The following is a 57,671-nucleotide window of genomic DNA, read 5'->3' as shown; positions in this document are numbered from 1 at the left end:
GAAGGCCGGCCTGAACGATGCGCGCGTCGCCGAATCGGAGCGGCGACGCGCACCGCCCAGAACGCCACGAAGCCCTCGGCGGTATAATTTCGCCCTTCCCCAGGGTGCGAAGACACCCGGCGATGCCCGCGAACAAACGCGGCATCATCGCGCCGGGCGCTGCGAGTCCGACGCCCGGACATCTCTCTCGCCCATCCTCGATCCGAATCCGATTCGCCATGACTGCCCAACTCATCGACGGCAACGCCCTCTCCAAGACTCTTCGCGCCGATGTCGCCCGGCGCGCCGCCGCCCTCACCGCTCGCGGCCACAAGCCTGGCCTCGCGGTCGTGCTGGTGGGCGACAATCCGGCAAGCGAGGTCTACGTGCGCAACAAGGTCAAGGCGTGCCACGACAACGGCCTGCATTCGGTGTTCGACCGCTTTCCCGCGACGCTCGCCGAGAACGAATTGCTCGCGCACATCGACAAGCTGAACGCCGATCCCGCGATCCACGGCATTCTCGTGCAATTGCCGCTGCCCGCGCATATCGACAGCCATAAGGTGATCGAAGCGATCGCGCCGCAAAAGGACGTCGACGGCTTCCACGTCGCCAACGCGGGCGCGCTCCTGACGGGCAAGCCGCTCTTTCGCCCGTGCACGCCCTATGGCGTGATGAAGATGTTCGAGGCGCACGGCATCGACCTGAAGGGCGCGAACGCGGTGGTGATCGGCCGCTCGAATATCGTCGGCAAGCCCATGGCGCTCCTGCTCCTCGAAGCGGGCGCGACCGTCACCATCTGCCACAGCAAGACGCGCGATATCGCCAGCTTCACGCGCAACGCCGATGTCGTCGTGGCCGCCACGGGCCGCCGCAATATCCTGACCGCCGACATGGTAAAGCCGGGCGCGACGGTGATCGACGTCGGCATGAATCGCGACGATGCCGGCAAGCTCTGCGGCGACGTGGATTTCGCGAACGTGAAGGAAGTGGCCGGCTTCATCACGCCGGTGCCGGGCGGCGTCGGACCGATGACCATCACCATGTTGCTCGTCAACACCGTCGAAGCGGCCGAACGCGCGGCGCTGGACTAAGCGACCAAGCGGCCGGAGCTGGCACGAAAAGAATTTCATCCATTAATCGGCCCGTTAAAAACAAACCATTGGATTTTGCCCACGCCGCCCTTAAATAATGCTCGAATAGAGCAAACGAACGAAGGTTTGGGCGCCTCGCGCCCGCACCCGAATCAGCATGTATTAGCAAGTAAGGGAGAGTCATGAGCGATACCATCCAAGCCACCACGAACGCCGCAGCCAATCCGCTGCTCGATTTTTCCGACCTGCCGCGTTTTGGGGACATCAAGCCCGAACATGTGACGCCCGCGCTCGACGTGCTGCTCGCCGCCGCGAAAGGCGCCGTCGATCGCGCGAGCGCGCCCGAGACGCCCGCCACCTGGACGGATATCGTGGAGGCAGTTGAACTCGAATCGGAAAAGCTGTCGCGCGCGTGGGGTGTCGTCGGCCATCTGAACGCGGTGGCGGACACGCCCGAACTGCGTGCCGCTCACGCCGCGAATCTGCCGCGCGTGACCGAGTTCTCGGCGAGCGTCGGTCAGAATCTCGCCCTCTACGAAAAGTACAAGGCGATTGCGGCCGGCCCCGACTTCGAGAGCCTTTCCCCCGAACGCAAGAAGATTCTCGAGAACTCGCTGCGCGACTTCCGTCTGTCCGGCGCGGAGCTTTCCGAGGACCGCAAGCCGCGCTTCGCCCAGTTGCAGGAAGAACAGGCCGCGCTCTCGAAGGCGTTTTCGGATCACGTGCTCGATTCGACCAACGCATATGCGTATTACGTCACGCAGCAAAGCGAACTTGCAGGCCTGCCCGACGACGTGATCGAAGCGGCACACGAAGCCGCCCAGCGCGAAGGCAAGGAAGGCTGGAAGTTCACGCTGCACTTCCCGTCGTATTTCCCGGTGCTGCAGTATTCGGAGCATCGGCCGATGCGTGAGGCGATGTATCGCGCGTATGTCACGCGTGCGTCGGAACTCGGCGAGACCTACGGCAAGGGCCGGGCCGAGTGGGACAACACGCAGAACATCGTGGAGAACCTGGCGCTGCGTCTCGAAGAAGCGCGCACGCTCGGCTACCAGAACTTCGCGGAAGTGTCGCTTGCACCGAAGATGGCCGAGTCGCCCGCGCAAGTGATCGCGTTCCTGGAAGACCTCGCAAAACGCGCGCGTCCCTATGCCGAAAACGACTGGATGGAACTGCGCGCGTTCGCCGCCACCGAACTCGGCATGCCCGAACTGCAACCGTGGGACATCGCGTTTGCGGCGGAGCGTCTGCGTCAGAAGCGCTATTCGTTCTCCGAGAACGAAGTGAAGCAGTACTTTCCGCAGGAAGCCGTGCTCAAGGGGTTGTTCAAGGTCACCGAAACGCTCTTCAACGTCTCGATCCGCCGTGACGAAGCCGCCGTTTGGAACAAGGACGTGCGCTTCTTCCGTGTGGAAAACCAGGACGGCACGCTCGTCGCGCAGTTCTACCTCGACCTGTACGCGCGCGAAGGCAAGCGCGGCGGCGCATGGATGGACGACGCCCGCTCACGCCACAAGCGCGCGCAAGGCGGCGTGCAGACGCCGGTCGCCTATCTCACCTGCAACTTCTCGGCGCCCGTCGGCAACAAGCCTGCGTGCTTCACCCACGACGAAGTCATCACGCTGTTCCATGAATTCGGCCACGGTCTGCATCACATGCTGACGCGTATCGAGGAAATGGGCGTGTCGGGCATTAACGGCGTCGAGTGGGATGCGGTCGAATTGCCGTCGCAGTTCATGGAGAACTTTTGTTGGGAGTGGGACGTGCTGACCGACATGTCGTCACACGTCGAAACGGGCGCACCGCTGCCGCGAGAACTCTTCGACAAGATGCTGGCGGCCAAGAATTTCCAGAGCGGTCTCGGCACCTTGCGGCAGATCGTGTTCTCCATGTTCGATCTCGTCCTGCACACGTCTTACGATCCGGCGGACAGCACGCAGAACGTCAACGACCTGGCGCGCGAGATCAACGAGAAGTTCCACGTGATTCCACAAACCTCGTTTTCGCGCTGGCCGAACACGTTCAGCCATATCTTCGCGGGCGGTTATGCGGCTGGCTACTACAGCTACAAGTGGGCCGAAGTGCTTTCCGCCGATGCCTACGCCGCGTTCGAGGAAGCCGCGAAGCTCGCGAACGGTTCGGTGCTGGATGCACAGACGGGAACGCGGTATCGCCGGGAGATTCTCGAAGTCGGCGGCAGCCGTCCCGCGATGGATTCGTTCAAGGCGTTTCGCGGACGCGAGCCGAACATCGACGCGCTGTTGAGGCATAACGGCATGGCGGGATAAATCGAAAAGGGGGCTTCGGCCCCCTTCGTTTTTATCCGCGTTATTGTCCGCCTAGCGCCAGAGTTTGAAGTCGACGCTTAGCGGCCGTCCCTCCAGCGCAAGCGTTGCGCGCACGGCGGGACTTCGGCTCACGACCTTTCCTCGTCTCACCACGGCCACGCGCGCCGCGCGCAGGCGAATGGCTTCGATCGGATCGCGTGCGTCGAGCACGACGCAATCCGCGTTGCATCCCACTTCCAGCCCATAACCTTCGATGCCCAGAATGCGCGCAGGCGTCGTCGTCACCGCATCGAACGCGGCGCGCATGCCATCCTGGCTCGTCATCTGCGCGACGTGCAATCCCATGTGCGCCACTTCAAGCATGTCACCGGAGCCCAGGCTGTACCACGGGTCCATCACGCAGTCGTGTCCGAAGGCAACATCGACGCCCGCCGCCATTAGCTCGGGCACGCGCGTCATGCCGCGCCGCTTCGGATACGTATCCGATCTGCCCTGTAACGTGATGTTGATGAGCGGATTGGCAATCGCCGCGACGCCCGACTCGCGAATCAGCGGGATGAGCTTGCTCACGTAGTAGTTGTCCATCGAATGCATGGACGTAAGATGCGAGCCGGTCACGCGGCCTTGCAGGCCGAGCCGGTGCGTTTCGGCGGCGAGCGTTTCGATGTGACGCGACATGGGATCGTCCGATTCGTCGCAGTGCATGTCGACGCGCAAACCCTGCTCCGCCGCGTATTCGCACAGCAGTTTCACGGACGCCGCACCGTCGGCCATGGTGCGTTCGAAGTGCGGGATGCCGCCAACCACATCGACGCCGAGCGCAATCGAGCGCTTGAGATTTTCGAACGCGCCGGCGCTGCGCAGCACGCCGTCTTGCGGAAACGCGACGAGTTGCAAATCGAGATACGGCTTCACGCGCCGCTTGACTTCGAGCAAGGCTTCGACCGCGAGCAGACGCGGATCGCAGACATCGACGTGCGTGCGAATGGCGAGCAAGCCGCGCCCGACCGCCCAGTCGCAATATTGCATCGCGCGTTCGACGAGCGCTTCCTGCGTGAGTTCGGGCTTGAGTTCGCCCCACAGCGCGATGCCTTCCAGCAGGGTGCCGGACGCGTTCACGCGCGGCAAGCCGTAAGAGAGCGTCGCGTCCATGTGAAAGTGGGCATCGACGAAAGGCGCGGTGACGAGCGAACCGTCGGCGTCGATTTCCTCGCGCGCGATGGCGCTCAAATGCGGCTCGATGGCGACGATGCGCCCCGCTTCCATGCCGATGTCGACCAATTCGCGACCGCGCACGAGCGCCGCGCGGCGAATGATGAGATCCATGTAAGACCCTCCGCTGTAAGGCTGTTCGTCCGATTGTAGCGGGACAGAAAAGCCGTGCGGGCTTGTTTGGATGACGCGCAAAGCGCGCTCGTGGGCTGTGCGTTGCGACGTTGCGGCGTTTGGAGAACAGATGCCACGTTAAGACGACGTGCCGACCTTGCCGGATGACGCGCGTTACAAGCGCGTGCTCGTCTCGCACGGCAGAGCGGCGTACTAGCGAAAAGGCGCATCGCCTTGCATGGCAAAGCGAATGCGACGTATGCGCTCACGCGCCGCTTCGTCTCCTTCATGCACGCGCGGAGAAAGACCCCGCTACGCCTGGCCTTCGAGCTTGGCAAGCAACGTCGCTTTGACGCCGGGCCATTCGTCGTCGATGATCGAAAAGCGCACCGAGTTGCGCTTGCGGCCATCGGGCATGATGCGCTCGTGCCGCACGATTCCTTCCTGTTTCGCGCCGATGCCGAGTATCGCCGCGCGCGACTTCGCATTGAGTTCGTCGGTGGTGAACTGCACGCGCACGCACTGCATGGTTTCAAACGCGTGCGTGAGCAGGAGCAGCTTGGCTTCGGTGTTGGTGCCCGTGCGTTGCGCCGATGCCGCGAGCCACGTATGACCGATCTCCTGCTTGCGGTTCGCGCGATCGATTTTCCAGAAGCGCGTGCTACCGACAACCTTGCCCGTATCGCGGCGCACGATCACGAATGGCATGACGGTGCCGGCATCGCGACCGGCGAGCGCGGCATCGATATAGCGGGCGATGGTGTCGGCGTTCGGCACGACGGTGACCGCGAGATTCCAGAGCTCGCCGTCGGCGGCGGCATCGAGCAAGGCTTGGGCGTCATCGCGTTGCAGCGGGCGAAGCTGAACGCGCGGTCCTTCGAGCGTCGGTTGAGGATCGGTCATGGCGTTTTGTGAGCGTGGCGGCGAATGGCATGATCGCATGGAGGCGCGGGCTTCGGCACGCCACCAGACGGCCGAGGCCTAAAGAAAGCCGAATGTGCCCGCTGATTCGTGGCATTCGTGAACGGCGACGACCCTATTGAGCCGGGCAGCACCGCTCGTCGTCTGCGCGTCCGATATCGTGAGAACGCGTCCGGTTCGTCTACGGAGCCGCAAGGTAATCGTTAATCGAAAAGACCGCGCGCCCGACTCGCGAGATTCCGGCTCGAGCCATCTCGCCGCTCAACCCGCCATATCGCCATCCCGTTGCGGCGCTTCAGCCTCCTCGTCCTGCGGCATGTCCCTAGGCATCGCCTCCTCCACCGGCAACGTGAACCAGAACCGCGCGCCGCCATCTGCACGATTCTCCGCGCCGATGCGCCCGCCATGCGCCTCGACAATCGCCCGGCAGATCGCAAGCCCAAGCCCGATGCCCGGTTTCGCCGACTCCTTCTCCCCACGCGTGAACTTCTCGAACAAGCGCCCTTCGCTACCGGCAGGCACGCCCGGACCGTCGTCGTCGATACACACGCGCACGACGCGGCCATCGCCATCCTGCTCGGCCGCCGCGCTTATGCGTATGGCGGAACCCGCAGGCGTGTACTTCGCCGCGTTCTCGAGAAGGTTCGCGAGGAGCCGCTCCATCAGCACGGCATCGAGCATGAGAAGCGGCAGATCGGCGGGAACGCGCACCTGCACCGGACGGCCGGCGAGCGTCCGGCGCATGACGTTGAGTGCCGCGCCGACGGTCTCCTCGAGCATCGACCATTGACGGTTCAGCCGCACCGCGCCCGCCTGCAAACGCGCCATGTCGAGCAGGTTCGTCACGAGCCCGCTCATGCGCAACGCTTCCTCGTGGATCGCATGAATCAGCTCGCGCGACGACGCTTCCGACGCCCCGCCCTCCAGCAACGACGCAAAGCCGACGATCGATGTCAGCGGCGTGCGCAGATCGTGCGATATCGCGGCCAGCAAGGCATTGCGCATGCGCTCCGATTCCATGTTGACGAGCGCGTCCTGCGCGATCTCCACGTAATGCACGCGCTCCAGCGCCAGCGCGATTTGCGCCGCGAAGGTTTCGATCATGCGCCGCTGCTCCGGCACGGCGAATTCGGCCTCGCGTCCCGTGACGAGCGCGAGCACGCCGCGCGTGCGCATCGGCGCCTTGAGCGGCAAGTAGAGCGCCGCAGCGGCTGGCAGCGTTTCCGCGCCATGTCCCGCGGGCTTTTGCTGATCGTAGACCCATTGCGCGATATCGATATCCAGACGCGCGGCATCAAGCGCCGTGTCGGGATTCGGCTCGCCCACTTTCTGGCGCACTTGTTCGGCGGCATCGGGCAGCAGAATCGCGACCTTCGCCTGAAAAATCTCCGAGACATGGCGCGTGCCGATCTCGATGATCTGCTCGGTCATCAACGCGGCCGCAAGCTCCTTGGTCATCGCGTACATGGCGCTCGTGCGCCGTTCCCGTTGCGATGCAATGCGCGCCTCGCGCCGCAAACTCGACGTGAGATGGCTGATGGTGAGCGAAGTCAGCAGCATCACGATGAAGGTCAGCAAATACTGCGTGTCCGTCACGGAGAACGACAGCGTCGGCGGCACGAAGAAGTAATCGAACGCGGCGACGGAGAGAAACGAGAGCATGACGCCCGGCCCGCGTCCGAGCCGTACCGCCGCGAAGATCACGCCCAGCAGATACAGCATCACGAGATTGGTGATCGCGAAATGGCGCGCTTCCAGGAAGTTTGCGACGACCGTAATGGCCGCACCGATGACGAGCGCAAGAAGGTACGCATGCGGCGGCGAATGCGCGGTAAACGACATTGCGTAGTTCGTGCGCGGTTCGTCGCGTGGACCGGTGGACACGAGCGTCACGTCGATATCCGCCGCCTGCCGCACGATGCGCTCGGTCATCGGCGTATCGAAGAGGCGGCGCCATCCGCCGGGCAAGGACGCACCCGCCACGAGCTTCGACACGTTGCGCATGCGCGCATAAGCGATGAGCGTGGCCGCCGCATCGGCGCCATCCAGCGTGACGGTTTCCGCGCCGAGTTCGGCGGCGAGCTTGAGGGCGTCGAAGGTGCGTTGACGCTTGTCATCGGGAAGGCGTTGCAGGCGCGGCGTCTCCACGTACACCGCGAGCCAGTCCGCCTTCAGCGCGCTCGCGAGCCGCGCCGCCGCACGCACCAGCGCCGCGCTTTCCGGGCCCGGACCGATGCACGCGATCAGCCGTTCACGCGCGCGCCAGATACGCTCGATGGACTGATCGGCACGATACTCGCGCATCTGCGCATCCACGCGATCGGCGGTGCGCCGCAACGCCAGTTCGCGCAGCGCGATGAGATTGCCCTTGCGAAAGAAGTTGCGCACCGCATGCTCGGCCTGTTGCGGCAGATAGACCTTGCCGTCGCGCAGACGGTCGAGCAACTCTTCGGGCGGCAGGTCGACGAGCGTGACTTCGTCGGCGCGATCGAACACGCGGTCGGGCACCGTCTCCCATACGCGAATGCCGGTGATACGCCCGACGATATCGTTCAGACTTTCGAGGTGCTGGACATTGACCGTGGTGTATACGTCGATGCCCGCATCGAGCAGTTCCTGCACGTCCTGCCAGCGCTTCAGATGCCGCGAACCTTGCACGTTCGCGTGCGCGAGTTCGTCGACGAGGATCAGTTGCGGCTTGCGGGCGAGCGCGGCGTCGAGATCGAATTCGGCGAGAAGCCGCCCGCGATACTCGATGCGCGCAGGCGGCAGAACGTCGACTCCTTCGAGCAGCGCAAGCGTCTCTTTCCGCCCATGCGTTTCGACGACGCCCGCGACCACGTCGACGCCCTCTTCGCGCAAACGCCGCGCGGCCTGCAACATGGCGAACGTCTTGCCCACACCCGCCGATGCTCCGAAAAAAATCTTCAGCCGGCCGCGCTGACGCTGCGCTTCCTCACGTTGCAGTTTGTCGAGGAGTTCATCGGGAGTGGGACGGGTCATCGTGGGCGGCGGATTGCTTCAAGCGTGATCGATCATCGAACATCGTCGAGCGCGAGATTCAATTTAAGCACATTCACTCGCGGCTCTCCGAAGAGACCGAACTGTCTACCGGACGTTGCCTGCGCGACGAGCGTTTCGACCCGTGCGCGCGGCAGGCCGCGCGCCTTCGCCACGCGTTCGACCTGATACGCCGCCGCTGCCGGACTGATCTCGGGATCGAGCCCGCTGCCCGACGACGTCACGAGGTCGACAGGCGCGGACGCCGGATCGTCGAGCGCGGTGATCCGCGACTTGATTTCATCGGCGAGCGCGGGGTTCGTCGGACCGAGGTTCGAGCCGCTCGAAGCGCTCGCGTTATACGGGTTCGGCGTGGTCGCCGAGAGACGGCCCCAGAAGTAGCGCGGGGCATCGAATTGCTGGCCGATCAGTTCCGAACCGACCGCTTTCCCATCTCGCTCGATGATGCTGCCGTTCGCCCGATGCGAGAACGCCGCCTGTCCGAGCGCCGTCACGATGGCCGGATAAAGCAAGCCGGTCACGACAGTCAGCGCGAACAGCAGCACGATCGCGGGACGCAAGAGGTTCTTCATGTTCATCTCCATTATTGCCAGCCGAGTGCGCTGATGGTCATGTCGATCAGCTTGATGACCGGAAACGGCAACACGATGCCGCCCAGCCCGTAGATCAGCAAATTACGCCGCAAGAGCGAAGCTGCGCCGAGCGCGCGATACTTCACGCCCTTCAACGCGAGCGGAATCAGAAACACGATGATCAGCGCATTGAAGATCACCGCCGAGAGAATCGCCGACGACGGCGACGCGAGATGCATCACGTCGAGCACGCGCAATTGCGGATACGTCGTCGCGAACGCGGCCGGGATGATCGCGAAATACTTGGCCACGTCGTTGGCGATGGAAAACGTGGTGAGCGAACCGCGCGTCATCAGCATCTGCTTGCCGATCTCGACGATCTCGATCAGCTTGGTCGGATTCGAATCGAGATCGACCATGTTGCCCGCTTCCTTCGCGGCCTGCGTGCCGGTGTTCATCGCGACGGCGACATCGGCCTGGGCGAGCGCGGGCGCGTCGTTGGTGCCGTCGCCGGTCATCGCCACGAGCCGCCCTTCGGCCTGATGCGCGCGGATGGTCGCGAGCTTCGTCTCCGGCGTGGCTTCGGCGAGATAATCGTCGACGCCCGCTTCGGCGGCAATCGCGGCGGCGGTCAAGCGGTTGTCGCCCGTCACCATCACGGTCTTGATGCCCATCTTGCGCAGTTCGGCAAAGCGCTCGCGAATACCGCCCTTCACGATGTCCTTCAGCTCGATCACGCCGAGCGCGCGCGCGCCGCCTTCGAGCATGCGTTCCGCGACGACGAGCGGGGTGCTGCCGCGTCGCGCGATTTCATCCACGGCGCTCTGCACTTCCTGCGGAAACCGCCCGCCGTGTTCCTCGATGTACTTCTTCACCGCGAGCGCCGCGCCCTTGCGAATCTCGCGGTCGGGAAGATCCACCCCGCTCATGCGCGTCTGCGCGGAGAACGCCAGAAACGTCGCGTGCAAGGTGGCCATGTCGCGTTCGCGGATGTTGAAGCGTTGCTTGGCCAGCACCACAATGCTGCGTCCTTCCGGCGTTTCGTCGGCGAGCGAGGCGAGTTGCGCGGCATCGGCGAGTTCGCGTTCATCGACCCGCGGCGCGGGCGCGAACGACGACGCCTGCCGGTTGCCGAGCGTGATCGTGCCGGTCTTGTCGAGCAGGAGCACGTCGACATCGCCGGCGGCTTCGACCGCGCGGCCCGAGGTCGCGATGACGTTCGCCTGCATCATGCGGCTCATCCCCGCCACGCCGATGGCGGACAGCAGGCCGCCGATGGTCGTCGGGATCAGGCAGACGAGCAAGGCCACGAGCGCGGTGATGCTCACTACGTGGCCCGCCTTCGCGGCATCGACGGCGAACATGGAGAACGGCAAGAGGCTCGCGGTGGCGAACAGCAAGACGAGCGTGAGCGCGACGAGCAAGATGGTGAGCGCGATTTCGTTCGGTGTCTTCTGACGCTTCGCGCCTTCGACCATGGCGATCATGCGGTCGAGAAACGCCTCGCCCGGATTCACGCTCACTCGCACGACGATCCAGTCCGACAGCACGCGCGTGCCGCCCGTCACCGACGAGAAGTCGCCGCCCGACTCGCGGATCACGGGCGCGGATTCACCCGTGATCGCGGATTCATCGACCGATGCCACGCCTTCGATCACTTCGCCATCGGCGGGAATCGCGTCGCCCGCTTCGACGAGCACGACATCGCCGCGCCGCAGATCCGTCGATGCGACGATGCGGATCGGCGACTTCGGATGCGGCTCGTTGAGCTTTTTGGCGACCACGTTGTGCTTGGCGTTGCGCAACGACGCCGCCTGCGCCTTCGAGCGCCCTTCCGCGAGCGCTTCCGCGAAGTTGGCGAAGAGCACCGTGAACCACAGCCATAACGCGATCGCGAGGATGAAGCCCGCGGGCGCTTCGGCCTGGCCCGCGAGCGCGGCGATCCAGAGCACGGTCGTGAGAATGCTGCCGACGTACACGCAGAACATCACGGGGTTTCGCAACTGCGTGCGCGGCGCGAGCTTGACGAACGAATCGACGATCGCGGGCTTCACGAGCGCGGGATCGAACATCGAACGGGCCGCCGTGCGCGTCTGCCCGGTATTGTCCGGACGATGCAGCGGCGCTTGATTCATTTGATTCATGCTTTCCTCGAGATTCAGTGGCCGGCGATCATGCCGAGATGCTCGACGACCGGCCCGAGCGCGAGCGCGGGGACGTACGTGAGCGCGCCGACCAGCACCAGCGTGCCGAGCAGCAACACGACGAAGAGCGGTCCGTGCGTGGGCAGCGTGCCCGCCGTCACCGCGAGGCGCTTCTTGGCCGCGAGCGATCCCGCGATGGCGAGCACCGGAATGATCGAACCGAAGCGGCCGAACCACATCGCGATGCCGAGCAGGACGTTATAGAACGGCGTGTTCACCGAAAGGCCCCCGAACGCGCTGCCGTTGTTGTTGGCGGCGGAACTGAAGGCATAGAGCACTTCGGAGAAGCCGTGCGCGCCGGGATTGGCGATACCCGCCGTTCCCGCCACGCTCAGCACGGCGATCGAGGTGCCCGCGAGCACGATGAACGGCGTGAGCAAAATGGTGATCGACACCATCTTCATCTCGAACGATTCGATCTTCTTGCCTGCGTATTCGGGCGTGCGGCCGATCATCAGCCCCGCGACGAACACCGCGAGCAACGCGAACACGAGCATGCCGTAGAGCCCCGACCCGACGCCGCCGAAGATCACTTCGCCAAGCTGGATGAGCAGCATCGGCACGAGCCCGCCGAGCGGCGTCAGCGAATCGTGCATGTTGTTGACGGCGCCGCATGAGGCCGCGGTCGTCGCCACCGTGAAAATGCCCGATTGCGCAATGCCGAAGCGCGTTTCCTTGCCTTCCATGTTGCCGCCCGATTGCAGCGCGGACGCGGTCGTATCGACATGCAGCGACGCATAGACCGGATTGCCCGACTGTTCCGCCGCGATCTCGCTCCAGCAGGCCGCGGCGAACGCGATGGTCATGGCCGCGAGCACCGCATAGCCTTGCCGCTTGTCGCCGACCATGCGCCCGAAGACGACGCATAACGCCGCCGGAATGACGAGCATGGCGAGCATCTGCACGAAGTTTGCAAACGGCGTCGGGTTCTCGTACGGATGCGCGGAGTTCGCGTTGAAGAAGCCGCCACCGTTGGTGCCGAGCATCTTGATGGCTTCCTGCGACGCGACGGGGCCCATCGGCAGCGTTTGCTTGTCGTTCTCGAGCGTTTGCGTGACGGCCTTGCCTTGCGCGTCCGTCGACTGCGTCTGATACGTCGTGACTTGCAGCGTCGAGACGTCCCGATACGCCTTGAAGTTCTGGATCACGCCCTGACTCACGAGCAACACCGACACCACGACCGCAAGCGGCGCGAGCACGTACAACGTGGTGCGCGTAAGATCGACCCAGAAGTTGCCGATGGTCTGCACCGAATGCCGCTTGAAACCGCGAATCAGCGCGATGACGACAGCAATGCCCGTCGCCGCCGAAAGGAAGTTCTGCACGGTCAGGCCGAGCATTTGCGCGAGATAGCCGAGCGTGCTTTCACCGCCGTAGTCCTGCCAGTTCGTGTTGGTCGCGAAGCTCACAGCGGTGTTGAAGGCGGCGTCGGGCGTCATCGCGCCGAAGCCTTGCGGGTTGGCGGGCAGCAGATGCTGCACGCGCAGCAAGCCGTACAACGCGAGCGTGCCGAGCGCGTTGAAGAGCAGCACGGCGAGTGCGTAGTGCTTCCACGACATTTCCGCTTCGGGGTCGACGCCGGCCATGCGATAGATGAATCGTTCGACGGGTCGTGTCTTTCTCACGATCACCGATGAGCCATCGAGCACGTTCGCGATGTATCGGCCGAGCGGGATGGCGAGCGCGATCAGCACGACGATGAAGAGTGCTGTCTGCATCAGCGAATTGGCGTTCATTCGAGGTTCTCCGCGTCGAGAAGCGCATAAACGAGGTACGCGAAGAGCAGCAGCGTCGAGGCGGCGGCGAGCCACATCATCCAGGCGTTCATGCGCGGCCTCCCTGGACGCGGTTGCGCAGTAGCGCGCAGCCACGCGTGAGGGCCACGCACAGGGCCCAGAACAGGGCTATGCCGGCGAGGTAAAGCAGGTCCATTGAGACGTTCTCCCCTATCGGTTTTCGGATAGGGTGGAGATTAGGGGAGGACGCGTAAAGGGTTGGATAAGGTTGGAGGGGGCGGTGTAAAAATGGTGTAAAGAGGCGCTTCGACCGCAGCTTTGCGAAGCACGCGCCAGGTTGCCGAAGCCGATCCGCCATGACATGGCGTTATCATTCGGGATGGCTATCCGCACTTGAATCGCCTTGCGCACGAAGTCCGGCGCACTCGACCTCACCAGAACCAAAGATAATCGTCGTCCCCATGAAAATCGCCACCTGGAACGTCAACTCGCTCAAAGTCCGCCAGCAGCACGTCATCGACTGGCTGGCTTCCTCCAACGTCGACGTCCTGTGTCTTCAGGAACTCAAGCTCCCCGACGAAAAGTTTCCGCGCGCCGAACTCGCGGCCGCCGGTTTCAAAAGCTGGTTCGCGGGACAGAAGACCTATAACGGCGTCGGCATTCTGGCGCGCGACGGCATGGAAGTGGACGAGGTGAACGTCATTCGCAACATCCCCGGTTTCGAGGATTTGCAACAGCGCGTGATCGCGGCGACGGTGGAAGGCGTGCGCATTGTGTCGGCGTATTTTCCGAACGGTCAGGCGCCCGGCACCGAGAAGTTCGCCTACAAGATGCGCTGGCTCGACGCGCTGCGTGAATGGCTGCGCGGTGAGATGGCGCATCATCCGAAGCTCGCGTTACTCGGCGACTACAACATCGCGCCAGACGACCGCGACGTGCACGACCCGAAAGCGTGGGAAGGACAGAATCTCGTATCGCCCGAGGAGCGCGCGCACTTCGTGCAACTCGTCGAACTCGGCCTGACCGATGCCTTCCGCAAGTTCGAGCAGCCCGAAAAGCTCTACACGTGGTGGGATTATCGAATGATGGCGTTCCGCCGCAACATGGGTCTGCGTATCGACCATATCTTGCTGTCGGCGGAACTCTCGGCGCTATGCACTTCATGCGAAGTCGATAAAGCGCCGCGCAAATGGGACCAGCCATCCGACCACGCGCCGGTGATCGCGACGCTCGGCTGACCCCATTTGCTCCAAATCACGCGTCCAGATGCAGTTCCTGAATCTTGCGCGTGATGGTATTGCGGCCAATGCCCAGACGCTCGGCCGCTTCTACTTTCCGGCCGCGCGTGAAGTCGAGTGCTTCGCGAATCACGGCAGCCTCGAAACGGCGCGCGAGTTCGTCCATGACATCGGCCGAATTCTCACGCAAAAGGCGCGCGACTTCCGTGCGCAAGCCGTTCTCCCAGACGCCAGCCGGCGTTCCGGCCAACGGCGCCGCGACGCCGTTGGTGACTGCGGGCCCCGCCGTCATCGCGCCATCGGGCAACACCGCAATGCTCTCCGCCGACGCATAGTCCTGTCGCGGCGTGAGGTCGGGTGGCAAGTCCTTCTGCTCGATGACTTGCGCGGGCGCCATCACCGTCAGCCAGTTGCACAAGTTCTCCAACTGGCGCACGTTGCCCGGAAACGGCAGCGACGCCAGATAAGCAATCGCTTCATCCGAAACGCGCTTGGGCTCGACGCCCAAATCACGCGCGCTCTTCTGCAAAAAATGCCGCGTGAGCAAGGGAATGTCTTCGCTGCGTTCACGCAACGCGGGCAAGCGCAGGCGAATCACGTTGAGCCGGTGATACAAGTCCTCGCGAAACAAACCCTGCCGCACGCGCGATTCGAGATTCTGATGCGTCGCCGCGATCACGCGCACGTTCGCCTTGAGCGGATTGTGTCCGCCCACGCGATAAAACTGTCCATCGGAGAGCACGCGCAGCAAGCGGGTCTGCAAGTCGAACGGCATGTCGCCGATTTCATCGAGGAACAGCGTGCCGTTTTCCGCTTGCTCGAAACGCCCTTGCCGCATGGCCTGCGCGCCGGTGAACGCGCCGCGCTCGTGACCGAATAGTTCGGATTCCAACAAATCCTTCGGAATCGCCGCCGTATTCAGCGCGATGAACGGTCCGTTCGCGCGCGGGCTATGTCGGTGCAAGGCGCGCGCGACAAGCTCCTTTCCGGTGCCTGATTCGCCCGTGATGAGCACGGTCGCCGCCGAATGCGACAAGCGGCCGATGGCGCGAAACATGTCCTGCATGGCCGGCGCCTGGCCGAGCATCTCGGGCGTTTCCGTCACGCGCTCGTCGAAGGCGGACTCGCCGCGCATGGACTCGTCGACGGCGCGGCGGATCAGCTCGACGGCCTTGTCGACATCGAAAGGCTTCGCGAGATATTCGAACGCGCCGCCCTGGAATGCGGCCACCGCGCTATCCAGATCCGAGAACGCCGTCATGATGATGACTGGCAAGCCCGGCAAGCGGTCACGCACCGTTTGCAGCAATTCGAGGCCCGAGCCGCCTGGCATGCGGATGTCGGAGACGAGCACTTGCGGGCTGTCGTGCTCGAGCGCGGCGAGCGCGTCGCGCACGCCGGAGAAACTGCGCGTCGTGAAGTTCTCACGTGCGAGTGCTTTCTCAAGCACCCATCGGATTGATTGGTCGTCGTCTACTATCCAGATCGGCTTCATATCGTTCGGCGAGAAGTCTTCGTGTGGTTCGGTGTGAGCCCGTCGAAACGGTCAGGCTTCAAGGCTTGGAGCGCAATCGCGTCGTAAATTGGCGGCCAGGAATGTGCGTCGTTTGGATTCAGGTCGATGATCCTCAGTTTCCGAATGGCAACAGCATGGCGAACTCGGTGCAACCGGGCTTGCTCTCCACTTCGATCAGCCCGTCGTGCTGATGCACGAACGACTGCGCGAGCGTAAGACCCAGACCGCTGCCATCTTCCCGGCCCGACACGAGCGGAAAGAAAATCCGGTCGCGAATCTCACTAGGAATGCCGGGACCGTTGTCAGTGATATGCAAGTCCAATGCCAGTTTGTGCAGCTTTTTGCCAATGGTCACCTTGCGCGCAATGCGCGTACGCAGTTCGATCTTGGCGTCGCCTTGCGAGATGCGCTCTCTCAACGCTTCGGCCGCGTTGCGCACGATGTTGAGGAGCGCTTGAATCAGTTGTTCCTTGTCGCCGCGCAGGTCGGGCACGCTCACGTCGTAATCGCGTTCGATGGTGAGGCCGCGCGGAAACTCCGCGAGGATCACCGCGCGCACGCGCTCGCAGACTTCGTGGATGTTCACATCGCCCACGATATGCGGATGCCGGTGCGGTTCCAGCAAGCGATCGACGAGCGTCTGCAGCCGATCCGATTCCTTGATGATGACCTGCGTGTATTCGCGCAACTCGTCGCGTTCGCGCGCGCCGAGTTCGAACTCGAGCAGTTGCGCGGCCCCGCGAATGCCGCCAAGCGGATTTTTGATCTCGTGCGCGAGGTTGCGAATGAGCTGCTTGTTTACCGCCGTGAGATCGTGAATGCGCTCTTCGCGGTCGGTGCGCAAATGCCGTTCGTTCTCGAAGAGTTCGAGCAGCACGTAATCGGTGGCGACTTCCAGATACGCGACGATCGCATGCACATGAAACGCCTCGCGCCCGGGGCGTTCGAGCATGGCATCGAGACGCGTCGCGTTGAAGCGGTTTTCCGCGATGGATGCGATGGTCGTCGCCAGTTCCTCGGAGTTGGCGAAGAGATTGGGCCAGTGCGTCTGCGTGAGTTGCTTGCGCGACATCTCCAGCATCGACTCCGCCGACGGGTTCGCGTACGCGATGCGCTGCGTGCGTTTGTCGAGCACGAGCACGACGGTCGGCAACGCTTCGAGTCCCGGCAGAAGACCGGTTCCCGCGAGTTGGGTGTCGTCGGAGAGTGCGTCGGCGTGCCCTTTGCGGGCCTTGATCAGATTCTTAAGCACCATCGAGCTTTAAAAAGGGTGGCCAATGAGGTCGCTCGTGAAACTCGATCTTCTTCTTTCTTTGTGACTGCATGTGACGCGCATCAGCCACGCGGCGATTAAAAAAGGGACGGCGCGCCGTCCCTTTTTCGTGTTCGCCTAGGGCATGCGCCGCGCGCTTCATCGACCAGCCGTCTACGAAGCGCATCGACGTCATGCGTTGGCGGCGCTTACAGCGAGTAGTACATCTCGAACTCGACCGGATGCACCGACTGACGATAACGTTGCAGCTCGTTCGTCTTCAGTTCGATGTACGCGTCGAGCATCGAATCCGTGAACACGCCGCCGCGCGTCAGGAACTCGCGATCCGCGTCGAGTGCGTCGAGCGCCTGATCGAGGCCGGCACACACGGTCGGGATCTTTGCATCTTCTTCCGGCGGCAGGTCGTACAGATTCTTGTCCGCGGCTTCGCCCGGATGAATCTTGTTCTGCACGCCGTCGAGACCCGCCATCATCAGCGCGGAGAAGCACAGGTACGGATTCGCGAGCGGATCCGGGAAGCGCGTTTCGATACGGCGGCCCTTCGGGTTGCTCACGTGCGGAATGCGGATGGATGCCGAACGGTTGCGAGCCGAGTAAGCCAGCTTCACAGGCGCTTCGAAGTGCGGCACGAGACGCTTGTACGAGTTCGTACCCGGATTCGTGATCGCGTTCAGCGCGCGTGCATGCTTGATGATGCCGCCGATGTAGAACAGCGCGAATTCCGACAGCCCCGCGTAGCCATTGCCCGCGAACAGGTTCTGACCGTCCTTCCAGATCGACTGGTGAACGTGCATGCCCGAGCCGTTGTCGCCGACGATAGGCTTCGGCATGAACGTCGCCGTCTTGCCGTATGTATGCGCCACGTTGTGGATGATGTACTTCATCTGCTGCAGCCAGTCCGCGCGCTGAACCAGCGTCGAGAACTTGGTGCCGATTTCGTTTTGGCCCTGGCCCGCCACTTCGTGGTGGTGAACTTCGACCGGAATGCCGATCTGTTCGAGCAACAGGCACATTTCAGAACGCATGTCCTGGAACGTGTCGACCGGCGCGACCGGGAAATAGCCGCCCTTCGTGCCCGGACGGTGGCCGGTGTTGCCGCCTTCGAATTCCTTTGCCGACGACCACGGCGCTTCTTCCGAGCCGATCTTGACGAACGTGCCCGACTGATCCGTGTTCCATTGCACCGAGTCGAAAATGAAGAATTCCGGCTCCGGACCGAAGAACGCGGTGTCGCCGAGACCCGAGCTCTTCAGATATGCCTCAGCGCGCTTCGACAGCGAACGCGGGTCGCGCTCGTAGCCCTTGCCGTCGGCCGGCTCGACCACGTCGCAGGTCAGAACCAGCGTGGATTCCTCGTAGAACGGGTCGATGAACGCGGTATCCGCATCGGGGATGAGCAACATGTCCGATGCTTCGATGCCCTTCCAGCCGGCGATGGACGAACCGTCGAAAGCGTGGCCGCTTTCAAATTTGTCTTCGTCGAATGCCGAGACCGGCACGGAAACGTGTTGTTCTTTGCCGCGCGTGTCGGTGAAGCGGAAATCGACAAACTTGACGTCTTCGTCCTTGACGAGCTGAATGACGTCGGCCACGGATTTACTCATTACCTATCTCCTGATTAACAAAAGTCGGCGAAAACCTTTCGCCGCCCCGACCGAATCCTGTACCGCTGAAACAATCGTGGTTTGAAAAGCAGCTTCCATGCCAAGCGCACCAATCTTGCGCTAAGCAATTGAAGCGGCGCGCGTTTTTTGTGAAACGATGATGCTTTATCGAGCCGGCCGCTTAGTCGTAAGCCGACCGTTCGCACTAGTTCGGTGCGCGACAATTCGGATCTACCGAGGCGCGCCCGATTTTCGTGCATTCGTCTTATCTTGCACCAATTTGACGCAGTAAGGTTGCCGCGATTCCAGCCCTCGGCACCGCTCAGAGTCTGGCACGCTAAAATGAATTTTTGCGCTTTACCGGAGACTACGCGCCATGAGCACGCTCGAACAACTTTATGGTCAGGCCGCGAGCCGAGCCACGGAAAACAAGCTGACCTACGCGGGCGCCTTCCTTCCCGCCGAAGCCTTCGAACTGCTGCAACTCGACCCGCGTACGCGTCTCGTCGATGTCCGCACACGCGCCGAACTCGACTGGGTCGGACGTCCCGCTGTCGATAGCGCGCAATACGCGCATATCGAATGGATTCGCTATCCCGGCTCGGTGCCGAACGGCGAGTTTATCGAACAATTGCGGCAGGTCGCCACTCCGGATACGCCGGTGCTCTTTCTGTGCCGCAGCGCCGCGCGCTCCAAGCTCGCCGCGGTCGCCGCGCAGAAAGAAGGGTTCATGAAAGCGTATGACCTGCTCGAAGGTTTCGAGGGAGACAAAAACGGGCAAGGGCATCGGAAGACGGTGTCGGGATGGTGCTTTCGCGGCTTGCCTTGGATGGGCGCATAAGCGTCGCCGTTCGTTCACTCGCCTGCGTCGAGCAACACCCGCACGCGCGCCACGCGTAATTCGTCGACCGGCTCCGAGCCTTTTCCATCCACGCGCACGCCAGAGCCGAAATGCACGGCCTTCACGCCTGTCGCGGCGGCGAACGGTGCGACCGCATCCACGATGAAACCAGCGCCCGCGAGCACCGTGCAATGCGTTTCCGCCGCTTGCGCGACGAGCGCCTTGATAACCGGTCCGGCTTCCAGCACGGATGGCTTGCCGCCCGATGTCAGCACGTTCGTGACGGCGTCGAAGCGCAAAAGCGTCTCGAACGCAGCGGGTAAATCGCGGGCTTCGTCGATCGCGCGATGGAAGGTGAGCGGCAAACCGTCGGCGGCATCGATCACGCGCTCTAGCGCTTCGGTGTCGACATCGCCATGTGCGTTCAACATGCCGACGACGATCGCGTTGGCGCCCGTCTTCGCGATTGCGCGGACGTCGCGTTCGATGACCGCGAAATCGTCAGCATCGTAGACGAAAGAACGGCTGTGCGGCCGCACGATGACGTTCACCGGAATGCGCACCGCCTCCACCACCGACTCGATCAGGCCGACGCTCGGCGTCAAACCGCCCTCGCCGATCGCCGTGATCAGTTCAAGCCGATTGGCGCCGCCACGCTCGGCGGCGCGCGCGTCGGAAACGGTCGTCGCGATGACTTCGAGCAGAATCACGCCGCGTCCTCCGGCGGCGCTTCGACCACTTCGCCGCCCAGGGCGAGCACGCCCTCGCGCAACACTTCGAACGCGGCGTTGGCCTGATCCGGCTCGCCCTTCACGCCGAGGTCGATATGCGAACGCGCATAGAGCGCGCCGCGCGCGGCATCGCCCACGCTCGGCAGGCTGAAGGCGCGCACGCCGTCGAAATCGCGTTCGATGGTCACCATGAGCGGCGTGATGCGCGACTCCGGCAACCCGAACACGAGCAACGAGCGCTCGATATAAGGCGTCGCGTGATGCAGATGCGCGTACTTGGTATCGAGCACCCATTCGATCATTGGCCACGCCATGACGGGAAAGCCCGGCACGAAATGATGATCGCCGACGGAAAAGCCCGGAATCTTGTTGTAGCTGTTCGGAATGATCGCCGCGCCCTGCGGAAACGTCCCCATGTTCAGCCGATGCAGATTCTCCGGCGAATCGAGGTCATACGGTTTGTCGCCGGCCGTCTCGCGGATGCGCTCGCGGATCAGTTCCGCCGCTTCCGGTTGCAGTTCGAGCGGCCGGCCGAGCGCCTTGGCCGCGCATTGACGCGTGTGATCGTCGGGTGTCGCGCCGATGCCGCCGGTCGAAAACACGATATCGCTCGAAGCAAAGGTGCGCGCGAGCGTCGCGGTGATGCGCGCGGGATCGTCGCCGACGTATTCGGCCCAATCGAGCGAGAGCCCGCGCGCGCTCAGCAATTCGATGATTTTCGGCAGATGCTTGTCCGTGCGCCGGCCTGAAAGAATCTCGTCGCCGATGATGATGACGCCAATGCCCATGAATGCTCCTTCTCAGAATGGAACGGTGGTGGCCGGCACTTGAGGCGTCGCATTCGCCCGTAGTCGTTCGAGCGCGTGCAGGCAGTAATGCGCGAACCAGAGCGCCGAAAACACCAGAATGAATGCGTATGCCCAGATGGTCGCCGCCGCGACCACGGGAAAGAGTGGCAAGAGCCATACCGACCAGGCCCACAACATGGTCGGCACCGAACCGAGCAGGCCGCTCACGATGCCAATGACAAGCAGCGGCCAGCGCGCATCACGCACGATCACACGGCGTTCCTCGGCGCTCGCGTGCACGGCGAGCGCATCGTAAGTCATCACGCGATAGGTGAGCCAGCCCCACAAGAGCGGTGGAATCAGCGCGAAAAACGGTGGAATGAGCCACAGCGGCAACGTGACAACGAGCGCGATCAGGCAAACGAGCGTGGTAATGACCGAGTGCCCGAGACTGCCGTACCACGAGCCGCCGTGACGCTCTTCGAGCTGCGCGTAATGACCGCCCGGCCGGCGCGTGAGCAGCTTGATGACGCCTGGCATGGAGAGCGTGGCGATCAGCAGCAGCACGGTCACGAAGATCAGCGGAATCGCCATGATGACGACGAAAAACGGCGCGATCACCGCATGCAGCGAGGAGAAGCCGACGGCATCAAACAGGCGGTACATCGCGGCGGTGAGCGCCCAGCCGTCGAGCCAACCGGTTGCCGCGCCTGTCAGCGTCTGCCAGAAGAACCAGAGCACCGCGCCCCAGCTCAGCGTGGCGACCGCAAATGGCATGAAAGTCAGCCAGAGCATGCGTGGGTGAAAGGCATGCGCAATGGCGCGCACGAACGAACGCAGCAAGTCATTCATGCGTGATTCGACGAAGAGAGTGGAAACGACAGCATAAACCAGCGCACCGAACGGGCGCTGGTGATCGAGACTCAGACAGCCGCCGAGCTCTTGTCGGAAGCCGAATTCGCGCGACGCGAAGACAAACGCGCGCCGATCCGCTTGAACGCGAGCCAGTGCTGTTCGACGAAGCCGTCGCCGTAACGCACGGGCGCGACGCCCGGCGCGCCGAGTTGATCGCGAATACCGGTCGGCTCCACGGTGCGGTCGAACGAAGCCGAGCGAAAGAGAATGTCCCAGAACGCGAACAGCACGCCGAAGTTGCAGCCGTACGCCGTGCCTTCGTGGCCGAAGCCGATTGCATGATGACGACGATGAAACGCCGGGCTCACGAAGAGCCGGTCGCCCAGCCAGCCGTAATGCAAGCGAATGTTGGCGTGCTGCACGCTTTGCATGAGGTTCGTAATGGCGACCAGCACGACGAACTGCGACGGCTCCACGCCGATCACGAGCGCGACAGTGGCGAAGAACCCCGCCTGCATGATGTCGTCGAGCAGATGGTTACGGTCGTCCGACCAAAGCGACATTTGCTGCTGGCTGTGATGCACCGCGTGCAGTTCCCACCAGATGCCGATGCGATGCTCCAGCCGGTGATACCAATAACCGGCGAAATCCAGCAGCACCAGATAAATCACGAACGTGACCATGGGTTGCGTGGTCACGCCCGGCCAGAGATTGTCGATTTCCAGATTCGGGATGTCATGCAGGCGCAGCCAGCTTTGCAGCGAATCGAAAACCGGCTGGAACGTAAAGAAGAAAAAGAGGTTCAGAATGCCGAGCTTGACGATCCACGTATAAAGCACGTCGATACGCACTCCCTTGCGATCCTGCCATTCCTCGGCCGGTCGCAGCGCTTCGAGCGGGCGCAGCACGGCGTACATCGCGAGCACTTCCAGCACGCCGACGATCACCCAGTAAAGAGCGTCGTAGGTGTCTTCGTCATAGTCCATGAGGCCGACCTTGAACAGGAACGGCTGGACCACGTCCACATAGAGCATGGTCTGCAGGGCGGAGACGAAGCTGTCGAGCGACGAAAGAATGGAATGAAACATGATGCTCCGTGTGACTCAATACGGCCTGACTCAATCGTAATACAGGGCGCCCGCAAGCGCCCTTTTCCTACTGCTTTCGCGGGCAGCCTCAGGCGCCGTTAGGCGAGGTCACCGGCGCGCGATTGAAGAAGTAGATTCCGTGCGGCGAACGGCCAACCTTGATGGTTTGGATCAGCTTACGATCCGCAAGGTCGATCACGCCGACATGCTTCGCGAAACGGAACGTTACCCAGAGATACTTCTTGTCGGCGGAAAGTTCCATGTCATCCGGTCCCGGCAAGAGGCCCGTGATGTCGCCGACGTTCGTGAGCGTGTCTTCGTCGATGATGCTGATGGTGTTCGCCACCCGGTTCGACACGGCCACATGCTTGCCGTCCACGAGCGAGCGGAAGTTATGCGCGCCCTTGCCGGTCGTGATGGTCTTGACGATCTTCTGATTGCGCCAGTCCACCACGGCGACGTAATCCGCGCCCGTCATGCCAACGAGCAGATACTTGTCGCCCGGCGTGAACCATACGCCCGCGGGCGTCGGGCCGACTTTCATCTTCCACTTGACCGTCTGCGTCGCCAGGTCGATCGCGGCGATTTCGTTCGACACCTGCAGCGAGATGAACGCGGTCGTGCTGTCGTTCGAAAACGCGATATGGCTCGGCATGGTGGCGAGCGGCAAGCGCTTGGCCACGGTCAGATTCTTGCCGTCGAAATGATAGATATCGAGGCGGTCGAGCCGCAGACCCGTCGACACGAACCACTTGCGATCCGGCGAAAAGCCGATCTGATACGGGTCTTCGATATCCTGAACCCAGCGCTGCACGGCGCCGGTTTTCGGATCGACGAACATGAGATTGTTCGATACCGAGTTCGCAACGATCAGCGATGACGCGTCCGGCGTGGGCATCAAGTGATGCGGTTCCTTGCCCGTGGGCACGGTGCCGACGACCTGGCGCGTGTTTTCGTCGATAAGACTCAGCGTGGCTTCAGCCGAGTTCAGGACGATGACGTTATTGGCAAATGCCGCGGTGGCGATGAAGGCCGCGCCGATAGCGAGCGCGGCGCGTGAGGCAACCGCCCGAAAGCGGCCAGACAGAAAAGATGAGCGCATGAAAAAGTAGACGTCCGAAGGCAGGCGTCATTGTAGAACGTTTGCGCTTGTCGTCGCGTTGACGAAACGCCTGTTTTTGCGCAATTTCGTTTAACGGCGCAAGAAATGCCGTTTTTTTGGCGAAAAAATCGGCATTGCGCTGCTTCGTCTATTAGCGCTGCATCGCTTCCCAGACTTTATGCAGGCGCTTCACGGAAATGGGCATGGGTGTGCGCAGTTCCTGCGCGAACAGGGACACGCGCAGTTCCTCCAGCAGCCAGCGGTATTCCGAGAGCCGCGCGTCCGCCACGCCGCCGCGTTGCGCGAGCGCGCGCTGATATTGCTGCACGAGCGGATGCAGATCCGTGGAAATACGCGCATCGCGAGCCGGATCGGCCTTCAGCTTGTCGATTCGCAGCCCGATGCCCTTCAAATAACGCGGGAAATGCGCGAGTTGCGCGTAAGGCGTGTCGATCACGAAGCGCTTGCCGATGAGCGCGTTCAACTGCGACTGGATATCGGCGTAAGCCTGGGCGAACGGCTTCGCCTGCGCGAGCTTCCTTAGAAGCGCCGTGTATTCGCCGAGGATCGCGCCGACCAGCCGCGCGATCTCCTGCGCGAGCAGCGTGAGCCGGCCTTTCGCGGCATCGCGGCGAGCGTGGAAGCTCACGTCGTCGTCGGGTAGCGGGTCTTGCAAACATGCGCGATCCAGCGCCGTATCGACGATCTGATCGCGCAACTCGTCGGCGGTGCCGAGCGCCATGAACTGCATCGACATTTCGCGCAGCCCCGGCAGATTCTTTTCCAGATAGCGGATCGGCTCGCGCAATTGCAGCCAGAAGAGCCGCCGCAAGCCCGCGCGATGAATCCGCGCCGCCTCCTCCGGCGAATCGAACACTTCGACGTCGCAATGCGCGCCGCGATCGACGAGCGCCGGATAGCCGAACAGCGTCTGCCCGCGACGTCGAATTTCCAGCAGCTCGGGCAGCTTGCCGAAATTCCACGTCGTGAGGTTTTCATAGAGCGCGGTGCCGGTGGACGCGTTCGCGGCCTGCGTCTGCGGCGCGTTCGGCGAATCGGCGGAAAGTGCATCGAAAGCCGCGCTTGCCGTCAGCTTCTGGAAATGCTGCTGCGCCTGACCGCCGAGTTCCGCTCGCAATTGCGCGAGATTGCGGCCCATCGCGAGCTGGCGGCCGTGCTCGTCGATCACCTTGAAGTTCATGAAGAGATGCGCAGGCAGCGTTTCGAGCTTGAAATCCGCGCTCTTCACGGCGACTTGCGTCTGCTCCCGAATATCGGCGATGAGCGCATCGACCAAGGCACCCGCGCCGAACCTCGGCCCCGCGTTGCGCTCGGCAAAGCCCGCCGCGTAATCCGGCAAGGGCACGACATGCCGGCGCAGCTTTTGCGGCAGCGACTTCAGGAGCAGTTGCGTCTTTTCCTTGAGCATGCCGGGCACGAGCCATTCGACGCGGCGCGCATCGATCTGATTCAGGCCATAAAGCGGCACCGTGAGCGTCACGCCGTCGCGCGGCGCGCCCGGCTCGAAGTGATACGCGAGCGTCATTTCGATGCCCGACATCGTCATGCGCTTCGGGAACAGGTCGGTGGTGACGCCGGCGGCCTCGTGACGCATCAGGTCGTCGCGCGAAAGGAACAGCAGTTGTTTGCCGCCCTCCTTGCGCTGCTCGTCGCGATACCAGCGTTCGAACGCCGCGCCGGTCCAGATGCCTTCGGGCACGAGCGAATCGTAGAAGCCGTGGATGAGTTCGTCGTCCACGAGCACGTCCTGACGGCGCGACTTGTGTTCGAGTTGCTCGATGTCCGCGACCAGCTTGCGGTTGTGCGCGAAGAACGGCAGACGCGTGTCGAACTCGCCTTCCACCAGCGCGCCGCGAATGAACAACTCGCGCGCGTACTTCGGGTCCTGCTGGCCGTAACTCACGCGCCGCCGCCCGTAGACCGTGAGACCGTAGAGCGTCGCGCGTTCATACGCGACCACTTGCGCGGCCTTCTTCTCCCAATGCGCCTCGGAAAGCGACTTGCGCAACAGATGCGGCCCGACCGTTTCCAGCCATTCCGGCTCGATCTTCGCGATGGTCCGCGCGTACAGCCGGCTCGTCTCGACGAGTTCGCCCGCCATCACCCAGCGGCCCGCTTTCTTCAGCAGCGCGGAACCCGGCCACAAATGGAACTTGATGCCGCGTGCGCCGAGATAATGCGGCTCGTCGTCGGCCTTCATGCCGATGTTGCCGAGCAGCCCCGTGAGAAGCGAAAGATGCACTTGCTCGAACGTCGCGTCGGATTCGTTCAGACGCCAGCCATGTTCGCGCACGACCGTGAGAAGTTGCGAATGCACGTCGCGCCATTCGCGCAATCTCAGATGCGAGAGAAAGTTGGCGCGGCACGCATCGGTCAACTGTCGATTCGACTTCTTGTGCGCAATGGCTTCGTCGAACCACTTCCAGATGCGCGTCCATTGCAGGAACTCGGAGCGCTCGTCGACGAACTGCCGATGCGCCTGATCCGCCTGCTCCTGCGCTTCGATCGGACGATCGCGCGGGTCCTGCACCGACAACGCCGACGCGATGATCAGCACTTCCGTCAACGCGTGATGATCGCGGGCGGCGAGAATCATGCGGCCCACGCGCGGATCGAGCGGCAGCCGCGCGAGTTCGCGGCCGAGCGGCGTGAGCGCGTTGTCGTCGTCGACGGCGCCGAGTTCGTTCAGCAACTGGTAACCGTCGGCGATCGCGCGACCCGGCGGCGGCTCGATGAACGGAAAGGTTTCGATCGCCGTCAGATGCAGCGACTTCATGCGCAGGATCACCGCCGCGAGCGACGAGCGCAGGATCTCGGGATCGGTGAAGCGCACGCGCGACTGAAAGTCGGCTTCGTCGTAGAGACGAATGCAGACGCCGTCCGCGACGCGCCCGCACCGGCCCGCGCGCTGATTGGCGGCGGCCTGCGAGATCGACTCGATCTGCAACTGCTCGACCTTGTTACGATACGAATAGCGCTTCACGCGCGCCATGCCGGTATCGACGACATAGCGAATGCCCGGCACCGTCAGCGACGTTTCCGCGACGTTGGTCGCGAGCACGATACGCCGCGCGTTCGACGCCTTGAACACGCGCTCCTGTTCGGCAGCGGAAAGGCGCGCGAACAGCGGCAGGATTTCCGTATGCGGCGGATGGTGCTTACGCAGCGCCTCGGCGGCATCGCGAATTTCGCGCTCGCCGGGCAGGAACACGAGCACGTCGCCGGGACCGACGCGGCAGAGTTCATCGACGGCATCGACGATGGCTTCCATCAAATCGCGGTCCGCCTTGCGGTCGTTGCGCTTGTGCAGCGTGCCTTGCGCCGATTTGACGGCGGCGCTGTCTTCCTCCACCGGCCGGTAGCGCACCTCGACCGGATACAGCCGCCCGCTGACCTCGATCACGGGCGCGGGCTTTTCGTCGCTGCCGAAGTGGCGCGCGAAGCGTTGCGCGTCGATGGTCGCGGACGTGACGATCAGCTTGAGGTCCGGGCGCTTCGGCAGGATTTCCTTGAGATAGCCGAGCAGGAAGTCGATGTTCAGGCTGCGTTCGTGCGCCTCGTCGATGATGATCGTGTCGTACGCGCTCAGCAGCGGGTCGGTTTGCGTTTCCGCGAGCAGGATGCCGTCGGTCATGAGCTTGACCGATGCGCCCGGCGCGAGGTTGTCGGTGAAGCGCACCTTGTAGCCGACCACTTCGCCGAAAGGCGTTGCGAGTTCCTCGGCGATACGCCGCCCCGTCGCCGATGCCGCGATCCGGCGCGGCTGCGTATGACCGATGAGACCGCTGCCGCCCGCGCCGAGACCGCGTCCGAGCGCGAGGCAGATCTTGGGGAGCTGCGTGGTTTTGCCGGAGCCGGTTTCGCCGCTCACGATCACGACCTGATTCCCTTCGATCGCGCGCGCGATCTCCTCGCGACGGGCGGAGACGGGAAGTGCCTCGGGAAAGGTGATCGGCGGGATGGGGTTGGCGGTGACGGCGCGCCCCTCGCGGCGCGGTGGGCGTACGTTGTGTTGCCTCGCGGGCTGAACTGCGGAGACTTCGCCTTGTTGCTTGGCGCGTGGTTCGCTGGCTCGCGCCGCGCGCGCTTCACGTGGTGAACGCTCGTCGCTTACGTGGCGAACCTGCCCGGCTTGCGCGTTGCGCGCACTCGAGTGCGTTTGCGCTGCGGCCTGCTCTCGATGGGATCGGTCGTCCGGTCGTGCGCTTCGATCGACTTGCCGCGCCTCGGCCTTGTGCCGTTCGTCGCGCGCGCTGAGGTCGGCACGCGTGATCTCCGCGCGAGAATCGTTTCTTGAACGTCGGGTGCCTTGTGCCTCGACCGGCCGCGCGGTTGAAGCAGAAGTCGTTTGGCGCGCCTGCGTGCTGCGTTGTTCGCCGCGAGCATCGTGCGAACTACTTGCATCGCGCGAAGAGGAAGGTTTGGCGATATCGCGTGCGCTTGCCGGGCGCGCGAGCGACGTGTTCCGATCAGCCGATGCATCCAGCTTTCGCGTCGACGGTTCCTGCAGCGCTTTGCGCTCCACGCGACTTTGCGGTGCGACTCCTCGCGACTCCTGCGTGACCGGAGACTGCGGCTTCGGCTTTTGCGACTTGGCGGCAGCATTTCCGGCCGCTTGCTGCGCGCCGCGCCGAGGCTGCGAAGCCACCGGCGTCGGCGACTTCGCATTCTGCCCCTGCGAACCCGAATTCCCAACCACGCCCTCAACCGCACCGCCGCCCGCAAATCGCCGCGCGGCGAGTTCCTTCTTGCTGAGACCGGCAGCCTCGTCCTCGCCTGTCTGCGCGTCGCGCAGCAAGCTTTCGCGCAGTTTCTTCAACTGCTCCTGGGTATCGAGCGACTTGTCGGCGGATGGCGGCTTGCCGCCTTGGGTGGGGCGTCTGGAAACATTCGGCATAGCATCGCATTATAATCCCGGCATGAATTCCCCTACCGACCTCGCCATCCCGTCGCAGCCGGCCGCAGTCGAAGCCGAAGCGCCGAATCCCCACGCCCAGTTCGTCGACTGGATGCGTTCCGTTGCGCCCTATATTCACGCGTTCCGAAACAAAACCTTCGTGGTCGCGTTTGGCGGGGAACTGGTGCAGGAAGGCCGCCTGAATGCGCTCGTCCAGGACGTCGGACTGTTGCACGCCATGGGCATCCACGTCGTATTGGTGCACGGCTCGCGTCCGCAACTCGACGAGCAACTGAGTCTGCACGGCGTCGAATCGTCGTTCTCGCACGGGCTGCGCATTACCGACGCGCGCGCGCTCGAATCCGCGAAGGAAGCCGCTGGCGAAGTGCGCCTCGACATCGAAGCCGCCATCAGCCAGGGCTTGCCGAACACGCCGATGGCTCACGCGCACATCAGCGTGGTGTCGGGCAACTTCGTGACGGCGCGGCCGGTCGGCATTCTGGATGGCGTCGACTTCCAGCACACGGGCGTCGTGCGCAAGATCGACGGCGATTCCATCCGCCAGTCGCTTGCGAGCAACAAGCTCGTGCTCTTGTCGTCGCTCGGTTTTTCGCCAACTGGCGAAGCGTTCAATCTGTCGATGGAAGACGTCGCGTCCGCCGCGGCCATCGCCTTGCGCGCCGACAAGATCATCTTCGTGACCGAGATTCCCGGCCTCGAAGATCAGGAAAACGAACTCGTGCGGGAAATGTCGCTCGACGACGCTTACCGGCTTCACGAAAGCGGCGAGCTTCAGGGCGATACCGCGTTTTATCTCAAGCACGCCATTCGCGCCTGCCGCGGCGGCGTGGCGCGCGCGCACATCATTCCGTACAAGCTCGACGGCAGCGTGCTGCTCGAACTCTTCCTGCACGACGGCGTCGGCACGATGATCTCCTACGAGAATCTCGAAAGTCTGCGCGAAGCGACGCCGGACGACGTCGGCGGCATTCTCACGCTGATCGAGCCGCTCGAATCCGACGGCACGCTCGTGCGGCGCGGACGGCATCAGATCGAACGCGACATCGACCACTTCTCGGTCATCGAGCACGATGGCGTGCTCTTCGGCTGCGCGGCGCTTTATCCGTACACGCAGGAGCGCATCGGCGAGATGGCGTGTCTGACCGTCGCGCCCGAGGCGCAAGGTTCCGGCGATGGCGAGCGCCTGCTCAAGCGCATCGAACAACGCGCGCGCGCTCGCGGGCTCACGCGCATTTTCGTGCTGACGACGCGCACCGAACACTGGTTCCTCAAGCGCGGTTTCGTGAAGGTCACGGTGGACGACCTGCCGGAAGACCGCCGGCGACTCTACAACTGGCAGCGCAAATCGCTCGTCCTGATGAAACAGCTTTGAACCGACATTGCACGCGCCGTGCGCACGAACGCACGCGCTCCGCTACTCAATAGGAGAAACAGACGATGGCCCGAATGATCCAATGTGCGAAGCTCGGCAAGGAAGCCGAAGGACTCGACTTTCCGCCGCTGCCGGGGGAACTCGGCAAGCGCATCTATGAAACGGTGTCGAAGGAAGCGTGGCAGGGCTGGCTCAAGCAGCAAACCATGCTGATCAACGAAAACCGGCTCAATATGGCCGACCCGCGCGCGCGCCAGTACTTGCTCAAGCAAACGGAAAAGTACTTCTTCGGCGAAGGCGCCGACACCGCGACGGGATATGTGCCGCCGCAAAGCTGAACTTAAGCCTAACTGGCTCTCGAAGAAACCGGCCCAAGCGGCCGGTTTTTTGTTGCGCGCTCGTCTTTTTCAACAAGCGCTTAAGGACAAATTCGACTAAGCGTAATCCTAAGCCCAGCAAGGGATTGCGCGTTTTCAAGCGAGCGCCCGGACAGGCTGGTTTGCGCTTCGTCTGTCATCGTGTTATCATCTTGCTCGTTATCAACAGCAATTCACCATCATTCGCGCGGTCAGTTCGAGCTTAAAGCCTGAATCCGAACGCGGCAGTGACAGTTTCATACAAAGAGGCTTGTCGGTTTTCGAGCGACATCGAAACGTCGCGCCGGCCTTTTTCGTTTCAAGCCTTGGTTTTCGCCGACGTCGCGGCCCACCCGCGGCAACTCGCTGAGTTCGCCGTCCGCACGTCAAATTCGTTTGCTATTTCCCGAGTGCAATTTCGCGACTTCTTCCGCGAGGCACCGGCACCGCATTTGCTACGCATTTTTCAGCGCTGACTTCATTCAGGGCTGCGCGGAGCTATCGCTTTCGGCCAATGGTTGAAAGCACGCATGCGGCGCCGTCGCGAAACTGCACTATTCCGGCCGATATCGGCAGTAGTCGCCGCCCTCGGAGCGGCGCACCCGGCGCTGGCATCGCGCGCGCGGGGTTGAACACGGAGTCTCTCGCACTATGAATGCTTCACATGACGGCCTCTGGCGCAAACGAGGCGCATCGAACCAGGCGTCCGGTATGACGCTCGACGACATCACCATCGTCGATCAATCGCTTCTCAAGCGCGCGGTCGGCGCCATGGCTATCGGTAACGCGATGGAATGGTTCGACTTCGGCGTGTACAGCTACATCGCCGTGACGCTCGGCAAGGTCTTCTTTCCGTCGAGCAGTCCGGCCGCGCAGTTGCTGGCCACCTTCGGCACGTTCGCGGCCGCGTTTCTCGTGCGCCCGATCGGCGGCATGGTGTTCGGTCCGCTCGGCGACCGCATCGGCCGCAAGCGCGTGCTCGCGATGACGATGATCATGATGGCCGTCGGCACCTTCTGTATCGGTCTCATTCCGAGCTACGCGACCATCGGCGTGATGGCGCCGGTGCTGCTGCTCGCCGCGCGTTTGTTGCAAGGCTTTTCGACGGGCGGGGAATACGGCGGCGCGGCGACGTTCATTGCCGAATTCTCGCCGGACAAGAAGCGCGGCTTCATGTCGAGCTTCCTGGAACTTGGCACGCTCGTGGGCTATGTGCTCGGCGCAGGCGTGGTCGCGGTGTTGACTGCCGCGTTGTCCGAACAGGCGCTCCTCAGCTGGGGCTGGCGCATTCCGTTCATGATCGCGGGTCCGCTCGGGCTGATCGGCTTGTATATCCGGATGAAGCTCGAAGAGACGCCCGCGTTCCAGCGCGAGGCGGAAAAGGCCGAAGCCGTGTCGCACGAAACGACCAAGCAGCAGTTTCGCGAAACGCTCGTGCAGCAATGGAAGCCGCTCTTGCAGTGCGTGGGCCTCGTGCTTATTTTCAACGTGACCGACTACATGGCGCTGTCGTATCTGCCGAGCTATCTCTCGGCGACGCTCAAGTTCAACGAGACACATGGCCTTTTCATCGTGCTCGTCGTGATGGTGCTGATGATGCCGCTCACGCTGTTCGCGGGCCGTCTGTCGGATACGATCGGCCGCAAACCGGTGATGCTCGCGGGTTGCGTCGGCTTATTGCTGCTGTCGATCCCGGCGCTCTCGCTGATCCGCCTCGGCACCGTACCTTCGATCTTCGCGGGCATGATGATTCTCGGTGCGCTTCTGTCGTGTTTCACGGGCGTGATGCCGTCGTCGCTGCCGGCGCTGTTCCCGACGAAGATTCGTTATGGCGCGCTCGCCATCGGCTTCAACGTGTCGGTGTCGCTGTTCGGCGGCACGACGCCGCTCGTGACGGCGTGGCTCGTCGACAAGACCGGCAATCTGATGATGCCCGCGTACTATCTGATGGGCGCGTCGATCATCGGCATCGTTTCGGTGCTCGCGCTGCGCGAGACGGCCAAAAAGCCGCTGAAGGGCTCGCCGCCCGCGGTGGCATCGCATTCGGAAGCGCATGCGATTCTGCGCGGTCATCGCGAGGCAGCAGAGATGGATGGCTCGTTTCCCGAGAATACCGTTCGGGCTTGAGCATCGAGGTTGAGTCGTTAGAACAAAAGCCGACGCTTGCAAGAGCGCCGGCTTTTTTTATTCGATGAGCGTAACGATGCGCGCCTTTATGTCCGTGTCCTCAGAGTCACCCGTCTCGCCGATTTCGAGCAGACCGACCGTGATCGGCAACTTGAACCTTCGCGGCCCCGCGCTACCCGGATTCACGAACAGCACGCCATTGCGCTTCTCGACGAGCGGCTTGTGCGAATGCCCGGTCACGACGACATGGACGCCATCGAGTGCTTTCGGCACATCGGCGATATCGTGCACGACATGGATTGTCGCGCCCGCCAAGTCGATGCGCGCGTGCTCGGGCAACATCGCGACATCGTCGCCGATATCGTTATTGCCGCGCACGACGGTCAGCGCAGCCAGTTGCGCCAGCGTATCGAGCACTTCGCGCTTGCAGATGTCGCCGGCGTGGATGATGTGTGCAGAGCCGCGCAGGGCCTCGAGCGCTTCGGGGCGAACGAGATTGTGCGTGTCGGAGATGAGGCCGATGAGGGTCATGTTTTCTCGTCGATATGCGCTCGGAGCGCGGGCCATTCACTTGCTGTCGTCGCGCTGTTTTGGCGCGCTGCATGGCAGTGGTAGAATTCGCGTCCGCCCTCTGCCGGGGTGATGAAATTGGTAAACATAGCGGACTTAAAATCCGCCGCCTAACGGCTTGCCGGTTCAAGTCCGGTCCCCGGTACCACTCGCCAATGGTTTCATGCTGAATCGACAGCATAAAGCCAGTCGTCTTTTATCGCGGCGCGCGCTGTTTCCGGTCAGACTTGAACGACCACGAACACAATCGAAACCACCACGCGGGTAATAGCGCTGCGGGCCGAGACCGCGCCCCGCTTGCGGGATCTACCCCGTTGCGCTTTCCTTCGCCTGCCTGCTGCATCGATATCGCGGATCACACCGCATTCAACAAGCGTTCTGCATCCCTCACTGCATCGAACAAGGCTTCGATCGGCGTTTCGCGGTCGAGCAGGCAGAGATGCTCGATATCGAACGGCAACGCATCCACACCGATAAACCTCACGGTGCCTCCAAAACATTCACGTCCTCTTCCCCGGCGAACCGAGGCGATATAGTTCGGCGTGACGTAAAGCGCAACGGGCGTCATGGCAATCTCCGCAAACTGGCTTGAGCCGATCGGCGCAGGACCGAGCGGTAAGGCCAAGTCTAGCGGCCGATATTTCGCGCGCGCACCCTCGCCTCGCGGGGATGACATCCCTCCCTGCGCCGCCACCCGCCGTTACAACCCGTGCGCCAATACGCGCGCGATGTAGTGGCGCCCCCACGCCTCGCCATGCGCGAGGGCTCCCGCGATCGTCTCGAACGGACCGTGCGGGCCGATCATCTCGCCGGAATCATCGACCAGCCGCGAGCCGTGCACCGCTTTTCCGTCGATGCGCGCCACCCGCACACGAACCGCATAGCCCGCGCCGGACTCGTTTTCGCTTTCTTCCGCGTTGAGCGCCAGCAGATATTCGCCGGCTTCGATATCTTTGCGCATGACGATGGCCTCCACAAAACGAAACGCTATCCGCCGATTGTGCTACCGCCGCGCGCCGCATGCACGACAGACAAGCACGCCAGCCAGCACGACGCCAATGCGGTCACGCAAGCCGCGCCCGCATGTTATAAAGCTCGCCATCCCCTGATTTCGCTCCGATGCGCCCTCGCGCGGCCGAGCATTCACCCTGTTCACCAATGATTACCCGTTCCCGCCTCTTCTTGCTGGTCTGCCTTCCGCTCGTGCTTTTGTCCGGCTGCACTTCGTATTACCGCAACGTCGAAACGTGCAAGGACCGCGTGCGCGCCGAGTATCCCGACGCCGCAAGCGCGCCACTGAAGCTCACCGGATCGGGCGCGAGCTACCACGGTTCGCGTGTCGTCGTGCGCGGCGAATTCCCGACGCAGCCCAAGCCGCCCGCCACGAAAATCGTCCAGACGCCCGCCGCCGCCGAATGCACGTTCGCCGAGAACACGCTGACCGGCTTTCAATGGCTCGCGCCCGCCAGGCTCGTGAAGAAGCCGCAGCCCACGGACGATGCCGCGCAGTAAGGCGGGCGACCGGAAGCGCGCATCTCTACGGCGGCTCGCCGCCGTTCTCGCGCTCAACTCAAGGCAACCATGACCGCTTCGTCCAATTCCTCGAGTCATCATCAGCACTATTCGCGCGCCACGCTCTGGCTGCTTGCGACCATCGCGGGCGTATCGGTCGCCAACATTTACTTCAATCAGCCGCTGCTGGGCGATTTCCGTGGTTCGTTTCCCGGCAGCGCGTATCTGATCGGCGCGGTGCCCGCCGCGACGCAACTCGGCTACGCGCTTGGCATGCTCGTGCTGGCGCCGCTCGGCGATCGCTTCGACCGGCGGCTTCTGATTCTGCTCCAACTGGCCGCGCTCGGCGTGGCGCTCGCGGTGGCGTGCGTCGCGCCGACGCTCGCCGTGCTGATCGCCGCGAGTCTTGCCATTGGCGTCGTCGCGACCATCGCGCAACAAGCCGTGCCGTTCGCCGCCGAACTCGCGCCAGCCGCCGAGCGCGGTCATGCCGTCGGCACGGTGATGAGCGGTCTATTGCTCGGCATCCTGCTCGCGCGGACGGTGTCGGGTTTCGTCGCCGAATACTTCGGCTGGCGCGCGGTATTCGGCGCTTCAGTGGTCGCGACGATCGTGCTGGCGGTCGTCGTCGTTGCGCGGCTGCCGAAGAGCCGTCCGACGTCTACCTTGCCCTACGGCAAGCTGCTCGTGTCGATGTGGCATCTCGCTGTCGAGAATCCCGGGCTTCGCGAAGCATCGCTCACGGGCGGCGCGCTCTTTGCAGCATTCAGCGCGTTTTGGTCGCTGCTCACACTCCTGCTCGCGGGCGAGCCGTTTCACATGGGACCGCAGGCCGCGGGACTATTCGGTATCGTCGGCGCGGCGGGCGCGCTCGCGGCGCCGCTTGCGGGCAAGTCGGCGGATCGGCGCGGGCCGCGCGCGGTGATCACGTTGTCCATCGGGCTCGTTGCGCTGTCGTTCGTGGTGTTCGCATTCTCGGCGCGCAGCATCGCGGGGCTGGTCATCGGCGTGATCGTGCTCGATATCGGCGTGCAGGCCGCGCAGATATCCAACCAGTCGCGCATCTACGCCTTGAAGCCGGAGGCGCGCAGCCGCGTGAATACGGTTTATATGGTGGCTTACTTTATTGGCGGGGCGTTGGGATCGGCGCTGGCTTCGCTCGCCTGGCACGCAATGGGATGGACGGGCGTTTGCGTCGTCGGGCTGGCTGCGACGGCGCTGGCGGCGTTCAGTCACTGGCGCGGGCGGGAAGCGGCGGATTCGTTGGCGGGTTCCGGCGGCGGGGATCGCTAACCGCGCTCACCTTCTCTTTCCCGCGCGTGCCGGCAAAGCGCATCCAGCACCCGATCGAACTCCAGCGATTTATCGAAGAAATGGCGCACGCCATATTGCTGGCAGCGCTCGCGATACGTCGGCAACGCGTGATTGGTGAGCACCGCGACAAAGGCCTCGTCGTGTATCGATGCCTTGCCGCTCTCCTGCAACCACGCCAGTACCTCGATGCCCGAACCGTGCCTGAGTTGCAAGTCGATGATCACCGCATGGAACCGCTGCGACGACAAGAGCGCGATGGCTTCGTCCGGAGCCTCGGCGAACGCGGTCACGCGCCACGGACCGAGCGCGTCGATGGCTTCGGTCAGGCTGCGCCGGATCAGCGGGGAATCCTCGATAAGCAGCACCGCGAGCGGCGTGTCGCGCGCTTCGCGTTGCTGCGCACGGTCGTCGGTGATGATGTGCTTGCCCACTTCGGGCGCCCTCCGGTTCAGCTTGCCGTCCGACTGCGCGTCGCGCTATTCGATCAGGCCGTTCTTGATTGCGTAATACGTGAGATCCGCGTTGTTCGCCAGTCTCATTTTTTCGAGCACGCGCGCGCGGTACGTGCTCACCGTCTTCACCGACAGATGCAGTTCTTCCGCGATCTCAGTCGGAATACGCCCGGCCGCGAGTTTGCAGAAGACCTGAAACTCGCGCTCGGACAACGCCTCGTGCGGGCGTTCGGCGGCAGGCTTGTCGAGCTTGTCGGCGAGCGCGTCGGCGATGAATTCCGACAGATACCGATGCCCGCGCGCCACCGTGCGAATCGCCCGGACGATTTCTTCCGGCGCCGCGTCCTTGTTCAGATAACCGTTCGCGCCCGCCTTCAACAAGTTGATCGCGTACTGACTCTCGGGATAGCCCGACAGCATCAGCACGCCCTGCTCCGGACGAATCTGCTTGATGACACGCAAGGTATCGACGCCGTTCTTGTCGGGCATCGCGATGTCGAGCAACACCACGTCGAACGCCTGAACGCGCACGTGCGCGATGGTTTCGTCGCCAGTGGAGGCTTCCGCCGCCACTTCCATATCGGGTTCGTCCGCCACGAACTGCTTGAAACCGCTGCGTACGATCGCATGGTCGTCGGCTATCAGGACTCGGATCATTCGCGCTTGAAATCAGGGATGAGCCGCCATTGTACGCATGCGCCCACGCAAAAGATGCGCGGTCTCGGACGAGTTCCGCGCATCGCGTGACGTCATGCCGGCATGCCCTGCTATTTAGCCGTTACGGCCTTCCAGCAGATCGGCCATGTCGTCGGCGTGCTCTTCTTCCACCGCCAGGATGTCTTCGAAGATACGGCGCGTGGTGACATCCTTGTCGCCGAGATAGCGAATGATCTCCCGATACGTATCGATAGCAATCCGCTCGGCGATCAGATTCTCGCGGATCATGTCGATCAGGTCCGAGCCTTCCTTGTACTCGGAATGCGAGCGCGACTTCAGGCTGTCGGGTGCGAAGTTCGGCGCCCCGCCCAGTTGGACGATGCGCTCCGCGAGCGTATCGGCGTGTTCCTGTTCCTCGTTGGCGTGCTCGAGAAATTCGGCTGCGACGGCTTCCGAATGGATGCCCTTGGCCATGAAATAGTGACGCTTGTAGCGCAGCGTGCAGACGATTTCTGTCGCGAGCGAGTCGTTCAGCAACTTGAGCACGACTTCGCGGTCCGCGCCGTAGCTCGGCGTGACCGGGCCCTCGTCCATGTGCGTGCGCGCATCGGCGCGGATTTTTTCCACGTCGAGGACGAATGCGTCCCGCGATTGAGTCGGCGCGGCTTGTACAGCAGACGATTTGGACATTTGGTTCGCTCCTTGAAATTTGATGAAAGACGTTCGCTGGAGCAGGCCTACGCGTGCCGCTTCGTTCATAGGGCCCTGCTATCCAATCAGAAGCTCCGATGCACGCGCCATGCCTGCTCCCACCAATGCTTCGCAAAAGGCGCGGGCCGCGCGAGCGGCCCGGTGCAGCAAGGCTTTCTGGCGTACGTCAGGTTCGAAATACGCCGAGCAGCAGCGTGACGACGAACACCACCAGGAAAATGTAGAAAAGGATCTTGGCGATTTCCGCGGCGCCCGCGGCAATGCCGGTAAAGCCGAACACGGCCGCGATTATCGCGATGACGAAGAAAACGGCAGCGTAATGAAGCATGGAATCCCCCTGACTTGCTTTTGATGGTCTGATTCAGGTTCGGGCGCGAGTCAGTTGGTCGCTAATCGACTATTTTCTTGGTGACGACGAAGCCGAGCACCAGGAACACGACGCACAAAATCAGGAACAGCACGAACAAGAATTTGGCGATGGTCGCAGCGCCCGCCGCCACGCCCGTGAACCCGAGAAGACCGGCGATCACGGCCACGATCGCGAAAAACAATGCCCACTTCAGCATGATCGTTCCCCGTTGGAATGATTGAAAAATGATGACGAACCCATGCTAGCCGGGCCTTTGGGCGCGCGCATCCGGGCTGGCTCCTTTTTTGCTGTGGGAATCCACCGACATCCGCTTTCAAACGGCTTTGCCGGCGTGGCTCACGACGCCCGCCGGAACCGCAGAAACACACCATGAGCCACGTTCTAAAAGACGCCGCGCCGGCAGCATCTGAAACTCCACAGGGACTCGCCCGGCGCGCGACGCGTATCAACGAATGGATGCATCGCTATAGCTGGGCGGTCGCGATGACGGTGGCTATCGTCATTACCGTCGGCGGGCTCGTGATTCTGGAATCGGGGCGCATGCGCATCGCGGCCGAGTACGAGACCGCGCTCGATGCAAAAAGCGCCACCGCGCAGTTATCGTCGCTGGCGGCCGATATCGCCACGCTCAGCGCCGAGGAACGCGGTTTCGCGCTCGCCGCCGACGACACCTACAAGAGCCACTTCGCGCAAACGGCCGGGCGCGTGCGCCGCGCGTTGACATCGCTCGATAGCTATTACCGCCGCATCGGCGATGACGCCGCGCTTGCGAGCTTCGCGCAGATTAGCGCCGCCGCCGACGAGAACATCGCGCAAGGCGAGGCGCATCTCGCCGATCTGTCGAAGACGCCCGCGGATGCGGAAATGCGCGCCCGCGTCGTGGCGACGCCGTCGCCCGACACCAGCGCCACGCTCGATGCCGCGCTCGCCCTCTTGCGGCTGAACGAAGAGCAACGCGCGCAGCACGCGCTCGATGCAAGCCGCGCCGATCAGCGCATTTCCACGTTGTGCGTCGGCGCGTTGTGCGCGCTCAACATCGTCCTGTTCCTGCTGCTGTTCCGCAATCTCGGTATCCAGTTGGACAAACAGGACCGCGTGCAGAAGAAGCTCATTACGCAGCAGGAGGAACTCGACCGGCTCGTGTTCGAACGCACGCGTCAGCTCGAAGCGCTCGCGTGGCATTTGCAATCCGTGAGCGAAAACGAAAAAACCGAACTTGCGCGCGAACTGCACGACGAACTCGGCTCCATTCTTACCGCGAGCAAGATGGATGTCGCGTGGGTGCGCGGCAAGCTCAGGACGAGCGAACCCGCCATGTCCGACAAGCTCGCGCGCGCCATCGGCAATCTGGACCAGGGAATTGCGCTCAAGCGGCGGATTATCGAAGACATGCGGCCGACCGTGCTTGCCAACTTCGGTCTCGTGACCGCGCTGCGCTCGCTCGCCGATGAAGCCGCGCAGCGCAACGGCTGGAACGTCGAATTCGATCTTTCCGGCGACGATGTGAAGCTCGGCGAGGCTATCGAGATCGCGCTCTTTCGGGTGGCGCAGGAGACGCTCACGAACGCGGCGAAATACGCGCGCGCGAACCGCATCGAAATCGCGCTCGCGCTCGATGGTGACGACGTTGCGCTCGCTATCGCGGATGATGGCATCGGCATCCGTCCGCAGGATTTGAAGCGCACGCAGACGCACGGCCTGGTCGGCATGCGTCAGCGCGTGTCGGCGCGCGGCGGGCGCTTTGAGATCGAACGCGTGGCGCCGCATGGCACGCGCATCAGCGTGTCGATGCCACGCGAGCGCAGCGCGGGTGCGTTCATCGCAAGCGCGCCGGCGGCCGTTCCGCTTGCCTGATTACGTAGGACGATACTTACGCCAATAGCAGAGACGGCCGACACCAAAAACCCGTGCGCGCCTACAGCGGCGACTACGCCGCTTTTTTATGATTGATCACAACGGAAGCCTCGAAGGGCTACCCGAATTTCTAATTCAAGGGGAACACACATGACTCGAATCATCGCTTTGCTGCTGATCGCCGGCACCGCCGCGCTCGCGGGCTGCAATACCATGTCGGGCGCGGGCCAGGATATCTCGAAGGGCGGTCAGGCTATTTCGAATTCGGCCGAAGAGCATAAGTAAATTGGCCGCGGCGCGGTGAGCCAGGCGCTCATCGCGATGATGTTTCGTGCTGATTTTCTGTCGTCCCGTCATTTTTTTGGCGGGATTTTTTTCGTTTGTCTTTAGTACGTGAGAAAGCGTGGATGCGTGGCACCTGAGGCTTGCTTGCCTCGCGTGATCGGCGACGTTCGCACGTAGGTAGGCGGCCGGATGTCTGCGAGGGTCATAAACCCGCTCCTCGTCGAACGAAAAAACCCCACGGATGCGGCAGCGTGGGGTTCGTCGATGTCTGCGCCCTGTTACCCGGGCGCTTCAAATTACAGCGTGTCCGGCAGCTCGATTGCAGGCGTCGTGGTATTGCCGCCCTGCGCAACGAGCACGCGAATCTTGTTCGGGATCACTTGCGACAACGCGTTGCCTGAAGGCAGCGTCGTCACGAGCCAATCGGCATTGTTGCTCAGATTGAACGATGCCGACGCATACACCGGCGTCTTCGAACCCGGCAGCGTCGCGACCAGCTGATACGTCCCGCCGTTGACGTAGAGCGAGTCTTGCGTCGTTGCCGGCACGGCGTTCTTGAAGCCGACGCCCGCCATCGTCGGATTGACGGTCGCGATGTTCGTCCCCGGTGCGACCAGATACAAATCGAGAGTCTGCGCATTCGCCGACGCATTGAAGCCGCGCACCCGCGCGCTGTTCGAGAGCAGGCCCTTGTCGAACGGATCGTCGATCACGGCGATGGACGGCAGGAAACCCGCGTCAGGCAGCGCGATCACTGTGTACTCGTGACCCTTGGCGGCATTCGAGATGCTCGTGTCGGTCGCGAGTTGCGTCGTCGTGTTGACGGCGGCGTAGGAGAAGTTCTGCTGGCCCGTATCGATGTTTGCGAAGTTCGTCACCGTCTGGTAGCCGAGATTCGCTTGCAGCACCTTGCCGTTGTCGTAGAAGTCGACGTTGGGGGCACTCGGGATCGCGTGGATGAAGTGGACTTCTGGATTCGTGAGTCCGAGTTCCTTGCCTACGTCGTCGGAGCCGCCACAAGCGGACAGGATCGAGGCGACGGCGGCAAGCGCGGTGACTGTGCGGATGAGCTTCATGTTTCCACCTTCCTTAGCTTTAATCATTGATTTTGTTGTCCGGTCCGCGCTGCGAGCATCACGCTTAAGTGATCATGCGTATTGCCCGGCGCGCCTCGGAAGACCCCTTCTCTCTTTTGCTTCTATTCCCTTGAACGACAGGCTTTCGTGTCATGCCGATGAAACTGTCGTTCGAGGGTGACGGCATTGAGCAATGCGCATGCCCTGCATCGGTGCGCAGAGGCGGCAGATATAGCGGGGAGCCTTGCGCCGCAAGGCTCTGATATTCGTTAGAGGAATTGCTCGGGCCGAGCTGGAAGGCCGATTAAAGCGGCGCCGGATAGGAGCGAATGCAGCGCGCGGAGGAGGTTTTTACAAAAGGAAAGGCGGAAGGCGCGCTGGTTGAACAAGAACAGGTCACCGCCGTACCAAGGCACCGAGCCAAAGTTCCAAATTAAGGTGCATCTGACCATTCGCCAACATGGTGAAGTCCGCCATAGCAGACAACAAACCAGAGTTTTTACTGTCTCCACTCAATAATCGGAAGAGCGCGACGTTTCGTATAGTTTCATGCCAAGCGTGTACTCAGGCGAACTTTCCGTTTCGCCGATCATGACTGCTATATTGGCCATATCCAACCGGTGTTCTCCAGCGAACAATAGACGCCGAATAGCGTTGGCAAGCAAAGCATCTGACACGTTGAGGTGAAGAAATTTAAATTGTTCGTAGGGAATAGTCGAGATGTTTTGAAACTCGGGCGTCGCTATGAATGGGACAGTAATGTTTGCATTGAGCTGGCCACTGGCAATCCAATCTCTATAAAGGATATCTACTGCTGCATTCGCGTCCTTATCGTCCGAAAAAAGCCGATGTAATGTCTTTTTTCCCTTGGGCGTTACGACATAAGAGGCGGCGCAATAAGCGAACACACCGCGAGCATCGATAATGCTTACCGTAGAGAGCGCGTGTCGCTCGACTTCCAAAGCGTCGCTACGCACCCGATTTTTCAGCCGACCTTCAGCAAGCGAAAGCAGGTAGGGAGTCTGTGCGCGAAACGCCACACAGTCAAGAAAGAGTACATCGCAATTTGGAAAGCTATCAACGAAACCATTGAGCGTTGCTTCATTCAGAATGCTCGGGAAATAGCGACTGAGCTCTACATCATCCTCCAAGATTAGAACTGCCGAGTCATCCTCGGAATTCAAGATTGCTCCAGTGTGAGACTGTCGGCAGGCCCAAACGCTGTTTTCGGCGGCATTGTCAAAAGGTCCGTTAGCGCGACCATCAATTGCCGGAAAGCGTGTGATCCAATCTGCGCATCCAAGTTGTTCTAGCTGAGCTTCAATTGACTGTCGTCGTTCCTGACTTCGCTCCAGATTTATAAATCTGCCTTCTAGCCTCATGGTTTTTAACCCTAACTAAGTCATTTTTTAGACATTAAACAGCAGGTAATCCCTAGCGCTTTTTAGCCTAAACGCCTAATCAACCTGACATTTATGCCGAAGCATTCAGATGATGATTTTTCAAAGCACAAGCGCCGGTTCGCCAGGAAGCTCGGCTGAAAATAATCGCGGGGGATTGGCAAGTAGCGCCCTTCCCCCACGAAATCGCTTACCAGCGATAACCCGCCTGCGCCTTGAGCGCAACTGGGCCGCCGCTCGCCGACGAAACGGCCACGCCGACATTCAGGTTCGTCGTCGCTTGATACGCTGCCGCAACGCCGACAGCAGTCGAGGTGCCGTAATTCCCGACAGCTGCGCCCACCCATTTTTCACCGGTATTGAGCATCGGAATGCTCGGAATAGCCAGGGTCGACGCGGCTGCCCGGTCGCTGTAATGCTTCATCTCGTTCTTGGCGTCCGCGACGGCTCGATCGGTATATACGTTCGCGCCGGCAATCGCGTTGTCGGTGTACGAGTCTGCCTGCTTCACTGCACTGGTCACTGCGCCATTCAGTTGATCGACATTCACCGCATCCGTTCCCTGCGTACCGGTGGCGACATTCGTAATTTGACGCGCGCTTTCAGCTGAGCCCACTGAAACAGTGTTCACGCGGTCCGCTACCGAGTTGGCGCCGAGGGCGATAGACCCGTCTGCGCTTGCATGAGCGTTCGCGCCTACTGCCAAAGAATGTGCAGCACTTGCGATGGCAACTTCTGACGAATCGCCATCAGCTGCAAAGAAGGAGCTTGAGCCGCCCGACAGTGCGACGACGGGTGCCGCGCCTACATTCGAAGTTGCGCCGACGAGCGACGGCGTGCCGACTTCGGACACATCGGCGCTTGCGTGCAAAGGCGCGCCAACGAAGGTTGCTCTCACGCCACCCTGCATAGCCGAGATGTTCGCTGTGTTTTGTGCAACCTGAGCGCTTACCGCGTTCAACTGCGACATATTAACAGCGTCGGTGTCGCCGACTCCACTTGCAACACCAATGATTCGCCTGCTATAGCCAAAGTCGCCGCCGACACTGACCACGTTGTCCAGGCCGTAATCGTTAGAGTTTGCCCCCAGCGCAACTGAATTGACTCCATACGATTGCGCGCCGGAGCCCAACGCAAGTGACTTGATGTTTTGAGCGTATGAGCCATTCCCGAAGGCGGCACTTTGCTCCCCTTCAGATCTGCTAAAACCGCCCGCGGCAACGCTATACCATCCCGAAGCATTCGATTCGGCACCAAGGGCTAACGTGAACTTGTCAGTAGCTTGCGCGCTACCCCCGAGCGCCACCGCACTGAACTTCAGTGCCTTCGCTTCGTTGCCGAGGGCAACTGCATAACTGTCAGCGCCCACTGCACTGCCGCCGATCACCACCATGTTGTTGCCGCTAACGTTTATATAGCGCCCGATCGCGATACTGCTGTCCCCGGTTACTTGAGTCCGCGTGCCCAAGGCAATCGAATTAGGGCTATTCGCCTGCGCACTCCAACCCGTCGCGATCGCGCCATATGCGCCGGCGTAGGAACCTTCGCCAATCGCAATTGGGGCATCGCTACTGCCAGCGGATGCGTGATTCCCTAACACGGTACTGCTACCCGACCCGGATGCTCCGTTGCCAACAACCAAGCTGCTACTCGACCCGGATGCGCCAATCCCAACTACCAAGCTCCTATCAAGCGCACGTGCATTGGTTCCGAGCGCCGTACTATAACTATCGGCATAGGAACCAGCGCCAAGCGCAGTCGCACTATAGTCCCCACCCCAGGCATTCGTACCGATAGCGACACCGTTTAAACTCGCCCGGGCGTTCGCTCCGATTGCCGTTGCATCGGCATAGCTGGCATTCGCATGGGGCCCAATAGCGACGCTATATTGTTTCGCGCTCGAACTTGCTCCAATCGCAACGGCCGCGAGATCACCCGAGTAACCGTCCGCAGTCGATGACACCTGTGCGCCGTTTCCAATAAGAACGCTACCTGTAACATCGTTGTATTGATTGTTCCCGATCATCGTTGCGCTGGCTTTGGCTACATTGCTATCGCCAATCACCGTCGCCGTGGCATTTACCGTATTGTTATCGCCGTAAATATTCGTTCCATCGCGCGATACCCCGGATGCCAACGAGTCGCCCCAACCCGTCACCGTCCCTGCGAATGCGCTTGACGTTGCCATCGCTGCCAAGCTGGTAAGCACCGCCAGCGTTACTGGTTTGAACCGAAAAGCATGAAATTTCATATATAATGGTCGTACAAGAAAGACAAGTTGTGATGCGTAATTGCGCTGCGTTAGATTCCCGGCCAAGGTTCGTCTAACGTAGTTTTTTGTAGGCACGATAGTCGTCGTTAAATTCCTCCTTTATTGCTGTGCCGATGCTCGGACCGTTGTTAATAGAAACGCGGCGATAGCGGATTGGCTGCATTGGTTTGGATAGAGATGCACCGATGACCCAAAAACTCCGCCAAAAATCAAGCAATTCGTTTTTATTCCTGTTGTTATCTCGTATTAAAAATCATCTATATGCCTTGAATGGCGTTTTAAGCTCAACCGACTTCAGAATAGGATGGAGCCAAAGCGGATACCGAGGAATTTTGAAGGTCCTGCTCTTACTCGATTAATCAACCTGCTTCCAAGCACTATAACCAATGCAATTGAAAGCAATGAAGCAACGCTTCAAATTTTTCGAATTTGCTTATTTTTGAGTCTATCGGGACTAGACACGGAGGGGGCCATTGCGCCTTGCATAGCGGACATGCTGCATTATGTCTTCATGAACGCAGCTCCATGCACACGAGTATGTGCTACGTTTTTTAAAAAACAATCGCTCAAAGAAGCTAAATATAAATGTGGATGTGGTCGCTACAGCGCGCCATTCATTCACGTGACATGAGTTATTTTTAGACGCCTGTTGTGTCACGGACGTCGTGTGCAGATACGGGAGAAAGTGTCCGGCAAGCTTTTCATTGGACGCCACCTGATCGCGCTATAACGCGTCGGTAGAGGAAACAGCAGCGTTTTAGCTCAAGCGTCCATCACCTGATATTTCGAGACCATTCGCATTAGCGGCTAACTAGTTGCACTCGTGGCGGTTCGTGTTACGGCGTGCTATGAGAAAGGGGGATGGTGGCTCGGAAGCGCGCGAGATATCTTAGGTAATGAAACTGATGACGTAAGGGACCACGGTGCTCTTTTCAACAAGTCAAGTCAAGCTAGCCCCGATTCCTATCTACGATAGTTGCTATCTTTTTAAGAAGCGTCGGGCGGCGATTCAGTTCTATTCGAAAGCCCTTGCCTACAAGGGCCAGATTCCTGCGCTCAAACCAACCCCCGCCGCCGATAATCAAACCAAAACGACAACGCAACGCTCATCAAAATCACGACCGTGGCAACAACCGTCCACTGCGTGATGATTTCCCCAAGCAACAAAGCGCCCAATAAAACCGCGACGACCGGATTCACGTAAAGACAACTCGTCGCGACAATCGTGCTCGTGTTCCGTATGAGAAAGTTATAAGCGACATACGCGGCCATCGATCCGATTACGACGAGATACAAGAACGAAAACCCCGCGCCCATGCTCACTTGGCCAAGGCGCTCGCCTGACACGAACGCGATGACAGTCGCGATAAGCCCGCCAAGCCCGATCTGCAACGCAGTCGACATCAGCAGATCGGAAGGCTGCGAAAGACGGCTTGCCAAATGCGCCCCGCCCGCCCAAAAAATTGCCGCGCACAAGATGGCAAGCGTGCCGACGGTCGAGCTCGGCGAGGGATCGCCATGATTGAGCAACACGATACCCAAGAGACCCAGCGCCACCGCAAACCATTCGCCCTTCGCCACACTGCGCCCGGCAAGCGCGGTGAAGATCGTCGCGAAGAGCGGCACGGTAGCCACCATCACGGCAGCCGTGCCGGTTCCCACCGTGCGCATGCCGTAAGCCATCATCCCGCTCGACAAACCTTCGAGCAAAGTCCCGACGATCGCTGCATTACGTACTTCACGCGCCGTCGGCCACACCGCCTTGCGATGCACGGCAATCACGAAGAGACCGACGCCAGCGCACAGGTTACGCAGGCCGCCGAGCATGAGCGGCGGAAACGATTCGAGCGCCAGGTGAATGCCGAGATACGTCGATCCCCACACGAGATAAACGACGGCCAACGCGAGCGCGACGCGTCCCTTGAGGCTGCGAGGAGCGCGAAACGGAAAGCGGTCGGGAAAACCGAGCGGCAGACGCGGAGGTACGGCAGACATGCATTACTCCGCGAAGCGCGCCCGGATCGGGGCAAGAGACTTGCAATGGGGACTGCCGCCAATCGACCGAACGGGGCATGAGCTTGAAGAACGCGCGCGCCAGGTGACGAACGAGGCGGGACTGACGATGGACGGCATGACGGAGCGAAAGAAGTGCGGAAGCGACAGGCGGGGCGACTGCTGACGACATCCGGGTAAGTACCGAAAATCGCGCGCTCGCCATTATGCAGTAAGCGCCTGCGCTTCAGCGCAAACTTCGCGAACGGTTGCCAAGATGCCACGCCACGATGTATGGTGACGCCTGCTAACGCGGGGGTCCTGCGTTGCACATCGCGATTCGTCCGGCTGCGTCGACTGAATGGCCCGTGCAATGTGGGTGAGAAATACCCTTTGAACCTGATCTGGATAATGCCAGCGCAGGGAAGCGTTCGGGCCTCGGCGCACGGTATCTCTCTCACGCGCCACGTCTTCTCGGGCCCGCACCTTTCCATCTCGTTCCTCCCTGTCTAGCTCCTGAATCAGCCGAGCTCGCCGGCGTTCGTTTGTTCGTCGTTCATTCGATCGCCCGCGTGCTCGCTGTCAATTACCGTCCCTGCGACTGAAAAGGAGAAACAGCACATGAATGCGAATCCCAAGTTCCTGTCCGAAAACGCCATCGTCGATGCAGCCGCCATCGCGCCGCTGCCCAACTCGCGCAAGGTCTACGTGACGGGTTCGACGCCCGACATCCGCGTGCCGATGCGCGAGATCACGCAGTCCGACACGCCCGACAGTTTCGGCGGCGAAAAGAATCCGCCGGTGTACGTGTACGACACGTCCGGCCCCTACTCCGATCCGGACGCGAAGATCGACATCCGCTCCGGTTTGCCCGCGTTGCGCGCCGGCTGGATCGAAGCGCGCGGCGACACCGAGGAACTCGCGGGTCTTTCGAGCGAATTCGGCCGCGAGCGCGCCGCCGATCCGAAAACGGCCGAGCTGCGCTTCCCGGATCTGCATCGTCATCCGCGACGCGCGACGCCCGGCAAGAACGTGTCGCAGATGCATTACGCGCGGCAGGGCATCGTCACGCCGGAGATGGAATACATCGCCATTCGCGAGAATCAGCGCCGCGCCGAATACCTCGAAAGCCTCAAGACGAGCGGTCCGAACGGCGAAAAGCTCGCCGCGATGATGGGCCGTCAGCATCCCGGCCAGTCGTTCGGCGCGGTGCCTTTCGACAAGGACGCCCTGAAGGCCATCACGCCCGAGTTCGTACGCGATGAAGTGGCGCGCGGCCGCGCGATCATCCCCGCGAACATCAATCACCCGGAAAGCGAGCCGATGATCATCGGGCGCAACTTCCTCGTGAAGATCAACGCGAACATCGGCAATTCGGCGGTGAGTTCGTCGATCGGCGAGGAAGTCGACAAGATGACCTGGGCGATCCGCTGGGGCGGCGACACGGTGATGGACTTGTCCACGGGCAAGCACATTCACGAGACGCGCGAGTGGATCATCCGCAATTCGCCGGTGCCGATCGGCACGGTGCCGATCTATCAGGCGCTCGAAAAGGTCAACGGCAAGGCCGAAGACCTGACCTGGGAAATCTTTCGCGACACGCTCGTCGAGCAAGCCGAGCAAGGCGTCGATTACTTCACCATTCACGCGGGCGTGCGCCTGCAATACGTGCCGCTGACGGCCAACCGCATGACGGGTATCGTCTCGCGCGGCGGCTCGATCATGGCGAAATGGTGTCTCGCGCATCATCGGGAAAGCTTTATCTACGAGCACTTCGAAGACATCTGCGAGATCATGAAGCAGTACGACGTCTCGTTCTCGCTCGGCGACGGCCTGCGTCCCGGCTCCATCTACGACGCGAACGACGAAGCCCAGCTCGGTGAACTGAAGACGCTCGGCGAACTCACGCAGATCGCGTGGAAGCACGACGTGCAAGTGATGATCGAAGGCCCCGGCCATGTGCCGATGCAGCTCATCAAGGAGAACATGGACCTGCAGCTGGAATGGTGCGACGAGGCGCCCTTCTACACGCTCGGGCCGCTCACCACCGACATCGCGCCGGGCTACGATCACATCACCTCGGGCATCGGCGCGGCGATGATCGGCTGGTTCGGCACCGCCATGCTTTGCTACGTCACGCCGAAGGAGCATCTCGGACTTCCGAACAAGGACGACGTGAAGACCGGCATCATCACGTACAAGCTCGCGGCGCACGCGGCCGATCTGGCGAAGGGTCATCCAGGCGCGCAGGTGCGCGACAACGCGCTATCCAAGGCACGCTTCGAGTTTCGCTGGGAAGACCAGTTCAACCTCGGCCTCGATCCCGACAAGGCGCGCGAGTTTCACGACGAAACCTTGCCGAAGGATTCCGCCAAGGTCGCGCATTTCTGCTCGATGTGCGGCCCGCACTTCTGCTCGATGAAGATCACGCAGGACGTGCGCGACTTCGCGGCCAAGCAAGGCGTCTCCGAAAGCGATGCGCTCGCCAAGGGCATGCAGACCAAGGCCATCGAGTTCGTGAAGAAGGGCGCGGAGATTTATCAGCCGACCTGAAGCAAACGCTGACTGTACGCAACGGCCTGTGCTTCCTTGCAGGCCGTTTTTGCATGGCGCGCGCGTGCACCGTTTCGGGCATCTTTCCTGCTGATAAACGAACGAACCGGCGAAAAAAACGTTGCGGCGTCCGTCGATGAAAGCCAGATCGTGATCGAACGGCAGGACGCGTGGGCAAAGCCGCGGCCGTTTCATTGATCAATCGTTCTGGAGAGTCGACATGAAAATCATCAAACAAATCGGCGCCGCAGCAGTGGTCGTTTCCCTTCTCGCCGGACTCACGGCCTGCGACAACATGACGACGCGTCAACGCGATACGGCCGTTGGCGCTGGTGTTGGCGCCGCGGGTGGGGCCGTGATCGGCGGAAGCGCGTTATCGACGTTGGGGGGCGCGGCAGTAGGCGGGGTTATCGGAAATCAAGTCGGGAAGTAAGCGGGCGATCCACCGTAATATTATGCGGCAAGCAGCGATGCTTGCCGCCGCTTCGATCGAGGGCTGTTTCAGGATTGATACACGCCGAGGTTTGTTAGCGGACGCGCGACGCGCACGCCGCAACGATCGAGTAAGCTCCTTCTTAACGGACCCTTCCTCGCAATCGCATAGGTAGAGTCCGGCAAGCCGCAAGCAAGGAGCAGCATCATGATTTCCCCGCGCATCATCTTCGGTTACAGGGCAGCGGCCGTTTCGCTTGCTGCCGGATTGCTTCTCGGCGGATGCTACCTGCCGTATCCCGACTACCCCGCTTATTACTATCCGCCGGTTCCCGCTGCCTACACGCAACGTGAGTTCGCGTTACCGGCGCAAGGTGCTTCGGGCGTCAGTGCCGCGAACGCGCCGTCGCAAGCTCAGTACGCAGTGGCCGCGCCGACAGTCGACTACTCGACGATCTATACGAGCACGCCGTATGCGCCGGCTTATCCCTATCCTTACTCGTACGCACCTTATCCCGCTTACGCCGCTTATCCCGCATATGCTGCTTACCCCGGTTATTACGGCTACGGTTATCCGTCGGTGTCGATCGGCTTCGGCTACTGGGGCGGCGGCGGATGTTGCTGGGGACGCGGCTATGGCGGCGGCGGATGGCATGGCGGCGGTGGTGGATGGCACGGCGGTGGCGGCGGATGGCACGGCGGCGGTGGCAGTTGGCAAGGCGGCGGTGGACATGGCGGTGGCGGCCATGGCCATTGAATAATGAAACCCCACGCTCGAATGCGGCGTCGATGTCGCACTCTGCGCCGCTATTACCGACAAAAGTAACAACTCTGAAACATTTTCCGGCAATGTAGACGCAATTCGCTTGCCTTGCCACTCTGTACGATCGGTCACTTTCCTTATCCGACAAGGCCCTGGCGGATTACGCCGGTGCTTTGGCACGATTATCGCTAAATAGTATCCCTACTTATCGGACCGCACGGGTGTCAGCCCAAGCGCTACCTATCGTTCTCGGGGATTGGACATGATGGCCTTCGCTTTTTTCCTGCTGTGGATGGTCGCATCCCTTGGGCTGCTCGCGCTCTGGGTGTTTCGCCAAGTGCCGGCATCGCGTCTTGATTCCAGCGCGGCACAACGAACAACGGCTACTCCAGCGACCGTCGAGAGCTGAGCGCCGCATCCCGCGAAACGCGTGACCAAGCGTCCGAACGGAGCAGATGCGTCACGTCCCTTTCCGCTTCCATCCGGCATCCTTACGCCAATATTCAAGCCTTGACGAGGGCCATCCTCGCCCTATTCTTAGTGAGCGCGTTATGCGGTTGCTTAAAGTCTTCGATACCACTCGAACCAGCAGCGAAGACCGCAGCATCCATCCAAGAATAGAGACACAGGAGACCCGATGTTCCATCAGATCCTCAAGCCTATCGCGGGTTCGCTCGCGCTCTCCTTTATCGTTGCCGCGTTGCCTATCATCGTCGTACTCGTCATGCTCGGCTGGGCGCGCCGTCCCGCGTGGCAGGCTTCGCTTGCGGGACTGATCGTCGCGTTGATCATCGCGATGGTGGGCTGGCACTTCCCGGTTGGACTCGCGCTCGACTCCATCGCGGCCGGCGCCGTGTTCGCGCTCTGGCCGGTGATGTGGATCGTGTTCTCCGCGATCCTGCTCTACAACGTCGCGCAACGCTCGGGACGCTTCGAAGCGTTTCGCGTGTGGATGATCGACAACCTGCCGAACGACCGGCGCATCGTGCTCGTGGTCATCGGCTTTTCGTTCGGCGCATTGCTCGAAGGCATCTCGGGCTTCGGCACGCCGATCGCCATCACGAGTTCGCTCTTGATCCTGCTCGGCTTTCCGACGCTCGAAGCGCTCACGTTCACGCTGATCTTCAACACGGCGCCAGTCGCGTTCGGCGCGCTCGGCGTACCGATCACCGTGCTCGGCGCGGTCACGCACTTGCCCACCGATGCGCTCGCCAAGATGGTCGGCCGCCAGTTGCCGTTCTTCGCGTTCTTCCTGCCGTTCTATGTTATCGGTATCTACGCGGGCTTTCGCAACATGCTGCGCGTGTGGCCCGTGCTGCTCGTCTCGGGCGGCGCGTTCGCGTTGACGCAGTATGTCACGTCGAACTACATCAGCTATTCGCTCACCGATGTCCTCTCCTCGCTCGTCTCGCTGATCCTCACCATAGCGTTCCTGCGCGTCTGGAAGCCCGCGCCCGACGAACGCTTCGCGGTGAACGTCGATCGCCTTGCCAACGCGCGCGGCAACGTCTCGGCCGCTCAGGGATGGATGCCGTGGATCGTCGTCTCGGTCGTGGTGATCGTCTGGACGGTAGCCAAGATCTTCCTCATCGGCGACGTGAAGGTCCCGTGGCCGGGGCTCGACAAGGCGGTCTACATCACGCTCTACAATCAGCCCTACGGCGCGATCTGGGACTTCCAGCCGCTCGCCACCGGCACGGCGATTCTCGTGGCGGCCATCATCACCGCGCTCCTGGTGAAGTTGCCGGCAAGCGAGTTCGGCCACGCTATCGTCGATACCTGGGTGCAAACGCGCATTGCCATCTTCACGGTGGCGACCATCGTCGGGCTCGCGTATCTCATGAACTACTCGGGCATGAACTACACGCTCGGACTCGGGGTGGCCTCGGTCGGGCCGTTCTTCCCGCTCGTGTCGGCCTTTCTCGGCTGGGTGGCGGTGTTTCTCTCAGGCAGCGATACCTCGGGCAACGCGCTCTTCGGCAACCTTCAGGTGGTCGCCGCTCATCAACTCAATCTCAATCCTGTGCTGATGGCCGCGACCAATTCGTCCGGCGGCGTGATGGGCAAGATGATCTCGCCGCAAAACATTTCGACGGGCGTCGCCACGACCGAACTCAAGGGCAAGGAAGGACTCGTCTTCGCGCGCACCTTCAAGCATTCGATTCTGCTCACCATCATTCTCGGCATTCTCGTGTGGCTGCAGCAGAACGTGTTGACGTGGATGATTCCGCCACATTGATTGTTCCTTGCGGTCTCATCGGCGCGATGACCAGCGGCGCGCGGCGCGGTGCTAACATGCGCGGACTTTTCCTTGGAACACTGAAGTCCGCATCGTCATGTCACCCGTCAATTTGTTGCAACTCGTCTGTCTCGCCGCGCTCTGGGGCGCGTCGTTTCTCTTTATCCGCGTGGGCGTCGCCGAGTTCGGCGTCGCGCCGCTCATGGCCTTGCGCGTCGGCATCGGCGCCGTGTTTCTCGTCGCCATGCTGCTCGGCCGCCGCCAGTTTTCGAGCAGTCTCGCGATCATGCGCAAGCGTGCGCTACCGCTACTCATCGTCGGCATTCTCAATTCGGCCGCGCCGTTCTGCCTCTTCGCTTATGCGGAGCTGACGCTTTCGGCTGGCGCCACATCCGTCATCAATGCGACGACGCCGCTGTGGGGCGCGCTCGTCGCCTATCTCTGGCTGAAGGACCGCCTCACGACCTTGCGCACGATCGGCACGGCGATCGGTTTCGCGGGGGTGCTGCTGCTCGTGTGGAATCAGATAGAAGGCTCGCCCGGATCGGCGGGATCGGGCGCGGCGGGCGTGTTGGCGGCGGCCGCGGCGCTCGCGGCATCGGCGCTATATGGTGTTGCGGGCAACTTCGCGAAAAAGTATCTGATGGACGTCGATGCCATGACCAACGCCGCGGGCAGCATGATCGGCGCGACGCTCGTGCTCGCGCCTATCGCCTTCGTCACGTGGCCCGCCGCGCCGGTCTCCGCGCCTGCATGGGCGGCGGTGCTCGCGCTGGGCGTGGGTTGCACGGGTATCGCGTACTTCATCTACTACCATCTGGTCGCGGTCGTCGGTCCCGCGCGCGCGATGACCGTCACTTTCGTCATTCCGCTCTTCGGCATTCTGTGGGGCGCGTTGTTTCTGCATGAGCGGGTGTCGCTCGTCATGCTCGAAGGCTGTGCCGTCGTCCTTGCGGGCACCGCGCTCGCCACCGGCGCGATCAAGCGCCTGCCGTTTTCAGGACGCCGCAAGCTCGTAGGCTGAACTAGACTGCAAACAGCGCAGCCGCTGCCGCAGTGCGAGATTCATCGAATTGTTCGGATGCGCGTTGCATTTCGTGCAACGCGCCGGCATGCGCATCCATGCGTTTCCTGGAGCAGACCATGCACGACTTTTTCGCGAAGGCCAGGCACGAATTGATGAAGATGCTGCCGCCCACCTTGTTCTTCTTCGTCGTGCTGCACGTGGTGATGGTCGTGCACGCGCTCATGGTGAAAGGCGCCGGCCTGTCGATTCCCGCGTCGGCATCCGTGCTCGTCGCCTCGCTCATTCTCGGCAAGGCGGTTCTATTCGCCGATATGCTTCCGTTCATCAATCGCTATCCCGAGCGTCCGCTCATCTGGAATGCGGGATGGAAAACCGTCATTTACACGCTCGTCGCGCTGGTGCTCCATTACCTGGAGCGCTTGTTCGAGTTCTGGAAAGAGACGCATAGTCTTGCGGCCGCGCACCAGGACTTGCTGGACCATCTGAACTGGCCGCAATTCTGGGCCGTGCAGATTCTGCTCGTCACGCTCGTCTTCAACTATTGCGTCTTCGCGGAACTCGCGCGCGTGCTCGGACGCGGCAGGCTTAAGACGATCATGCTCGGGCCGCTCGATGTATCGCCCGCGGAGCAGCACGGCTGACGCGCCGCTTCAACTCCCGCCCGAATCCCGCTTGAATCTCCGCTTCAGTCGCCGTGCACCGGCCCGCGCCCGGCCTTGATCGCCCCGCGCCTGACCTTGCCTTCGACGCGCCGCACTTGCGAACCGCGCGTTGGCTTGGTCGCGATGCGCTTGCGGCGCACGATGCTCACGCTGCGAATCAGCTCGTCGAGCCGCGCGAGCGCCGCCGCGCGATTCATGTCCTGCGTCCGATATTCCTGCGCCTTGATGACGACCACGCCATCGCGCGTCACGCGGCTATCCGACAGCGCGAGCAGCCGCGCCTTGATGTGCTCCGGCAACGACGATGCGCGGATGTCGAAGCGCAGATGAATGGCGCTCGATACCTTATTGACGTTCTGCCCGCCCGCACCCTGCGCGCGCACGGCCGTCAGCTCGATCTCGTGCGGCGGCACGGCGATGCTGTCGCTCATCGGTGGGCTCCCTTGAAGATGTGTTCGGCGCTTTTCACGTGAGCATAACAAAGGCCGCGAGGCGCCGAAAAGCTGGCCATTCGGCCGAGTTCCGAACGAAGCGCAAGTGAGTTATAAGTGCATGACAAGTGCGATAGACTCAACCCGCCTGACCGCCTGGGTCCGGAGCGTGCTTCGCCCGTGGTCATAACGAGCGTCAAACCAGGAAGTCGATGCGCTATTCGTTCGAAATCAGGAAGTTCATTTACAGCCAGTATTTCTTCGGCGGCTTGCGGATCGCTCTGGGCGTGTCGCTGCCCGCCGTGCTCATGCTCATCGTGTTTCACAATCGCGAGCTGGGCTTCACCATCGCGACGGGCGCGCTTGGCGCGTGTGTCGTCGACATGCCGGGTCCGCTCAAATACAAGCACAACGAGATGCTCGCGTGCACGGTGATCGGCTTCTTCTCGGCGCTCGCCACGGGCATTGCGACGGCGCATCCGTTGACGCTATGGCTCACGGTCGTGCCGCTCACCTTCGTGCTCTCGCTGATCGTCGTCTATGGCAACCGCTGGCCGCAGATCAGCTTCGCCACGCTCTTCATGATGGTCGTCACGCTGGAAGAGCACTTCACGCCGATGCAGGCGCTCGTCAACGCGTCGTGGATCTTGCTGGGCGGCCTCTGGTACACGTACTGGGCCACGCTCGTGAGCCGGCTGCTCGTGTATCGCATCGAACAGCAGGCGCTGGCGCAGAGCATCTTCAGTTGCGCGGAGTATTTGCAGGCGCGCGCCGAGTTTTACGACAACGACGCCGATCTCGACGAATGCTACCGAAAGCTCATCGAAAAGCAGATTGCGGCGGTGGAGCAACAGGAAGCCGCGCGCGACATCGTGCTGCGCAATCTGCCGAAAGTAAAAAGCCGCAAGCTCGACGCGCGGCGCGCGCGGCTTTTCAATCTGTTCATCAACGTGGTGGATCTGCACGAGTTCTTCGTCGGCGCGCATACGGACTATCCGCTCGTGCGCAAGACGTTCGCGGGCTCGGACGTGCTGATCTTTTATCGCGACCTGATGCGCAAGGCGAGCGCGGATCTCGAAGAAATCGGCTTGGCCGTATTGCAGAACAGTTCCGCGCCCAGGCAGATCAGCATGAAGGCGGAGCTGCGCGCTATCGAGTACGAACTCGAACTCATGCGCAAGCACGGCATGCCCGAGAAGAACGCCGAAGCCTACGCGGCCGCGGCGGCGGTGTTCCGCCGTTTGTGGAGCGCCACGCGCCTGATCGACAAGATGCGCCGCCGCACGCGCGATGACGCGAGCCTGATCGAAACCGAAGTGCAGATCGACCATGCGTTGTCGCGTTTCATATCGAGCCGGCGCGTGCCGTTCATGCAGATTTTCTCGAATCTCACGATGGCCTCGCCGAGCTTCCGGCACGCGCTTCGGGTCACGATCGCGGTGGGCATCGGCTTTTGGCTGGGACGGCTCTTGCCGCTCACGAACGCGTACTGGATCGTGATGACCACGGTCATCATTCTGAAGCCTGGCTATTCGCTCACAAAGCAGCGCAACACGCAGCGGATCATCGGCACGGCGATAGGCTGCGCGCTGACCATCGCGCTGATTCTGCTCGTGAAGGAGCCGCACATTCTGCTCATCGTGATGTTCGCGTCGATGGTGATGAGCTACAGCCTGCTGCTCTTCAACTATGCGGCGAGCGTGGTGTTCACGTCGTCGTATGTGCTCTTGATGTTTCATCTGCTCGCGCCGGGAAGCATGCGGCTGATCGGCGAACGGGCTATCGATACGGTGGTCGGTTGCGCGATTGCAATCGCGGCGAGCCATCTGTTCCCGTATTGGGAATATCGGCTGATGGGCAAGCTCGTGAAGGATCTGCTTGGCGCGACGCGCAATTATCTCGAGGCGAGTTGGTGGTGGAAGGCCAAGAGCGCGAGCGCGGGGCAAGCGGAGAGTAAAGCGCGTGGCGGTGCGGGTGCGGGTGCGGGTGCGGGTGCGGGTGCGGGTGCGGGTGCGAGCACCCGCCCCCAAGATTAGATTTCACCCGCCCCCGTTGCCACCGCCACCGCGACACACAACCTAGACGACCCCCCCCTATCGACCAACCTGATAGCGAAACAATCCCCCAA

The 57,671-nt window shown here is 61.9% G+C and carries 47 protein-coding genes, 1 tRNA gene, 1 pseudogene and 1 riboswitch; of the genes and pseudogenes, 19 read left to right on the top strand and 30 right to left on the bottom strand.

Annotated elements, in window-relative coordinates; genetic code table 11:
• Positions 1–218 precede the first annotated feature (218 nt).
• On the top strand, positions 219–1,073 hold the full coding sequence (folD, locus tag NCR98_RS05080) for a bifunctional methylenetetrahydrofolate dehydrogenase/methenyltetrahydrofolate cyclohydrolase FolD (RefSeq protein WP_244827596.1): 855 nt from the start codon (positions 219–221) through the stop codon (positions 1,071–1,073).
• 182 nt (positions 1,074–1,255) lie between these two features.
• Positions 1,256–3,361: a M3 family metallopeptidase gene (locus NCR98_RS05075; RefSeq protein ID WP_250508850.1), complete on the top strand. Its 2,106-nt coding sequence runs from the start codon at positions 1,256–1,258 to the stop codon at positions 3,359–3,361.
• 51 nt (positions 3,362–3,412) lie between these two features.
• On the opposite strand, the gene NCR98_RS05070 is transcribed toward NCR98_RS05075, so the two are convergent.
• The 7 genes from NCR98_RS05070 to NCR98_RS05040 all read right to left on the bottom strand — a co-directional run bounded on the left by NCR98_RS05070 (position 3,413) and on the right by NCR98_RS05040 (position 13,233).
• Positions 3,413–4,687: an amidohydrolase family protein gene (locus NCR98_RS05070; RefSeq protein WP_250525670.1), complete on the bottom strand. Its 1,275-nt coding sequence runs from the start codon at positions 4,685–4,687 to the stop codon at positions 3,413–3,415.
• A 312-nt stretch (positions 4,688–4,999) separates the two neighbouring features.
• A complete protein-coding gene (locus NCR98_RS05065) occupies positions 5,000–5,590 on the bottom strand; it encodes a GNAT family N-acetyltransferase (RefSeq protein ID WP_250525669.1) in 591 nt (196 codons plus the stop codon).
• A 279-nt stretch (positions 5,591–5,869) separates the two neighbouring features.
• The gene (locus NCR98_RS05060) at positions 5,870–8,611 is read right to left on the bottom strand and encodes a DUF4118 domain-containing protein (protein WP_250525668.1); all 2,742 of its coding nucleotides are present in this window, start codon (positions 8,609–8,611) and stop codon (positions 5,870–5,872) included.
• Positions 8,612–8,643: 32 nt separating this feature from the next.
• Complete coding sequence (kdpC, locus tag NCR98_RS05055; RefSeq protein ID WP_250525667.1) at positions 8,644–9,201, bottom strand: potassium-transporting ATPase subunit KdpC; 558 nt, start codon at positions 9,199–9,201, stop codon at positions 8,644–8,646.
• Between the two features lie 11 nt (positions 9,202–9,212).
• A complete protein-coding gene (gene kdpB / locus NCR98_RS05050; protein WP_284503772.1) occupies positions 9,213–11,345 on the bottom strand; it encodes a potassium-transporting ATPase subunit KdpB in 2,133 nt (710 codons plus the stop codon).
• 14 nt (positions 11,346–11,359) lie between these two features.
• A complete protein-coding gene (gene kdpA, locus NCR98_RS05045; RefSeq protein WP_250525666.1) occupies positions 11,360–13,141 on the bottom strand; it encodes a potassium-transporting ATPase subunit KdpA in 1,782 nt (593 codons plus the stop codon).
• Positions 13,138–13,233 carry a potassium-transporting ATPase subunit F gene (locus NCR98_RS05040; RefSeq protein WP_244827589.1) on the bottom strand — a complete coding sequence of 32 codons (96 nt, stop codon included), beginning with the start codon at positions 13,231–13,233 and terminating at the stop codon, positions 13,138–13,140. Before NCR98_RS05040 ends, kdpA begins: the two co-directional genes overlap by 4 nt.
• A 369-nt stretch (positions 13,234–13,602) precedes the next feature.
• Between NCR98_RS05040 and xth the strand changes: the two genes are divergently transcribed.
• A complete protein-coding gene (gene xth, locus NCR98_RS05035) occupies positions 13,603–14,379 on the top strand; it encodes an exodeoxyribonuclease III (protein ID WP_250525665.1) in 777 nt (258 codons plus the stop codon).
• Between the two features lie 16 nt (positions 14,380–14,395).
• On the opposite strand, the gene ntrC is transcribed toward xth, so the two are convergent.
• From ntrC to glnA, 4 genes are all read right to left on the bottom strand, one after another.
• The gene (gene ntrC / locus NCR98_RS05030) at positions 14,396–15,874 is read right to left on the bottom strand and encodes a nitrogen regulation protein NR(I) (RefSeq protein WP_250492139.1); all 1,479 of its coding nucleotides are present in this window, start codon (positions 15,872–15,874) and stop codon (positions 14,396–14,398) included.
• A 133-nt stretch (positions 15,875–16,007) separates the two neighbouring features.
• A complete protein-coding gene (gene glnL, locus NCR98_RS05025) occupies positions 16,008–17,150 on the bottom strand; it encodes a nitrogen regulation protein NR(II) (RefSeq protein ID WP_244827586.1) in 1,143 nt (380 codons plus the stop codon).
• On the bottom strand, positions 17,140–17,334 hold the full coding sequence (locus NCR98_RS05020; RefSeq protein WP_250525664.1) for a hypothetical protein: 195 nt from the start codon (positions 17,332–17,334) through the stop codon (positions 17,140–17,142). Before NCR98_RS05020 ends, glnL begins: the two co-directional genes overlap by 11 nt.
• A 22-nt stretch (positions 17,335–17,356) precedes the next feature.
• Positions 17,357–18,772: a type I glutamate--ammonia ligase gene (glnA, locus tag NCR98_RS05015; RefSeq protein WP_244827585.1), complete on the bottom strand. Its 1,416-nt coding sequence runs from the start codon at positions 18,770–18,772 to the stop codon at positions 17,357–17,359.
• A gap of 376 nt (positions 18,773–19,148) precedes the next feature.
• On the opposite strand from glnA, the gene NCR98_RS05010 reads away from it, so the two are divergent.
• Positions 19,149–19,613, top strand: coding sequence for a rhodanese-like domain-containing protein (locus NCR98_RS05010; protein ID WP_250464313.1), 465 nt, complete (start codon positions 19,149–19,151; stop codon positions 19,611–19,613).
• A 14-nt stretch (positions 19,614–19,627) separates the two neighbouring features.
• On the opposite strand, the gene NCR98_RS05005 is transcribed toward NCR98_RS05010, so the two are convergent.
• The 6 genes from NCR98_RS05005 to hrpA all read right to left on the bottom strand — a co-directional run bounded on the left by NCR98_RS05005 (position 19,628) and on the right by hrpA (position 29,095).
• Positions 19,628–20,323 (bottom strand): copper homeostasis protein CutC, encoded by a 696-nt coding sequence (locus NCR98_RS05005; RefSeq protein WP_250464311.1) that lies wholly within the window; start codon positions 20,321–20,323, stop codon positions 19,628–19,630.
• Positions 20,320–21,132: a competence/damage-inducible protein A gene (locus NCR98_RS05000; protein ID WP_244827582.1), complete on the bottom strand. Its 813-nt coding sequence runs from the start codon at positions 21,130–21,132 to the stop codon at positions 20,320–20,322. The genes NCR98_RS05005 and NCR98_RS05000 overlap by 4 nt, the downstream gene beginning before the upstream one ends.
• Positions 21,133–21,144: 12 nt before the next feature.
• On the bottom strand, positions 21,145–21,984 hold the full coding sequence (locus NCR98_RS04995) for an EI24 domain-containing protein (protein ID WP_250525663.1): 840 nt from the start codon (positions 21,982–21,984) through the stop codon (positions 21,145–21,147).
• Positions 21,985–22,055: 71 nt separating this feature from the next.
• On the bottom strand, positions 22,056–23,075 hold the full coding sequence (locus NCR98_RS04990; RefSeq protein ID WP_250492133.1) for a sterol desaturase family protein: 1,020 nt from the start codon (positions 23,073–23,075) through the stop codon (positions 22,056–22,058).
• Between the two features lie 88 nt (positions 23,076–23,163).
• Positions 23,164–24,177 carry a YVTN family beta-propeller repeat protein gene (locus NCR98_RS04985; RefSeq protein WP_244827579.1) on the bottom strand — a complete coding sequence of 338 codons (1,014 nt, stop codon included), beginning with the start codon at positions 24,175–24,177 and terminating at the stop codon, positions 23,164–23,166.
• Positions 24,178–24,328: 151 nt separating this feature from the next.
• Positions 24,329–29,095 carry an ATP-dependent RNA helicase HrpA gene (gene hrpA / locus NCR98_RS04980; protein ID WP_250525662.1) on the bottom strand — a complete coding sequence of 1,589 codons (4,767 nt, stop codon included), beginning with the start codon at positions 29,093–29,095 and terminating at the stop codon, positions 24,329–24,331.
• A gap of 22 nt (positions 29,096–29,117) precedes the next feature.
• Here hrpA and argA point away from each other — a divergent pair, with 22 nt between their 5' ends.
• From argA to proP, 3 genes are all read left to right on the top strand, one after another.
• Entirely contained in the window at positions 29,118–30,488 is a 1,371-nt protein-coding gene (gene argA / locus NCR98_RS04975; protein WP_244827577.1) for an amino-acid N-acetyltransferase, read from the top strand.
• A 65-nt stretch (positions 30,489–30,553) separates the two neighbouring features.
• Positions 30,554–30,826: an oxidative damage protection protein gene (locus NCR98_RS04970; RefSeq protein ID WP_244827576.1), complete on the top strand. Its 273-nt coding sequence runs from the start codon at positions 30,554–30,556 to the stop codon at positions 30,824–30,826.
• Positions 30,827–31,495: 669 nt separating this feature from the next.
• Entirely contained in the window at positions 31,496–32,971 is a 1,476-nt protein-coding gene (gene proP, locus NCR98_RS04965) for a glycine betaine/L-proline transporter ProP (protein ID WP_250525661.1), read from the top strand.
• 57 nt (positions 32,972–33,028) lie between these two features.
• On the opposite strand, the gene NCR98_RS04960 is transcribed toward proP, so the two are convergent.
• Positions 33,029–33,502 (bottom strand): metallophosphoesterase family protein, encoded by a 474-nt coding sequence (locus NCR98_RS04960; protein ID WP_250508840.1) that lies wholly within the window; start codon positions 33,500–33,502, stop codon positions 33,029–33,031.
• A 102-nt stretch (positions 33,503–33,604) separates the two neighbouring features.
• Between NCR98_RS04960 and NCR98_RS04955 the strand changes: the two genes are divergently transcribed.
• A tRNA-Leu gene (locus NCR98_RS04955) sits at positions 33,605–33,689 on the top strand.
• A 207-nt stretch (positions 33,690–33,896) separates the two neighbouring features.
• On the opposite strand, the gene NCR98_RS04950 is transcribed toward NCR98_RS04955, so the two are convergent.
• Entirely contained in the window at positions 33,897–34,109 is a 213-nt protein-coding gene (locus tag NCR98_RS04950) for a hypothetical protein (RefSeq protein ID WP_250464302.1), read from the bottom strand.
• 132 nt (positions 34,110–34,241) lie between these two features.
• Positions 34,242–34,502 (bottom strand): hypothetical protein, encoded by a 261-nt coding sequence (locus NCR98_RS04945; RefSeq protein WP_250492129.1) that lies wholly within the window; start codon positions 34,500–34,502, stop codon positions 34,242–34,244.
• Between the two features lie 197 nt (positions 34,503–34,699).
• Between NCR98_RS04945 and NCR98_RS04940 the strand changes: the two genes are divergently transcribed.
• Together NCR98_RS04940 and NCR98_RS04935 are read left to right on the top strand one after the other, a co-directional pair.
• A complete protein-coding gene (locus tag NCR98_RS04940) occupies positions 34,700–35,053 on the top strand; it encodes a hypothetical protein (protein WP_244827571.1) in 354 nt (117 codons plus the stop codon).
• 69 nt (positions 35,054–35,122) lie between these two features.
• Positions 35,123–36,346: an MFS transporter gene (locus NCR98_RS04935; RefSeq protein WP_250525660.1), complete on the top strand. Its 1,224-nt coding sequence runs from the start codon at positions 35,123–35,125 to the stop codon at positions 36,344–36,346.
• On the opposite strand, the gene NCR98_RS04930 is transcribed toward NCR98_RS04935, so the two are convergent.
• The 5 genes from NCR98_RS04930 to NCR98_RS04910 form a co-directional block, all read right to left on the bottom strand.
• Positions 36,343–36,798 (bottom strand): response regulator, encoded by a 456-nt coding sequence (locus tag NCR98_RS04930; protein WP_250525659.1) that lies wholly within the window; start codon positions 36,796–36,798, stop codon positions 36,343–36,345. The genes NCR98_RS04935 and NCR98_RS04930 overlap by 4 nt on opposite strands.
• Before the next feature lie 45 nt (positions 36,799–36,843).
• On the bottom strand, positions 36,844–37,476 hold the full coding sequence (locus NCR98_RS04925) for a response regulator (protein WP_244827568.1): 633 nt from the start codon (positions 37,474–37,476) through the stop codon (positions 36,844–36,846).
• A 114-nt stretch (positions 37,477–37,590) separates the two neighbouring features.
• Positions 37,591–38,166 carry a ferritin-like domain-containing protein gene (locus tag NCR98_RS04920; RefSeq protein ID WP_244827567.1) on the bottom strand — a complete coding sequence of 192 codons (576 nt, stop codon included), beginning with the start codon at positions 38,164–38,166 and terminating at the stop codon, positions 37,591–37,593.
• Positions 38,167–38,353: 187 nt separating this feature from the next.
• On the bottom strand, positions 38,354–38,515 hold the full coding sequence (locus NCR98_RS04915; RefSeq protein WP_040048814.1) for a DUF1328 domain-containing protein: 162 nt from the start codon (positions 38,513–38,515) through the stop codon (positions 38,354–38,356).
• A 61-nt stretch (positions 38,516–38,576) separates the two neighbouring features.
• Complete coding sequence (locus NCR98_RS04910) at positions 38,577–38,753, bottom strand: DUF1328 domain-containing protein (RefSeq protein ID WP_132450940.1); 177 nt, start codon at positions 38,751–38,753, stop codon at positions 38,577–38,579.
• A 173-nt stretch (positions 38,754–38,926) separates the two neighbouring features.
• Between NCR98_RS04910 and NCR98_RS04905 the strand changes: the two genes are divergently transcribed.
• Together NCR98_RS04905 and NCR98_RS04900 are read left to right on the top strand one after the other, a co-directional pair.
• The gene (locus NCR98_RS04905; protein ID WP_250525658.1) at positions 38,927–40,411 is read left to right on the top strand and encodes a sensor histidine kinase; all 1,485 of its coding nucleotides are present in this window, start codon (positions 38,927–38,929) and stop codon (positions 40,409–40,411) included.
• A 150-nt stretch (positions 40,412–40,561) separates the two neighbouring features.
• A complete protein-coding gene (locus NCR98_RS04900) occupies positions 40,562–40,696 on the top strand; it encodes an entericidin A/B family lipoprotein (RefSeq protein WP_244827565.1) in 135 nt (44 codons plus the stop codon).
• Positions 40,697–40,992: 296 nt separating this feature from the next.
• On the opposite strand, the gene NCR98_RS04895 is transcribed toward NCR98_RS04900, so the two are convergent.
• The 4 genes from NCR98_RS04895 to NCR98_RS04880 all read right to left on the bottom strand — a co-directional run bounded on the left by NCR98_RS04895 (position 40,993) and on the right by NCR98_RS04880 (position 47,439).
• A complete protein-coding gene (locus tag NCR98_RS04895) occupies positions 40,993–41,772 on the bottom strand; it encodes a DUF4397 domain-containing protein (protein WP_250525657.1) in 780 nt (259 codons plus the stop codon).
• Positions 41,773–42,284: 512 nt separating this feature from the next.
• Entirely contained in the window at positions 42,285–43,154 is an 870-nt protein-coding gene (locus NCR98_RS04890; protein WP_250525656.1) for a glycosyltransferase family 25 protein, read from the bottom strand.
• Between the two features lie 208 nt (positions 43,155–43,362).
• Entirely contained in the window at positions 43,363–45,519 is a 2,157-nt protein-coding gene (locus NCR98_RS04885; protein WP_250525655.1) for a YadA family autotransporter adhesin, read from the bottom strand.
• A 981-nt stretch (positions 45,520–46,500) separates the two neighbouring features.
• Positions 46,501–47,439, bottom strand: a complete 939-nt coding sequence (locus NCR98_RS04880) for an EamA family transporter (RefSeq protein ID WP_250525654.1) — start codon at positions 47,437–47,439, stop codon at positions 46,501–46,503.
• 301 nt (positions 47,440–47,740) lie between these two features.
• Positions 47,741–47,880, top strand: a riboswitch (TPP riboswitch).
• Positions 47,881–48,057: 177 nt separating this feature from the next.
• Between NCR98_RS04880 and thiC the strand changes: the two genes are divergently transcribed.
• The 6 genes from thiC (at position 48,058) to NCR98_RS04850 (ending at position 55,091) form a co-directional block, all read left to right on the top strand.
• Positions 48,058–49,989 carry a phosphomethylpyrimidine synthase ThiC gene (gene thiC, locus NCR98_RS04875; protein ID WP_250525653.1) on the top strand — a complete coding sequence of 644 codons (1,932 nt, stop codon included), beginning with the start codon at positions 48,058–48,060 and terminating at the stop codon, positions 49,987–49,989.
• A 220-nt stretch (positions 49,990–50,209) separates the two neighbouring features.
• A complete protein-coding gene (locus tag NCR98_RS04870; RefSeq protein ID WP_244827561.1) occupies positions 50,210–50,422 on the top strand; it encodes a YMGG-like glycine zipper-containing protein in 213 nt (70 codons plus the stop codon).
• 207 nt (positions 50,423–50,629) lie between these two features.
• Complete coding sequence (locus NCR98_RS04865) at positions 50,630–51,178, top strand: hypothetical protein (protein WP_250525652.1); 549 nt, start codon at positions 50,630–50,632, stop codon at positions 51,176–51,178.
• Positions 51,179–51,821: 643 nt separating this feature from the next.
• A complete protein-coding gene (locus tag NCR98_RS04860; protein WP_250525651.1) occupies positions 51,822–53,423 on the top strand; it encodes an L-lactate permease in 1,602 nt (533 codons plus the stop codon).
• Between the two features lie 97 nt (positions 53,424–53,520).
• Positions 53,521–54,447, top strand: a complete 927-nt coding sequence (locus NCR98_RS04855; protein ID WP_250525650.1) for a DMT family transporter — start codon at positions 53,521–53,523, stop codon at positions 54,445–54,447.
• 119 nt (positions 54,448–54,566) lie between these two features.
• Positions 54,567–55,091, top strand: coding sequence for a hypothetical protein (locus NCR98_RS04850; protein ID WP_250525649.1), 525 nt, complete (start codon positions 54,567–54,569; stop codon positions 55,089–55,091).
• Positions 55,092–55,135: 44 nt separating this feature from the next.
• On the opposite strand, the gene arfB is transcribed toward NCR98_RS04850, so the two are convergent.
• Complete coding sequence (arfB, locus tag NCR98_RS04845; protein ID WP_250464280.1) at positions 55,136–55,543, bottom strand: alternative ribosome rescue aminoacyl-tRNA hydrolase ArfB; 408 nt, start codon at positions 55,541–55,543, stop codon at positions 55,136–55,138.
• 212 nt (positions 55,544–55,755) lie between these two features.
• Between arfB and NCR98_RS04840 the strand changes: the two are divergent.
• Positions 55,756–57,561 (top strand): annotated as a pseudogene (locus NCR98_RS04840) (FUSC family protein); the annotation flags it as partial.
• Between the last annotated feature and the right edge of the window lie 110 nt (positions 57,562–57,671).

Source organism: Caballeronia sp. GAWG2-1 (genome assembly GCF_023631405.1).
Taxonomy (GTDB): Bacteria; Pseudomonadota; Gammaproteobacteria; order Burkholderiales; family Burkholderiaceae; genus Caballeronia.
This window is presented reverse-complemented; position numbering and strand designations above follow the sequence as displayed.

Coding starts and splice junctions, on each gene's coding strand:
- folD (WP_244827596.1), top strand. CDS start 219: ATGACTGCCCAACTCATCGACGGCAACGCCCTCTCCAAGACTCTTCGC.
- NCR98_RS04855 (WP_250525650.1), top strand. CDS start 53,521: ATGTCACCCGTCAATTTGTTGCAACTCGTCTGTCTCGCCGCGCTCTGG.
- NCR98_RS05020 (WP_250525664.1), bottom strand. CDS start 17,334: ATGCGCTTCGTAGACGGCTGGTCGATGAAGCGCGCGGCGCATGCCCTA.
- NCR98_RS04940 (WP_244827571.1), top strand. CDS start 34,700: ATGATTACCCGTTCCCGCCTCTTCTTGCTGGTCTGCCTTCCGCTCGTG.
- kdpB (WP_284503772.1), bottom strand. CDS start 11,345: ATGAATCAAATGAATCAAGCGCCGCTGCATCGTCCGGACAATACCGGG.
- argA (WP_244827577.1), top strand. CDS start 29,118: ATGAATTCCCCTACCGACCTCGCCATCCCGTCGCAGCCGGCCGCAGTC.
- NCR98_RS05040 (WP_244827589.1), bottom strand. CDS start 13,233: ATGAACGCCTGGATGATGTGGCTCGCCGCCGCCTCGACGCTGCTGCTC.
- NCR98_RS04910 (WP_132450940.1), bottom strand. CDS start 38,753: ATGCTGAAGTGGGCATTGTTTTTCGCGATCGTGGCCGTGATCGCCGGT.
- glnA (WP_244827585.1), bottom strand. CDS start 18,772: ATGAGTAAATCCGTGGCCGACGTCATTCAGCTCGTCAAGGACGAAGAC.
- proP (WP_250525661.1), top strand. CDS start 31,496: ATGAATGCTTCACATGACGGCCTCTGGCGCAAACGAGGCGCATCGAAC.
- NCR98_RS05060 (WP_250525668.1), bottom strand. CDS start 8,611: ATGACCCGTCCCACTCCCGATGAACTCCTCGACAAACTGCAACGTGAG.
- NCR98_RS04960 (WP_250508840.1), bottom strand. CDS start 33,502: ATGACCCTCATCGGCCTCATCTCCGACACGCACAATCTCGTTCGCCCC.
- NCR98_RS04895 (WP_250525657.1), bottom strand. CDS start 41,772: ATGAAGCTCATCCGCACAGTCACCGCGCTTGCCGCCGTCGCCTCGATC.
- NCR98_RS04850 (WP_250525649.1), top strand. CDS start 54,567: ATGCACGACTTTTTCGCGAAGGCCAGGCACGAATTGATGAAGATGCTG.
- NCR98_RS04860 (WP_250525651.1), top strand. CDS start 51,822: ATGTTCCATCAGATCCTCAAGCCTATCGCGGGTTCGCTCGCGCTCTCC.
- NCR98_RS04870 (WP_244827561.1), top strand. CDS start 50,210: ATGAAAATCATCAAACAAATCGGCGCCGCAGCAGTGGTCGTTTCCCTT.
- NCR98_RS04900 (WP_244827565.1), top strand. CDS start 40,562: ATGACTCGAATCATCGCTTTGCTGCTGATCGCCGGCACCGCCGCGCTC.
- NCR98_RS04915 (WP_040048814.1), bottom strand. CDS start 38,515: ATGCTTCATTACGCTGCCGTTTTCTTCGTCATCGCGATAATCGCGGCC.
- NCR98_RS04990 (WP_250492133.1), bottom strand. CDS start 23,075: ATGTTTCATTCCATTCTTTCGTCGCTCGACAGCTTCGTCTCCGCCCTG.
- ntrC (WP_250492139.1), bottom strand. CDS start 15,874: ATGAAGCCGATCTGGATAGTAGACGACGACCAATCAATCCGATGGGTG.
- NCR98_RS05000 (WP_244827582.1), bottom strand. CDS start 21,132: ATGGGCATTGGCGTCATCATCATCGGCGACGAGATTCTTTCAGGCCGG.
- NCR98_RS04925 (WP_244827568.1), bottom strand. CDS start 37,476: ATGATCCGAGTCCTGATAGCCGACGACCATGCGATCGTACGCAGCGGT.
- NCR98_RS04995 (WP_250525663.1), bottom strand. CDS start 21,984: ATGAATGACTTGCTGCGTTCGTTCGTGCGCGCCATTGCGCATGCCTTT.
- NCR98_RS04880 (WP_250525654.1), bottom strand. CDS start 47,439: ATGTCTGCCGTACCTCCGCGTCTGCCGCTCGGTTTTCCCGACCGCTTT.
- NCR98_RS04905 (WP_250525658.1), top strand. CDS start 38,927: ATGAGCCACGTTCTAAAAGACGCCGCGCCGGCAGCATCTGAAACTCCA.
- NCR98_RS04985 (WP_244827579.1), bottom strand. CDS start 24,177: ATGCGCTCATCTTTTCTGTCTGGCCGCTTTCGGGCGGTTGCCTCACGC.
- kdpC (WP_250525667.1), bottom strand. CDS start 9,201: ATGAAGAACCTCTTGCGTCCCGCGATCGTGCTGCTGTTCGCGCTGACT.
- NCR98_RS04935 (WP_250525660.1), top strand. CDS start 35,123: ATGACCGCTTCGTCCAATTCCTCGAGTCATCATCAGCACTATTCGCGC.
- hrpA (WP_250525662.1), bottom strand. CDS start 29,095: ATGCCGAATGTTTCCAGACGCCCCACCCAAGGCGGCAAGCCGCCATCC.
- thiC (WP_250525653.1), top strand. CDS start 48,058: ATGAATGCGAATCCCAAGTTCCTGTCCGAAAACGCCATCGTCGATGCA.
- NCR98_RS05010 (WP_250464313.1), top strand. CDS start 19,149: ATGAGCACGCTCGAACAACTTTATGGTCAGGCCGCGAGCCGAGCCACG.
- NCR98_RS04970 (WP_244827576.1), top strand. CDS start 30,554: ATGGCCCGAATGATCCAATGTGCGAAGCTCGGCAAGGAAGCCGAAGGA.
- xth (WP_250525665.1), top strand. CDS start 13,603: ATGAAAATCGCCACCTGGAACGTCAACTCGCTCAAAGTCCGCCAGCAG.
- kdpA (WP_250525666.1), bottom strand. CDS start 13,141: ATGAACGCCAATTCGCTGATGCAGACAGCACTCTTCATCGTCGTGCTG.
- NCR98_RS04890 (WP_250525656.1), bottom strand. CDS start 43,154: ATGAGGCTAGAAGGCAGATTTATAAATCTGGAGCGAAGTCAGGAACGA.
- arfB (WP_250464280.1), bottom strand. CDS start 55,543: ATGAGCGACAGCATCGCCGTGCCGCCGCACGAGATCGAGCTGACGGCC.
- NCR98_RS05075 (WP_250508850.1), top strand. CDS start 1,256: ATGAGCGATACCATCCAAGCCACCACGAACGCCGCAGCCAATCCGCTG.
- NCR98_RS04950 (WP_250464302.1), bottom strand. CDS start 34,109: ATGACGCCCGTTGCGCTTTACGTCACGCCGAACTATATCGCCTCGGTT.
- NCR98_RS04920 (WP_244827567.1), bottom strand. CDS start 38,166: ATGTCCAAATCGTCTGCTGTACAAGCCGCGCCGACTCAATCGCGGGAC.
- NCR98_RS04865 (WP_250525652.1), top strand. CDS start 50,630: ATGATTTCCCCGCGCATCATCTTCGGTTACAGGGCAGCGGCCGTTTCG.
- NCR98_RS05070 (WP_250525670.1), bottom strand. CDS start 4,687: ATGGATCTCATCATTCGCCGCGCGGCGCTCGTGCGCGGTCGCGAATTG.
- glnL (WP_244827586.1), bottom strand. CDS start 17,150: ATGGTGCTTAAGAATCTGATCAAGGCCCGCAAAGGGCACGCCGACGCA.
- NCR98_RS04945 (WP_250492129.1), bottom strand. CDS start 34,502: ATGCGCAAAGATATCGAAGCCGGCGAATATCTGCTGGCGCTCAACGCG.
- NCR98_RS05065 (WP_250525669.1), bottom strand. CDS start 5,590: ATGACCGATCCTCAACCGACGCTCGAAGGACCGCGCGTTCAGCTTCGC.